Annotated in this window: 51 protein-coding genes and 1 pseudogene (1 of these 52 running past the window's edge); 22 read left to right on the top strand and 30 right to left on the bottom strand. The window is 57.1% G+C overall.

From position 1 onward, the window contains the following. A protein-coding gene (locus GM668_RS11560) for a S49 family peptidase (protein ID WP_170305605.1) crosses the window boundary here: on the top strand, positions 1-352 show its final stretch. It extends 647 nt beyond the left edge of the window; 352 of the gene's 999 nt are visible here — the last part of the coding sequence; the start codon falls outside the window, past its left edge; the stop codon is at positions 350-352. A gap of 56 nt (positions 353-408) precedes the next feature. Here GM668_RS11560 and GM668_RS11555 read toward each other — a convergent pair whose 3' ends face one another. Continuing rightward, entirely contained in the window at positions 409-1,506 is a 1,098-nt protein-coding gene (locus GM668_RS11555; RefSeq protein WP_155439116.1) for an endonuclease/exonuclease/phosphatase family protein, read from the bottom strand. A gap of 1,180 nt (positions 1,507-2,686) precedes the next feature. Between GM668_RS11555 and GM668_RS11550 the strand changes: the two genes are divergently transcribed. Continuing rightward, entirely contained in the window at positions 2,687-4,027 is a 1,341-nt protein-coding gene (locus GM668_RS11550; protein ID WP_155439115.1) for an L-histidine N(alpha)-methyltransferase, read from the top strand. A gap of 263 nt (positions 4,028-4,290) precedes the next feature. On the opposite strand, the pseudogene GM668_RS11545 reads toward GM668_RS11550, so the two are convergent. The 6 genes and pseudogenes from GM668_RS11545 to GM668_RS11520 all read right to left on the bottom strand — a co-directional run. Then, a pseudogene (locus tag GM668_RS11545) lies at positions 4,291-4,714 on the bottom strand (integrase core domain-containing protein); the annotation flags it as partial. Between the two features lie 266 nt (positions 4,715-4,980). Further along, positions 4,981-5,565: a TadE/TadG family type IV pilus assembly protein gene (locus GM668_RS11540; protein ID WP_155439114.1), complete on the bottom strand. Its 585-nt coding sequence runs from the start codon at positions 5,563-5,565 to the stop codon at positions 4,981-4,983. Between the two features lie 5 nt (positions 5,566-5,570). Beyond that, positions 5,571-6,026: a TadE/TadG family type IV pilus assembly protein gene (locus GM668_RS11535; RefSeq protein WP_155439113.1), complete on the bottom strand. Its 456-nt coding sequence runs from the start codon at positions 6,024-6,026 to the stop codon at positions 5,571-5,573. Continuing rightward, positions 6,023-7,561 (bottom strand): pilus assembly protein TadG-related protein, encoded by a 1,539-nt coding sequence (locus tag GM668_RS11530; protein ID WP_229499210.1) that lies wholly within the window; start codon positions 7,559-7,561, stop codon positions 6,023-6,025. The genes GM668_RS11535 and GM668_RS11530 overlap by 4 nt, the downstream gene beginning before the upstream one ends. A gap of 352 nt (positions 7,562-7,913) precedes the next feature. Next, positions 7,914-8,999 (bottom strand): PRTRC system protein D, encoded by a 1,086-nt coding sequence (locus GM668_RS11525; protein WP_155439112.1) that lies wholly within the window; start codon positions 8,997-8,999, stop codon positions 7,914-7,916. A gap of 328 nt (positions 9,000-9,327) precedes the next feature. Further along, positions 9,328-9,525, bottom strand: a complete 198-nt coding sequence (locus GM668_RS11520) for a hypothetical protein (RefSeq protein ID WP_155439111.1) — start codon at positions 9,523-9,525, stop codon at positions 9,328-9,330. Positions 9,526-10,252: 727 nt separating this feature from the next. Here GM668_RS11520 and GM668_RS11515 point away from each other — a divergent pair. The 5 genes from GM668_RS11515 to GM668_RS11495 all read left to right on the top strand — a co-directional run bounded on the left by GM668_RS11515 (position 10,253) and on the right by GM668_RS11495 (position 13,706). Beyond that, positions 10,253-11,290 carry an integrase domain-containing protein gene (locus GM668_RS11515; protein ID WP_170305604.1) on the top strand — a complete coding sequence of 346 codons (1,038 nt, stop codon included), beginning with the start codon at positions 10,253-10,255 and terminating at the stop codon, positions 11,288-11,290. Further along, complete coding sequence (locus tag GM668_RS11510) at positions 11,280-11,945, top strand: restriction endonuclease (protein WP_155439109.1); 666 nt, start codon at positions 11,280-11,282, stop codon at positions 11,943-11,945. Before GM668_RS11515 ends, GM668_RS11510 begins: the two co-directional genes overlap by 11 nt. Before the next feature lie 475 nt (positions 11,946-12,420). Continuing rightward, the gene (locus tag GM668_RS11505) at positions 12,421-12,795 is read left to right on the top strand and encodes a hypothetical protein (protein WP_155439108.1); all 375 of its coding nucleotides are present in this window, start codon (positions 12,421-12,423) and stop codon (positions 12,793-12,795) included. Between the two features lie 56 nt (positions 12,796-12,851). After that, the gene (locus GM668_RS11500; RefSeq protein ID WP_155439107.1) at positions 12,852-13,139 is read left to right on the top strand and encodes a hypothetical protein; all 288 of its coding nucleotides are present in this window, start codon (positions 12,852-12,854) and stop codon (positions 13,137-13,139) included. Positions 13,140-13,250: 111 nt separating this feature from the next. After that, a complete protein-coding gene (locus GM668_RS11495) occupies positions 13,251-13,706 on the top strand; it encodes a hypothetical protein (RefSeq protein WP_155439106.1) in 456 nt (151 codons plus the stop codon). Here the strand turns inward: GM668_RS11495 and GM668_RS11490 are convergent. Continuing rightward, positions 13,692-13,922 (bottom strand): hypothetical protein, encoded by a 231-nt coding sequence (locus GM668_RS11490; protein WP_155439105.1) that lies wholly within the window; start codon positions 13,920-13,922, stop codon positions 13,692-13,694. The genes GM668_RS11495 and GM668_RS11490 overlap by 15 nt on opposite strands. 174 nt (positions 13,923-14,096) lie before the next feature. Between GM668_RS11490 and GM668_RS11485 the strand changes: the two genes are divergently transcribed. The 5 genes from GM668_RS11485 (at position 14,097) to GM668_RS11470 (ending at position 16,829) form a co-directional block, all read left to right on the top strand. Beyond that, positions 14,097-14,372, top strand: coding sequence for a hypothetical protein (locus GM668_RS11485; RefSeq protein WP_155439104.1), 276 nt, complete (start codon positions 14,097-14,099; stop codon positions 14,370-14,372). A gap of 43 nt (positions 14,373-14,415) precedes the next feature. Next, complete coding sequence (locus GM668_RS11480) at positions 14,416-14,694, top strand: hypothetical protein (RefSeq protein ID WP_155439103.1); 279 nt, start codon at positions 14,416-14,418, stop codon at positions 14,692-14,694. A gap of 201 nt (positions 14,695-14,895) precedes the next feature. After that, positions 14,896-16,227: a PDDEXK nuclease domain-containing protein gene (locus GM668_RS11475; RefSeq protein ID WP_155439102.1), complete on the top strand. Its 1,332-nt coding sequence runs from the start codon at positions 14,896-14,898 to the stop codon at positions 16,225-16,227. A 131-nt stretch (positions 16,228-16,358) separates the two neighbouring features. Next, positions 16,359-16,493, top strand: a complete 135-nt coding sequence (locus GM668_RS31435; protein WP_260115504.1) for a hypothetical protein — start codon at positions 16,359-16,361, stop codon at positions 16,491-16,493. Between the two features lie 57 nt (positions 16,494-16,550). After that, positions 16,551-16,829, top strand: a complete 279-nt coding sequence (locus GM668_RS11470) for a hypothetical protein (protein WP_155439101.1) — start codon at positions 16,551-16,553, stop codon at positions 16,827-16,829. On the opposite strand, the gene GM668_RS11465 is transcribed toward GM668_RS11470, so the two are convergent. The 6 genes from GM668_RS11465 to GM668_RS11440 form a co-directional block, all read right to left on the bottom strand. Next, positions 16,826-17,608, bottom strand: coding sequence for a PRTRC system ThiF family protein (locus GM668_RS11465; RefSeq protein ID WP_155439100.1), 783 nt, complete (start codon positions 17,606-17,608; stop codon positions 16,826-16,828). The two genes, GM668_RS11470 and GM668_RS11465, sit on opposite strands and share 4 nt — an antisense overlap. Beyond that, positions 17,608-18,246, bottom strand: coding sequence for a PRTRC system protein A (locus GM668_RS11460; RefSeq protein WP_155439099.1), 639 nt, complete (start codon positions 18,244-18,246; stop codon positions 17,608-17,610). The genes GM668_RS11465 and GM668_RS11460 overlap by 1 nt, the downstream gene beginning before the upstream one ends. After that, positions 18,239-18,970 (bottom strand): PRTRC system protein B, encoded by a 732-nt coding sequence (locus GM668_RS11455; RefSeq protein WP_155439098.1) that lies wholly within the window; start codon positions 18,968-18,970, stop codon positions 18,239-18,241. The genes GM668_RS11460 and GM668_RS11455 overlap by 8 nt, the downstream gene beginning before the upstream one ends. Before the next feature lie 20 nt (positions 18,971-18,990). Then, positions 18,991-20,028: a PRTRC system protein F gene (locus tag GM668_RS11450; protein ID WP_260115505.1), complete on the bottom strand. Its 1,038-nt coding sequence runs from the start codon at positions 20,026-20,028 to the stop codon at positions 18,991-18,993. Positions 20,029-20,224: 196 nt separating this feature from the next. Continuing rightward, positions 20,225-20,440, bottom strand: a complete 216-nt coding sequence (locus tag GM668_RS11445; RefSeq protein ID WP_155439096.1) for a PRTRC system protein C — start codon at positions 20,438-20,440, stop codon at positions 20,225-20,227. Positions 20,441-20,451: 11 nt separating this feature from the next. Continuing rightward, entirely contained in the window at positions 20,452-20,913 is a 462-nt protein-coding gene (locus GM668_RS11440; protein ID WP_155439095.1) for a PRTRC system protein E, read from the bottom strand. A 219-nt stretch (positions 20,914-21,132) separates the two neighbouring features. Between GM668_RS11440 and GM668_RS11435 the strand changes: the two genes are divergently transcribed. Then, positions 21,133-22,446, top strand: coding sequence for a phospholipase D family protein (locus GM668_RS11435; protein WP_155439094.1), 1,314 nt, complete (start codon positions 21,133-21,135; stop codon positions 22,444-22,446). On the opposite strand, the gene GM668_RS11430 is transcribed toward GM668_RS11435, so the two are convergent. Further along, positions 22,443-22,790, bottom strand: a complete 348-nt coding sequence (locus tag GM668_RS11430; protein ID WP_155439093.1) for a hypothetical protein — start codon at positions 22,788-22,790, stop codon at positions 22,443-22,445. The genes GM668_RS11435 and GM668_RS11430 overlap by 4 nt on opposite strands. A 730-nt stretch (positions 22,791-23,520) precedes the next feature. Between GM668_RS11430 and GM668_RS11425 the strand changes: the two genes are divergently transcribed. Both GM668_RS11425 and GM668_RS11420 read left to right on the top strand, forming a co-directional pair. Further along, positions 23,521-24,912 carry a DUF6861 domain-containing protein gene (locus GM668_RS11425; protein WP_155439092.1) on the top strand — a complete coding sequence of 464 codons (1,392 nt, stop codon included), beginning with the start codon at positions 23,521-23,523 and terminating at the stop codon, positions 24,910-24,912. An 18-nt stretch (positions 24,913-24,930) separates the two neighbouring features. After that, positions 24,931-25,422, top strand: a complete 492-nt coding sequence (locus tag GM668_RS11420) for a hypothetical protein (RefSeq protein ID WP_155439091.1) — start codon at positions 24,931-24,933, stop codon at positions 25,420-25,422. Positions 25,423-25,458: 36 nt separating this feature from the next. Here the strand turns inward: GM668_RS11420 and GM668_RS11415 are convergent, their stop codons facing one another. The 10 genes from GM668_RS11415 to GM668_RS11370 all read right to left on the bottom strand — a co-directional run bounded on the left by GM668_RS11415 (position 25,459) and on the right by GM668_RS11370 (position 39,594). Then, positions 25,459-27,885: a DNA repair protein gene (locus tag GM668_RS11415; RefSeq protein ID WP_155439090.1), complete on the bottom strand. Its 2,427-nt coding sequence runs from the start codon at positions 27,883-27,885 to the stop codon at positions 25,459-25,461. A 12-nt stretch (positions 27,886-27,897) separates the two neighbouring features. After that, a complete protein-coding gene (locus GM668_RS11410; RefSeq protein ID WP_211923378.1) occupies positions 27,898-29,202 on the bottom strand; it encodes a metallophosphoesterase family protein in 1,305 nt (434 codons plus the stop codon). A gap of 10 nt (positions 29,203-29,212) precedes the next feature. Then, positions 29,213-30,547, bottom strand: a complete 1,335-nt coding sequence (locus GM668_RS11405) for a recombination directionality factor (RefSeq protein WP_155439089.1) — start codon at positions 30,545-30,547, stop codon at positions 29,213-29,215. Positions 30,548-30,720: 173 nt separating this feature from the next. Next, the gene (locus GM668_RS11400) at positions 30,721-31,044 is read right to left on the bottom strand and encodes a hypothetical protein (RefSeq protein WP_155439088.1); all 324 of its coding nucleotides are present in this window, start codon (positions 31,042-31,044) and stop codon (positions 30,721-30,723) included. Positions 31,045-31,111: 67 nt separating this feature from the next. Continuing rightward, positions 31,112-32,008: a site-specific integrase gene (locus GM668_RS11395; RefSeq protein WP_155439087.1), complete on the bottom strand. Its 897-nt coding sequence runs from the start codon at positions 32,006-32,008 to the stop codon at positions 31,112-31,114. Between the two features lie 608 nt (positions 32,009-32,616). Next, positions 32,617-33,564 (bottom strand): ankyrin repeat domain-containing protein, encoded by a 948-nt coding sequence (locus tag GM668_RS11390; protein WP_155439086.1) that lies wholly within the window; start codon positions 33,562-33,564, stop codon positions 32,617-32,619. A 157-nt stretch (positions 33,565-33,721) separates the two neighbouring features. Next, a complete protein-coding gene (locus GM668_RS11385) occupies positions 33,722-37,090 on the bottom strand; it encodes a protein NO VEIN domain-containing protein (protein WP_155439085.1) in 3,369 nt (1,122 codons plus the stop codon). Between the two features lie 651 nt (positions 37,091-37,741). Further along, positions 37,742-38,155, bottom strand: a complete 414-nt coding sequence (locus tag GM668_RS11380) for a ubiquitination-like system serine protease family protein (protein ID WP_155439084.1) — start codon at positions 38,153-38,155, stop codon at positions 37,742-37,744. Next, positions 38,145-39,344 (bottom strand): ThiF family adenylyltransferase, encoded by a 1,200-nt coding sequence (locus tag GM668_RS11375; protein WP_170305602.1) that lies wholly within the window; start codon positions 39,342-39,344, stop codon positions 38,145-38,147. Before GM668_RS11375 ends, GM668_RS11380 begins: the two co-directional genes overlap by 11 nt. Further along, the gene (locus tag GM668_RS11370) at positions 39,319-39,594 is read right to left on the bottom strand and encodes a multiubiquitin domain-containing protein (protein ID WP_170305601.1); all 276 of its coding nucleotides are present in this window, start codon (positions 39,592-39,594) and stop codon (positions 39,319-39,321) included. The genes GM668_RS11375 and GM668_RS11370 overlap by 26 nt, the downstream gene beginning before the upstream one ends. Before the next feature lie 155 nt (positions 39,595-39,749). Here GM668_RS11370 and GM668_RS11365 point away from each other — a divergent pair, with 155 nt between their 5' ends. The 4 genes from GM668_RS11365 to GM668_RS11350 are packed head-to-tail and all read left to right on the top strand — an operon-like array spanning position 39,750 to position 48,169. Further along, positions 39,750-40,637, top strand: a complete 888-nt coding sequence (locus GM668_RS11365; protein ID WP_155439081.1) for a WYL domain-containing protein — start codon at positions 39,750-39,752, stop codon at positions 40,635-40,637. 17 nt (positions 40,638-40,654) lie between these two features. Continuing rightward, positions 40,655-43,552 carry an ATP-dependent helicase gene (locus tag GM668_RS11360; protein ID WP_229499208.1) on the top strand — a complete coding sequence of 966 codons (2,898 nt, stop codon included), beginning with the start codon at positions 40,655-40,657 and terminating at the stop codon, positions 43,550-43,552. Further along, the gene (locus GM668_RS11355; RefSeq protein WP_155439079.1) at positions 43,549-45,495 is read left to right on the top strand and encodes a site-specific DNA-methyltransferase; all 1,947 of its coding nucleotides are present in this window, start codon (positions 43,549-43,551) and stop codon (positions 45,493-45,495) included. Before GM668_RS11360 ends, GM668_RS11355 begins: the two co-directional genes overlap by 4 nt. Continuing rightward, positions 45,485-48,169, top strand: coding sequence for a TnsA endonuclease N-terminal domain-containing protein (locus GM668_RS11350; RefSeq protein WP_155439078.1), 2,685 nt, complete (start codon positions 45,485-45,487; stop codon positions 48,167-48,169). The genes GM668_RS11355 and GM668_RS11350 overlap by 11 nt, the downstream gene beginning before the upstream one ends. Positions 48,170-48,236: 67 nt before the next feature. Here the strand turns inward: GM668_RS11350 and GM668_RS11345 are convergent, their stop codons facing one another. Next, the gene (locus tag GM668_RS11345) at positions 48,237-49,658 is read right to left on the bottom strand and encodes a tyrosine-type recombinase/integrase (RefSeq protein WP_155439077.1); all 1,422 of its coding nucleotides are present in this window, start codon (positions 49,656-49,658) and stop codon (positions 48,237-48,239) included. Between the two features lie 527 nt (positions 49,659-50,185). Here GM668_RS11345 and GM668_RS11340 point away from each other — a divergent pair. Next, on the top strand, positions 50,186-51,358 hold the full coding sequence (locus GM668_RS11340; protein WP_155439076.1) for a Fic family protein: 1,173 nt from the start codon (positions 50,186-50,188) through the stop codon (positions 51,356-51,358). Positions 51,359-51,487: 129 nt separating this feature from the next. Here the strand turns inward: GM668_RS11340 and GM668_RS11335 are convergent, their stop codons facing one another. Together GM668_RS11335 and GM668_RS11330 are read right to left on the bottom strand one after the other, a co-directional pair. Beyond that, positions 51,488-51,679, bottom strand: a complete 192-nt coding sequence (locus tag GM668_RS11335) for a helix-turn-helix transcriptional regulator (protein ID WP_229499236.1) — start codon at positions 51,677-51,679, stop codon at positions 51,488-51,490. Positions 51,680-52,179: 500 nt separating this feature from the next. Further along, positions 52,180-52,809, bottom strand: a complete 630-nt coding sequence (locus GM668_RS11330; protein WP_155439075.1) for a hypothetical protein — start codon at positions 52,807-52,809, stop codon at positions 52,180-52,182. Positions 52,810-54,065: 1,256 nt separating this feature from the next. Here GM668_RS11330 and GM668_RS11325 point away from each other — a divergent pair. Next, entirely contained in the window at positions 54,066-55,106 is a 1,041-nt protein-coding gene (locus tag GM668_RS11325) for an integrase domain-containing protein (protein WP_155439074.1), read from the top strand. Then, positions 55,096-55,779, top strand: a complete 684-nt coding sequence (locus GM668_RS11320; RefSeq protein WP_155439073.1) for a restriction endonuclease — start codon at positions 55,096-55,098, stop codon at positions 55,777-55,779. Before GM668_RS11325 ends, GM668_RS11320 begins: the two co-directional genes overlap by 11 nt. 62 nt (positions 55,780-55,841) lie before the next feature. Here GM668_RS11320 and GM668_RS11315 read toward each other — a convergent pair whose 3' ends face one another. Both GM668_RS11315 and GM668_RS11310 read right to left on the bottom strand, forming a co-directional pair. Further along, positions 55,842-56,072 carry a hypothetical protein gene (locus tag GM668_RS11315; protein WP_155439072.1) on the bottom strand — a complete coding sequence of 77 codons (231 nt, stop codon included), beginning with the start codon at positions 56,070-56,072 and terminating at the stop codon, positions 55,842-55,844. Between the two features lie 483 nt (positions 56,073-56,555). Beyond that, positions 56,556-57,548, bottom strand: a complete 993-nt coding sequence (locus tag GM668_RS11310; RefSeq protein WP_371868688.1) for an AAA family ATPase — start codon at positions 57,546-57,548, stop codon at positions 56,556-56,558. Between the last annotated feature and the right edge of the window lie 123 nt (positions 57,549-57,671).

Genomic DNA, 57,671 nt, shown 5'->3' with positions numbered 1-57,671 from the left:
GAATCCTTTCACGCCGTTTTCACAAGAGTCCGATGCCAAGGCGCAACAGCTTGTCAGCCATGTGGGGACAATGTTTGTCCAGGAGCTGGCTGGCCAGCGTGGGCGGCGCCTGAAGCGCGAGGTTGACTACGGAACGGGCGAGGTATGGAGCGGTGAAGAGGCGGTGGCCATTGGGCTGGTTGACGAGATTGGATCGCTGGAGACATTGGCACGTGATTTCGCATACTTAAAGCCCTACAGCTTTGGTCCGAATGAATCATCGGCCATGCGCTTCGCGTCGACGGTCGGCCAGTCGATGGCGAAAGCGTTGGTGAGCATTTCTGTAGTCAATTTCGGAAGCGGGTTGAGGTAAGTTTAAGAATGAGGACAGTTCCCCGTGGATCGGGGAACTGTTTTTTGAACACAGCATCACAGTAGGTCGAAATCAGCCCACACGCAGTGGTGGTCGGACGCCTCGGTTTTAGCGGTTACGCTATCAAACGGTTGCCATAGTTTTGGGTGGTAATTGCCGCGTCGCTCGATTCCAACCGCAGCCAGCGTGCCGTGTAGCGCTGGAGACATGATGATGTAGTCGATCTTGTTGCTAGCGGTGCCAGTGCCGTAGGTGCCTGGCCGGTCCGTGGGGTAGTCTGCATGGGTTTGAATGTCGGACCATCCTCCATCGAATAGCGGGGCGACAGCCGGGCTGTCAGGAGTGTCGTTGAGGTCACCCGCAATCAACACAAGCGGGCTAATCTGCTCTGCCGCCGTCCTCGCGATCTCAGCCGCGCGTTGTCCTTGCGCTAGCCTCCTCGCTTGTGCGCTGGCGTCGTCTCCTCCGCGTTTGGATTTGAAGTGATTGGGGCAGACCACGAGCTGTTGCTTTGAAGGGAGCAGCAAAACATACTCCGGACAATCTCGCGAGAAAACCCTTCGTCCCGCAACTTCGTCGTCGACATGGGAACGGATGCCAATGATAGGGTAGCGGCTGAGGATGCCGACGTCGATACCGCGTTCATCATTGCCGTCGATGACCATTACATGTGGAAAGCCTCGGCCGAAGGCGGCCTCAAGTACCTGCTCGTTAAAGCGCTGTAGCGTCGGCCTGTTCTCCACCTCCACGCATATCAGGACGTCGGGGTTGACAGCGTCGATTACGCGGCCGGTATTCATGACGGCCTCCCAGGAGACATCCTCCCTGCGTAGTTCGAACCATCCCGTCCAGTCACCGCGTCCGTTTGCTACGACGGAAACGGTGCCGTCGTTCGTCCTGCGGTAGAGCTGTTGTCGCACTTTGTTGAGCGTTACAAGCGCATTTGACGGTGGATTCAGCGCGGAGAAATGGTAGCGTCGGTCCAGTGCCAGCAGCACCTCTTTATCTGCGTCGTCGTAGATGGCTTTGGCGATGATCCCATTCGCAATGGCATGGTCGTCAACCGCCTGTTGCCCGTTCTGTGTGCCAGGCATCATGGCCGAGGGCCGGGTGAACAAGTTTTCCAGGTTATAGGACGCTATGCGAATGCTCATGTTGGGCCGCTCCCTGCAAATTTAGGTTTTGTTCCTGTAAAAATTGTTACGGGGCTGCAAACTATCGCTGATGAGACAGTCTAAGCGAAATGCCACTAAGATGTGTGACCAATTGTCGCTGCATTGACGATGCATGTTTTGACCGCGGTGGCCGTTCGAGGAGCGCGGCAGGGAAGTGAGCATAGCGTCGTAGAAGTGATTCTTTTAGGCGGGATCTCGGAAAGCGCGTGCGTTACATCTCGCTGCCTTTGGCATGAGGCGCCATCGCAGCCTGCCGTACGACATCGCTGTAGTGGAACCGGCGGCCAACGAACGCTGGTACCGTGTGATTCCGACCAAACTGATGTTTGGATGCTGCGGGCCTTTTCCCGCGTTGCGGGCTAACGCTGTTGATGGCCAGGGCGGCGTTGTAGCGCTTCCGGTTCCAGCTCATGCAGGCCACTCTGACGCACGACGGTGCACGTTTCATGTACGCAAGGCGATCGATGCCGCTGGTTCGCGCGAGGGACGGGGGAATTGCTATCGTTGCGGGCGATATTTCGATTGTGATGACTTATCTTGACACTGCCCGGCGATCAGGCCAGGCCGTGCCACGTAGCTGATGTTTTGGCCGATCCAGAGCCCGTCTAGCGTTTTCACAAATGTCGTCGGAGTTCAGATAACGAATAGCCGCCTCACGGCCAAACGCGCGGAGCAATTGCAAGGCATAGTTCACCAGGTGCGTGGTGTTGGCATTGATTCGCCTGCTGTTTTTCCCATTTGGTGTCATGATGGCCATGATCGCAAAGTCGGCGGTTACTGGGATTGGCTTGGCTCAAACCGGGTGATGATTCGATGAGATAGCGTTGCGCCGTTTCGACGAAATTACGGTAGGCTGCAACCAGAAATCACGAGACAAGCGGGGGCGTTTCAGAGTTGAAGATGGCTGAAGGATGCCCTGTAGGCGACCGGTTCCCAGTGCAGCTGCGTTGATTAGTCGTCGCGCAGTATATGTGGCATGGGCGCTACGGAATAGGGACACGGTACAGGTGGAAGGGGGCACTTTGCTCGCCATTGCGGCCTATCAATAATGTGGTGGCAGATCATTGGTGGTCTGTCACCGCACGCATTATAGGCTCCAAATTCCATTCCTATTCAATGAGTGCAGTAAACTAAGTAGGAAAATTTTCCAATGATATTCATGACTCCCGCAGACATCGCAAAAAAATTGAAAGAATGGATAACTCACTATTCGAGTTTGTCTATATTTCAGAAAATTGGTGTAATTATTGGCATGCTAATGTGCGCGATTCTTGTTGCCATCCCTTATGTGCCTGATCTATCCGCTCATTTTTTTCAGAAAGACAAGTTGGGATTTAGTGATTTCGGTATTTTAACATTGAGGTACTTTGCGATAGTCTTCTTGGTCTCAATGCTGCTATTGACGATAAAAGATAAAAAGTCAGAAGGGAGAGTTAATTCTTTAACGGAGGATGGTAATTCGCTTGTAGGAGAGGATGGTATACATGCCATTGCCTCGGAGCATTGTTTTTCAGTGTATTCCCCGAAGGGGTTTGCTGAACAATTGAGCAAGATTCCAACCAATCAGTGGGCCTCTCGCGCCTCCTATATCGGAATTGATGGAGGGAAATTGTGGCTGGAAATCAGCCGCAATCCGCATTACGCTACAGACCAAAGAGATTTAATGGATGCGGTGGAGAAAATGTTGAATGGCGATCTCGGAATTTCAAGAATTGTTTCGCTTGGTCCAGGTGACTCAAAGTCAGATTCAAGTATTATTAACTACCTCTATAGTATCTCAAAAAATAAAATAACATATATTCCGGTAGATATAAGTGAGTATATGGTTCTAAATTCGATAAGATGCATCTCCGAGATGCATGCGGCAGCAAATGTGCCTTTTGGTGTCTTGGGCGACTTTGAAAGCGATCTGCAATCAATAAGGGAGTTGCTTGGTGCCAATGAGCAGGAAGGAAAAACTTTATTTGTAATGCTAGGTAATACAATTTCAAACCTAGACAAAGGGCCGGAATCCTTTTATAAGCAAGTACACCTATTTATGCAGCCAGGTGACTATTTTTTGTTCGACATCTTGCTCGGAAATTACGACCAACGGCTAAATGGCTCGATTGATAAGCAATGTGATGCGAATTCGATATTTCCTTGTGATGATGTTTGGGATGTTTATAAGAAATTCATTGCTCAGGGCGCGCGAAGAATTAGTGGCGATCACTCTGTTTATAAAGACGTTCTTAACGAATTTTCTGATAATGTCGTGGTTACTCGAAGAAAATATGACTTTGATGACTCGGATGAGTTGTGTATGCAATACAAAAAGGATGGGGTGAGGAAAGTTCCGATATTTTATTGGAGAAAGTATGATAAAAATGGAGAAAAATTTGAGGCTAGGTTAAAGCAAAAGCTGAACCCCACCGGGAGAAATGGGGTGATAGCAACAGACTGTATCCCTGATCCTGTAGGCGGCCTCAAGTTGTTCTTATATAGGCGCCCCAATGTATAGAGATTTGTGAACGCATGCTCACTCTGCCCAAGTTTCGTGCGTGCTGCAGCTTCGTGGCCAGCTAAGTTGTTCACGAATGGTATAGCTACTGTTCAAACACTACGGCAGTTGCAGCCATAGGGGCTATTGACAGTACACTTCATTTCGACAGGATATCGGCTGGCATACTGCTAGGTCGCGCTGAATTTCTTGACCGTGCATTCAATCGATATATGAAGTATGAGCTGAAGCGCAATCGTAATCTTGCCCCGGCATTCCCGGACACAACCTATTGCTTGATTAGCCCCGATCTGAGCTCGGCGCATTAGTTCTTCCCGAAACATGCTTGTCGACTTGTAGCGCAAGGATGAATGCGGATGAATCTCGTTAAAGTGCTTAAACGCCGGACGCTGCAGGCATCTGCCGTAGCACGATCTCGGCGCTGCTGCGGTCCATGCGGCTGACGTAATCGCGTTTAAACGTGTTCACGAAGCTTTCGGCCATTCCGTTGGACTGCGGCCTACACACTGGCGTACGGATTGGCTTGATGCCCAGTTCTCGGACCAGGGCATGCGTATCGTTGGCGCGAAAAGCGCCGCCATTATCGCTCAGGAATTCCAGCTCGACTCCATCGTCGACTTTGACGTCACCAAAGCGCGCTTCAACGGCTTCAATCAACATATCGCGTACAGGCTCGCCGGGCAGGCCATGGCTCGGTTTGCTTGTTCTTAGTCATATGCACAGTCTTACTCCTAGTCGTAAAGATAGCGCATAGACTGTGCCTGGCGATTCAGGGGGCTATTTCAGTGTCCCTAATCAGTCTACACAACGCCGCCCAGTGAGCGCGCCACTGGTGACGATGATTTGGCCGTTGTCGGCGCCGACCTCGTTGTCGACGATAATAAGATATGCAGAACTGGAGAGGAAATTGCCGCAAAGTGCTACAGGTGGTTTTCGGCGCTGTGCGCGCGAGGTCATGGCGTGTCGCCGGCCACCAAGCCTAACCGTTCGGCAGGCACGATCGTCGTGGACCTGCTCAAGCCGAAAGAGAAGGTGACAATCGGGAAAAGCGGCTGGTATTGGACAGCGTCACAGGCGCTGGCATTGTTCGGATCGCAGATCCTGGATCGTACCAAGCGGATGCAGTTGTCGCCGTAGGCGCTTTGGATGCAGTTGACATTGTTACGCGCCGGACTTGCCGGAAGGCTGCCGGTGGGTATCGGCTCATCGCTCATCTGGCCACTGGTGTCGCGTGTGATCGACAGATAATCGATCCGCACGTGCGCGGCGGTAATGGGAACGCCCAGCGGCAATTGCCCGGAGATATCATCAAATACCGCCGCCCTGCGGATGGCTTCCATCGTTGCGGCGCTGCTGAAATCGGCAACCGCCGCGGCATTGGCGGCCCGGCGTGTCACCTCCTGCAAAATATTGATCATGTAGAGCATGCGCGCCAGCTCCATGACGCCAAATACAAACAGCAAAAATACAGGCAAAACCAGCGCCAACTCGACGACGGTAGCGCCGGCCTGCCGAAATTGAAGGCTATTCGCTCGCATCGCTGTTATTTCCCCAGGTAGCTAACGCTGGCTTCGCCGGTAATGACGATATCCATTAGTTCGGACGCTGGAAAGAAAATGTCCTGCACCGTCGCCTGGACGACTACCCTGACCGTCGTTGGCGTGGTCTGGCCATTGCAATGGATGCCGTTACACTGAACGTCGACAGAAATTGGAATTGTCCCTGGGTTGAGTTCATCCAGGTGTGCCCGTACGATATTTTCAGTCAGCTGCGTTGCGTATCCAACCTTGTTTGGATCTTTCATGGTGACGAGCGGCATCGATGCGAGAAAAGCGGTGCCATTTTGCGCCGCTTTTTGTATGGCGGCGTAGTGCCACATAATGCGACCGAAATATAATGGCGTGATGAGCAGCAGGACCAGTAGTGGCAGTACCAGTGCGAATTCAATGGCTGCGATGCCATGCTGGCGATGTCGATGAGGGCGTTGGCGCCGCTTCATTGGATCAGCTCCACCTGGCTGCCTAGCATTTGTTCCTCGGCTGCTCCTGCGAATTCGGCGTATAGACTGGTGGCGGTGGCCGGCACGGTCATAAAAAATTTCCCAATCCCGATTACGCTGGCGGCAACGGTCGTCCCGCCAGCGACCGGACAGGAGAGCAGGGGCACATTGAGTATCCGGCGGTTGGCGACGCCTGGCTGGTGCGGCACCGAAGGGGCAAGGAAATTAGTGCCGGCAGTCGCCTTGTACGGCGTGGACGTGCCGCCCGGATAGCTGGCATTGGCGCTGGGCAAGCCTGGTTTGTACAAGGTCGACCATGTCGACGTGGCAAAGGGCGTATAGCCGGTAGCCGGTTCGCTGGCGCCGGCGGTATAGGATGAGAACGGAACCGCCCGGGCATTGGCCCATAAAGGTCCGTAGATGGCCGCCGTATTGCCCGCCGGAGCTGGAAGCGGGTCGGCAATCGTCCAAAGTTTGCCTGCGCTGGAGGTCGATTGAGCGGATTGCCCACCGGGGGTGGCACTCATCCAGTTGATGCCGGTATAGACGTAGGATTTGATATTGCGGTCAGGTGGCGCGCCGTCGGGGGCGCACGTACTGCCGGTGTACTGATCAAAGCGGGAGTTGAGCTCATGGTACAGCGACGCCAGCGGAAATGGCCGGCTGACGGTAATAGTTCCGCCAGTGATACGTGGCATGGCGAGAACGCCTGCGCAGACGAACGGTGCCAGCATGGCAGGCGCTGTGTTGGCGGACGATCCCATTGTCCCAGGAATGGCAAACGGATCGATGGCAAAATTGTCGGGCGACGTTCCGGCAGGGTTCAATTGCATCAGGTCATAACTGACGCCGCGCCGGAACCCGAACTCGACCAGCTCCTGGTAGGCTGGCGGCCCTGGGTTAGCGCGGGAGGCGGCTGGCACCTGCGATTGCGCGCACAGTGCGATCGGCGTGATATTGATGGCCAGACGGCCCGCGATGGCGGTTGCCTGAACGCTGGCAGTGCTGTCGCCGCTGGAGGAGAATAACTGGCTGAGGACGCGCAATACACGGCCGTGCGCCGCGTCCAGTTCACCGGTGTCGACTTTGGCATAGATCAGACCATTGGGGGCGGATTGCGCCGCACCCGTTTCAAGCCATGTGCCATTGACGCTGGAGCTGAACTTCAGCGCACTGTCATTCCACGCGACAGTCTGATTATGATAGCTGTATTGCCAGCTCCCTGCGGTGCTGGCAGCCTTGGCGATGGCGTTGCCCACGCCCGATGCCGATCCGTTCAGTTCACGGGCGGCGGACAGTGCTACGGCATTCGCCATGCCTTGCAATTCGGTCTTGCGGTTCGTCAGTTGCGGCAGGTCCAACGCGAATGTGAAAATGCAAAGGATTATCAATAACAACAGAGCCAGCATGATGGCGATGGCGCCGTGTTGCCGCTGGCTGGACATCAGCCGGTCCTTACCCTGCCGCGGCCGCGTCTCAGTGGTCCTGCGGGACATGATATGGTTCAGGTCTGGCAGACGAAACTCGTTATGCATCCGCATCCCTCCAAGATTTCTACATGATGTCAGCTGGCAGATATGTGGCTCAGTGGCAATGTGATCTTAGCGAGACTAGTACCATGCGATTTGATGTGCGGCAAATGGCCATTATTTCTTTGCCGGCTAAATGGGCGGGCCGAAGAGTTCCATCGTCGCCGCGGCACACGTCGGATCGTAATCGCGCCTCTGCTGCCCCGGGGAAACAGTAGGTGTTGTTTCCGCGGGCGGCAATTGGGCTATCAGACCAGCATGGGCTAAAGTCTTCAATCTGCCTGCCCGTTTGCTCCCCTTGGTGAATTTGGCCAGTTCGTCATAAAGTGGAGGGTTATCGGCGCGGTCAAGTTCAAAGTTAATTCGCAAAGCCTTGGTCATCGCCGCCCCCATCATGCTGCGCCACATCGACTGCGCGGTTGATATCAGAGTTTCCAGTGCCGAGCATGGCGCGCGCCAGTTCCAGCCCCGCCTGCTGGAAGCCTTTTACGTTGGCAAAGATCGGGTCTTTGAGCTCGTGAATGACGTGATTGGGGAAAGCGGCCTTGAGCGCATGCCGGTAAAAGAAAGCTCCGCCGCCCACCAGGATGATGTTGCGGATGTCGCTGGCATCGCCGACATAGTGCAGCATCTCGGCAATCGCTTGTTCGGGAATCTTCCTGGCCAGCGGCAGATGGCGGGCCATGTCATATTCATGTTGGAAGACTACCGGCTTCCTTCCGGTTCGCAGTGCGACATCGACCGTGTCGTAGTCGCGGTAGTGTGAGCCGGTAGCGCGGCTGATGCCCTCGATGATGGTGTGCAGCACATCGTGCATGCCGCGAGGGACCGAATGACTGCGCTTGTCGATCTGCTGCATGCCCTGGGTCACTAGCCAGTCGAAAGTGCGCCGGCCAGGATCGACGATCAGGCTGCGCTCCTTGCGCAATTGGGCCACTTTGCTTTGCATGAGGCCATAATGCATCAGTGCTCCGGCTGGCTGCGCGATCGCCTTGGCGCGCAGAACTTTCACCCGGCGTCCCTTGCCCAGTTCATGCTCGCCGGCCAGGCGGCGCTCCAGCGCGTTCACCAGCGGCTTGATCTTGTAGGTGGCGACCGGCAAGCCGACCACCAGCAGATCGATCTGATCGAGTTGCATGTAGTGCAGGGCGCCCAGCAGTAGGGCTAGGTACTCCTGTGTCTCGCAGTAGCGGTCGTGCTGCAGCACGTTCGCGTTGAAAACATCGGCGGCAAGATGAACGTCAGGGCCGACCTCGTAGACCAGGCCACCGACCGGTATGCCGACAGTCTTGCGCCTGGCGCCCCAGGCTTCCGGTTCCAGCGCGGCTTCGGCTGGATGCGCTTGTGACGGAAACATCTCGCAGCGCAGTTCGCCGTTCCTGACCGCGGTGACGAATTTCGTGTTGCCGCGACCGACATCCACCGCCCGAACCACAGGTTCCATGACACGCCCCTTTTAGCCAAGATGGCGGAAGCGTAAAGGATGAACGCGACATCGACCACATGAAATCGGCGTGAATATGCCGCCCTTTTCGATCCAGCTACGACTGCGGTCCTGCCGTGGAACTGGCCTAGTAGTTCTGGACAAGGCATTGCACGGCCTTGGCGCCGTTGGCCGGCGTGCGGTCCGTGCCGGGCAGTTCCCCAGTTGCAGTGTGGGCGCCTGGATTGGACGGTTTTACTCCGATCAATGCGGGTTCGCTTCAAGATCTACAATCAGAGGCGCTTGCCTGTCGTGGCGCGTCATAGGGAAAACCAGCGGGACTTTTTGATTACAAAATCAATTGGCCCTCAATTACAAATTCTCGTTTTTCGCGCGCCTTGACAACGCCATTTTCGCTGCCTATTCTGCGATCACCGTCAGGACCCGCTTCCTTGAACATCGTGTTCAGAATGCGGCGCTGGCCAGCGTCATAGCCCGTTGCGGTCGTAACCCGTCTGCTGATTGTCGGCCATGCCGATTGCATCATTTGAGTCGTACTTCTTCGATTGCACCAGCGCCGCCTTCAACGAAGGCCGGGCATCTGGTGCCGCTTTTTCGATCTTTTCCTGAGACTGCGGGCGGCTTCGCCCTGGATGCGTGACATGGCGCTTGACGCCATCTGCGCGCAGTACGCCATCGCGGCGTGATGGATCGTGCCGGCACGTCCGGCGGCGTGGGCACGGCAAGACCGTTCCCGTGATGATTATTCCCCACTCAGCTCGTATGGCCACCGCGCAGGCGGTGCCGGGTTGTGATGGCGCCGCAGAAGCGCCGGTCAGCCTGGTACGTACGGCGACATGAAGCGGCCTGGTGGTAGGGCCGAGGATAACCGTGTGAGTTGGGGGCACGTTTCTGGCGGCTATTGCCGCCGCGTGATGCCCTTGCCGCGTTCAAGGCGCGGCACCGTCCATCCAGGAGGTGGGGCGCGGTGCTGGAGGAGAAATTCACTGCCCGTGTGCATACTCATTTTTACGACACCAGGCTTGACAGCGAACCCGTTATCCAGCGTGGCCCGGCTTCCGGAACCGGCCTCGTTCAAGTTCATCCCGGCACTTGCCCTGCGCGGCCGGCACGGCAGGATCGGTGGACAGGTCATGAGGGGCGCTTGCCAGGCGGTGGCGGCGCTGGGTACCCGCGCGTCGGGCGATAGGCGTATGCGAATGGCGTTGGCTGTCGCGCGCCTGCGCGCTGTTCAAGCAACACAGGAGGCACACATGGGCAATGAAGTGGATTGGAAGTCGCAACTGGCCGAGATCATTGGCCAGCACAATGAAATGCACGCGGTCCGCAACAAGGTTATTTCGCACCGCACGCGTGATGCGCGCAGCCAGGCGCTGTTTCGCATGTTCCGCCAGTTGCGCGACCTGGGCTACCACGTCGCCCCGCAAAACATCGGCGAGCGCCACGTGGCGGCACTGATGCAGTGCTGGACCGCTCAGCAGCTGCTGGGCGGGCAGGCGCGCGAAAAACCGTTCAGTGCGGCGTACATCCAGCAGCAACTGTCGATCCTGCGCGTGTTCGCCGGCTGGATCGGCAAGCCGGGTCTGGTGCAAGGGGCGGCGGCTTACGTCGACGATCCGGCGCTGGTGACAAGACTCTACGCCGCACAGCGCGATAACACCTGGGACGGGCACGGCATTACCGCCGAGGATCTGGTGCGGCGGGTAGAGGCGATGGACCGGCACGTGGGCCTGCAGTTGCGCCTGATGATGGCGTTTGGCATGCGCCGCAAGGAAGCGATCATGTTCCGCCCGCACGTGGCGCAAGTGCCGGCCTATGCGCTGCCCGATGGCCATCCCTCCGCCCGGCGTTTTGTGAGCTTCCTGCGCATCGTGCGCGGCACGAAAGGCGGACGCCTGCGTTACACGGCAGTGCGCAATGACGTGCAGCGCCAGACGCTGGATGATGCGCAGCAGTTGACCAAGGGGCATTTCGGCCATGTGGGGCGGCCGGGCTTGTCGCTCAGGCAGTCGCTCGACCTGTTTTCCAACGTGGTGCGCAACGCCGGGATCTCGCGCGCCGGGCTGGGCGTGACGGCGCATGGCCTGCGCCATGAATTTGCCACGGACCTGTATTTCGAGATCGCGCATGTGCGCGCGCCGGTGCGTGGCGGTGACCCGGAGGTCGATCCGGTGGTGCGGCTTGATGCGTACCGTCAGGTGGCTGAACAATTAGGTCATCACAGACCGACAATTAGTCGAGCCTATTTAGGTCAGGCTGGTAGGGCCACAGGGGGTAATTATGAAGCCTGAGCATATCGGTCGTGGCGCGGGGCAACGGTACGGCGGCAACGCGCCTTGTGCCGCCCGCCAGCAGCCGCCCGGCTGGGATGCCGCGTGGGCCGCGCGTTTTAGCCGCTGGGGCGGGGCGCTTTCCCGCTGGGCGATCCGTTCCTTCTCGCGCTGGCTGAACGCGGCCAGGCTGGCAAGCTTGCCGGGGCACCTGTGCAACGTGCAGCGTTCGCGGCGGGTGCTGCGCGCGGTGCGTGGCTTCCGGGAGCCCGACGCCGCCGGCCGCTGCCTGGCCTACCTGCGCGCCGTCGATCCCCTGGTGTTCGAGGAAGTAGTGATGTCGGCCCTGGAGGATGCTGGCCTGTTGGTGCTGCGTGGCAGGCGCTATAGCGGTGACGGTGGTGTGGACGGTATCGTTTGGCTGCCCGACCGCGGTTGGTATGCGGTGCAGTCCAAGCGCTACCGGCAGCACGTGTGCCTGGCGCATGTCTGTGCCTTTGGCGAGGTCATTGGTGCCGGCGGGTATGACGGTGGACTGTTCGTGCATACCGGGCGCAGCGGGGCCGCATTGTATCCGCAAATGGATGCCGCGCGAATTGCCTTGCTCAGCGGCGAGCGGCTATTGCGGCTGGTGCGGGAGCGCGTGCTTGAGTTCCGGCTGCATAGAGGAAGATAAGGCAGCATGGCGAAGCTGATCGGGGATCGCTATGTCGGTTTTTCGGTGAACAGCATGTGACGGCATCCTTGAAATTACGAGCGGCAGGTGCAATGATGAAGACGCTTATTGTGGGAATCGCTCCTACATTGCTCCAGGTGCGCTCCATCGCGGTGTGTTTCCTGGACCTTGGTTCACCCAAGGCGTTGCGGTCGTCACCCGTCTGCGTATTGCTGGCTTTCATGCCCGCGTTGTCCTTCGCCCCGCGCGTCGGACTGAGTAGTTCCAACAGGTTTGCGTGGCACTTGTGCTCCGCTCTCTGAAGCATTTTCATTTGCTTCTTCAGGTTGAGGCCCTGGTTCGCGAGAATCACGGGCCTTTTTTCTCTGCGCTTGTGCGCATGAACCCAGTCGCGCCGGCGTGGCGCGTGGCGGGACATGGTTCCCGCCAGGGAACCGTGCTCCCTTTTTTCATTGTTGACAGAAGGAGGTACATCATGTGTTCCAACCTGGACGATTTTGCCGACCCCTTGTTTTGGGAAGCGGATGAAGCGTTGCTCAAGGCCCGCTGGCCGAAGGGCATGATTCGTGGTTTGCGTAGCAGGGTATTACACACCGGCGCGCGGATGATGACGATGTTTGATGCAGGCAGGGCCGAGGTCTTGCGCTTTTGCGCTGGATGGGAAGCAATGCGGTTGGGTGAGCAGGATGCCCGCGATGCCATCTGCCGGCCACCGTTGATGTTTGCCGGTGCCGGTGATTTGCGCGCTTACTGGCAGCTTGGTTTTGATGGCGAAATCAAGTCGCTGGAATGGTTGGGTTGCCGGCAGTGGCACGACGGCAGCGGCAGGGCTTGTCCGGTCCATGGGTAATGACGTGGCGATGTATCTGTATCGCTGGTTTACTTTCCCAGGGAGGCAAGACGATCATGCGTGGATTGGATATCAGGGTGATGCTTGCGCAGGCAAAAATCACGGCGCTGTGTAACCCGGAAGAGGCGCAAGAGCTGTACTGTGACGTGTTGTACGAGGCCATGGCGCAAGGTGTGCGGGACGCGCGAGCAAACATCGACCAGGTGCCCTTGCTATTTAAGGGGGAAGAGTTGCTCGAATCGCGCTGGCATGACGGCTACATGACCGAGTTGCTGCGCCAGGACATGGATGATTGCCCGAGCTGTAATGATGGTACAGGCAATCCATGTCCGTTTCATGGGTGAGACGGAGCATCGGCGCGGTAATGGCCTATAAGGCAAGACGATGGTTTGAACTGGCGGGGCATCGCAGTCCCGCGAGGGCATGGTGCCTCGCATTTTTTTTGGGAGGGCATCATGGGCAAGGAACAGGAAGGTCGTGGCAATCGGCAGCAACGCCGCATGGGCCGCGAAGAGGAAATGGTGTGGTCGCAGTTCTACCGCACTGTCGGCGATCCCACGGTCGCCGCGGAACTGATTGCACACATGGACCAGGACGACGACGCCAGGCGTCAGCATTCCGGCCTGTACCTGCGCTGCCGGCAGTCGTTGCGGCGAGCGAAGGAGCGGCAGGCCAGAGCCCGAGCGGTCGGCAAGGCGCTGCGCTTCATGTTATTCGGGGTGCTCGGCTGGCCGTTCGCCGTGCTGGCGCGCTGCTGGCGCTTCACGGCCGAAGCCGGCCTCGCGTTTTTGGTGCGGCACGACGAACCGGCGACGGTTCAACTGCGCAAGATCGGAAAACGCCCGGCACAAAAGAGCAAGGCGGTGCAGGAGGAACCGAAGGCGCCGGCCACCGGGTCAGAGAGCCGCTAGGTGGTGGCCTTCCAGGCACCCGCGATACGCCTCGTCGATCAGACGATGCAGTTCGCGGGTATCCCTGGAGGTGCCCCAGTAGTGGCGCTTGCACTTGCGGATGTAGCGCTTCAAGTCGCCGATGGTCCTGATCTGGCCGGGAGTAATTCCGGTAATGAAGGCCAGGTTCTCGATCTCGTTCGGAGTCAGGCGGATATGGATTCCTAGTCGCAGCATGGGAATTCGCCGTGGCGTTGGGGTTGATGGGAATGCGGTGCATGCGCGCTTGCGCACTGGCGTTTCGCTGGTAAAACCATGTTAAGCATAGATCCCCGCGCATTCAACTGCTGTGCGTGCGGGATCACCGGTTTTGCCGCGAACCGAAAAAATCATGCGAGGAAGGAGGGCATCATGAAACGCATGGACTGGAATTCACCACAGGGGAACGTGGACGCGCGCTTTGACGCGTTGTGTGCGCCACTGCTGGTATGGCTGGAGGAGCTGAGGCCGGGCAGGCGGGTGCGTGCAAGGGACGGCACGCTGTTTATCCGCACGAACCGCACTTGCATCTGCTTTTGCAACCTCAGGAATGGTTCCCTGTGTTCGGCCAGGGATATCTGCCGCGAAAACGGCGGCGTGGCCCTGGAAGAATTGAAGGGCATGGAGGGCATTGAACATGAGGTGTGAGAGTAATCAGGTTGTTTGTCCAGTTCACCAGTTGTCGGCGGAGATGGAAGAAATCGATAACGTGGCTGGCCTGGGCGAGTGGATGGCGCTGCAGACGTGGCTCGCAAATTGGCGGCCGGAAGCCGATCCAACGCGTAGCGTGGAGGCGCTGAGCCTAGTGCTCCTTCGCGCAATGCGGGCGGGGTATGTTGCTTATCTTATCGGTGTCAAGGCAATGCCCGAGCTGTTTGCTCTGGACCAATCCTTGGCGCGGATGTGGCAGGAAGGCTACGCCAGTGCACGGACGGATGCCGGGTTTGGAGTTATCCATCCGGTGGCATGAAGTGAGGGAAGACCCGATCGCAGGTGAAAATGGCAGGGACGGCGCAGTTTGGCCGTCCCTTTGCATCCGCGCCTGCCGTTACGGCGTGTATGGCCACCACCAGGCGGCTGGTTGGCACGTTAAAATAGCGCTTTTGCAGCGTGATCTTGAATATGGGTTCCTGCTCGATGTGGTTTCAGTAGTGCTGGACTTGGGGGAGCAATGGTGAAGTCGGCAGGTGGGCGCGGTAAGCTGGGAGCCAGTGTCGTGCCCGAAGTTGATGCCGGGGCGTATCTGGCACTGGTCAGCGAGCTGAAGGCGAAAATCTCGCAGGCGCGGTTGCGTGCTGGCTTGGCGGTCAATCGTGAACTGGTTTTGCTATATTGGGACATCGGGCGGGAGATTTTGGCGCGCCAGCAGCACGAAGGCTGGGGAGCCAAAGTGATCGAACGCCTCGGCGCAGATCTTGGCCGGGCCTTCCCTGAAATGACAGGACTTTCTCCCCGTAATTTGAAGTACATGCGTGCGTTTGCTAGTGCATGGCCGGACCCGGCAATTGTGCAACAGCTTGTTGCACAATTGCCGTGGGGCCACAATATCCGCCTTGTCGAGGGCGTAAAGTCGGAGACCGAGCGGGTGTGGTATGCAAGGCAGTGCGTGGAGCATGGGTGGAGCAGAAACGTACTGGACCATCAGATTTCCAGCGACCTCTATTCCCGTCAAGGTGGCGCCATTACCAACTTCGCCCGTACGCTGCCCGCACCGCAGTCCGAATTGGCGCAACAGTTGCTGAAGGACCCTTACACGTTCGATTTTCTCTCGCTCGGGCCTGATTTGCTTGAGCGTGACCTGGAGCGGGGACTGATCGACCACCTGCGCGAGCTGATCCTGGAGCTAGGCAAAGGCTTTGCTTTCGTGGGAAGCCAATACCATCTTGAGGTGGGCGGGCAGGATTACTATCTGGATCTGCTGTTTTATCACCTGCGCCTGCGCTGCTTCGTGGTTATCGAACTTAAAATTGAGGACTTCAAGCCGGAATTCGCAGGCAAGATGAATTTTTACCTCTCTGCCGTGGATGCCCAATTGCGGCACCCGGATGACCAGCCGACCATTGGTATTATCCTTTGCAAGGGCCGCAACGAGGTCATCGTCGAGTATGCGTTGCGCGATTCCAGCAAGCCCATCGGTGTGGCGCAATACCGCATGTCCTCCGCGCTGCCGCCGCAGCTGCAGCAAGCATTGCCGACGATCGAGGATTTGTCGCGCGAGTTTCCGTTGATGGCAGTGATCAAAATGCGGATGGAAATCGAATCCGCACTGAGGCGACTTGCTGCGGCACGCGGCGCGGTGGAACTACCGGTGGGTGTGGCGAGTTTGTTGAAAACGTTGCAAAGCCTGGGCGTGATCATTCCGGGGACCGAACAATTCCTGGAGGCGCTGGCGACGATGAACCAGGCAGTGCATGGCATTGATCTTGATCCAAGCAAGGCGGCCGAGGCGACGGAAACCGGTGGCGCATTCCTCAAGGCCATTCATACTCTGATGACAAACTGACGCGGACGCGAAGTGGCACCGATCGCAGGTGTCTACTTGGCCGAACTAATGCTGGTCGGCGTAATTTGCCCGAATGGTGGTTTGTTATGGAAGAAGGTGGAGTGTCGACCAGCCCACGAAGCGGAGGAATTATGGGAAAGAAGCCATTAATTGTCATCGTCATCATCCTACTCGCCGCCGTGGTCGGCTTTTTGGCCGCTGACCGGCAGGATAAAATGAACGCCCGGGACCGCGACAAGGCGTTCGATGCGCGGTTTGCAAAATAAACCAAGGAAAGACGCAACACGCCGTTCGCAGGCGGCCGGTGGCGGTAAAGGAATGCAATGATAGATAGCGAAGACCCATCATCAATTGTCGAGGTCGACTTTGAGAGGGACATATTGCCCCATCTGGAAGCCATGGACCCTGATGCAAGGCTGGCTTGTGAAAAGCTGATCATCTGGCTGAGCGAACGCCCAAAGGACGCCGAGCCGTTGAGCCAGCAGCAAATGGATGAAATGGTCGAAGAGATCAGGCTTGAAAATATTCGCCGCCGGCTAGGTGGCAAGGTAGGATGCATCCTTCCCTTTAAGAAGCCGACGTCAGCTACAGGAGCCTCTTAACGCGTCCGGTCGAGCTTGTTGATTGCCATTGGCACGGTTTTTTTCTCGGCCAGATTGCAGACAATGCCGTTCCCTGCCAGCCCTCCGTTGGAGAAAAGCTCATAGAGCACTTGTGCCGCAAAACGGACCACGACGTCGTTGATAAACAAGCCTTGCGACGCCAGTGACATGCGCACCGAGCATGAAGGAGTGTCGTCTTCCGGTCCACCTTGCTCCAACAGTTCCGGATAGCGCTCGGTGACGCAGCGCAGCCGCTGCGGCGCATCGAGCGGCAGCCGCGTGCTCGGCGGCTGGCCCAGCACCACCTGCCCATCGTGCTGGCGGTTGCCCAGATCCAGCCAGTATGCGTAGCGGGCACCGGAAAACAGGTATTCGTGCGTCCTGCGCCGCGCGGCTCGGGTATCGACGCAACTGATCAGAATATCCGCTTCCCGCTGCCGGAACTGGCGTTCGCCCCGCCAAGCCTGTTCGATGGGGTGGATGCTGGCGTCCCAGTCCAGTCCGTAGAAGTGGTTCAGGCGCGAAATCGTCACCACCGCCTTGTGGGTGCCAATGTCGCTACGGCTATAAAGTTGGCGCCCAACGTTGGCCTCGCTCACCGTATCCGGATCAAAAGCATGCACGTACAGGCCCGCTGGGTGGCCGAGTGCGCGCATGGCAATGTCTAGCCGCGCAAGGCAACCCGCCATCTGCGCGCCATTGCCGCCGACACCCGCCAGATGGATGGTCACACGGCGCGTGAGCAGTTCGCTGTCGATCCTGTGGGGCAGGGTGTCCATTATTCGCTTCCCTCCATGCGTGCAAGCCCGATGAAGTCGTCCCACCGCTCGCACAAGTCGATAAACAGGCCATTGATGGCCAACCGGAACCGGGCTTCAGGATGGTGGCTGCGCACCCGCCCGAAGACGCCACACAGCTTGATGGCCCGGTCATCTAAGTCGTCCTGCGCCGAAAAGAACGCCCTGCCATCGCCGTGCGAATGCAGATCGACCACGACCTGCTCGGATGCGGCCAGCAGGGGCGGACGGTAGATCACGTGCAACCCATCGGCCTCAATGGTCTCGCAGGGGGCCATGCGCAGTGCGCCGGTGTTGGCGCAATGGATGATAGCTGCCGCCGTCTCGGTTGGACTGGCTTGCCGGGCCATCTGAACGAACTGGCGCAGTAGCCCCGCCGGAATGACGCCAAACGATAGCGCCAGTTGCGGTGCAAGAGATCCATACGGTAGCGGCAGCGTGGCGTCGATGTGGCCGCATTGCGCTACGCATTCCAGCCATGGCAGGCGCGCCTGCACGAACAGGCCGTTGGCGGCCACGACAAGTCGCATGCCGGTCGCCATCGGCGGCAACTCGCCATGGCGCGGCATGGCGACGACGGGGCAGGCGGCCAGCAGCGCGGCGTCACGCGGGTCAAGCATCGCCGCCTCCAATTTTCTCGATGGCGTCGGCCAGCGTTACGCCGGTGGGCAGAAGCGAGCGCCCCGGGAAGCGCGCGGGCGGTGCGTCCAGCATGGATTGCCAGAATGCGTAAGCCCCGCCGGGATGGCGTACCGTCTTGGCGCCGTTCGGGTGCGAGAAGAACGAGCAGAAGAAGGCATCGACCCATGCATCGATCCGGCTGCTGGCCTCGCCGCTGGGGAGAACCGCGCTGCCTTGGCAGATCGCACCGGTATCGCTGACGTTGAAGTAGGGGGCTCGGTAGAGCCCGGTGTCGCGCGTCGGTCGCTTCGTTCCTTTCACCGCCCACACGTGCCAGCCTTTGGGGCCGACCGCGAAGACCAGCGCAGGGTGCGGCACGACTTCGCCACGCTCGCCGAACTCCGTGCATTTGAACGCGATGTGCCGTGTCGTGGCGGGTTGCCACCACACCAGCAGGTTCGGGCCGCTGTAGAGTGTCCTGCCATCAAGGAACGACGCGCCGACGCCGCTCTGGTGGTTCAGGTCGCGCGCCAGCCGGTGCGCCGCGCGGGGTGTCATCGGTTTTCCCGCGAGAATAACGGGACGGCCATCGGCCACTTCGACCGCATGGATGCTGGCATAGGCGTGTGGCTGGCTGGCCCCGTGTTCCCGGTAGATCAGGACGGCCTCGGCCAGCAGGTAGCTGGCGGCGCGCGGGGCGTGGACTTGGAATGTCGCATGCATGGTATGTTCCTCCTGTGGAATCAGTATCCCTCGGCCAGATGCAGCAGCAACTGGTCGATCAGGCCGATGGCGCGCAGGTTGGGCTCCATCGCGCGCATCCATTGGCGAAAGGCGCGCGGGTCCGCTGTCGGGAGAATGACCTCGCCAATTTCCTCGAATGAATCGCCCTGCCATGCATAGTGTGCGTAGTCGTCCGATACGCGCACCGCGATGTCCTCGTCGCGCCAGCACAGCACCGCGCAAAAGCCGGTGAACAAGCCTTCCCGGCGCGAGGCAAAGGTGTTGTCTGTCGGCGTTTCCGCCAATGCCAGCGCCAGCGTTGTGGCGCGCCGCACGTACCCATCGACGTGTTCGATGGCAATGTCGCGCAGGACTGGCAGTGGCATGCGTTCCGGCCTGCGCCGCAACGCCCACGCCGGGAACGCTTGCTCGATGTCGGCGCGCGTTACCATGTCGGCGCGCATCGCCTCCCATGCCTCCTTGTCATCGCCGCACTCGCTGTCCAGCATTTCCGTCTCGTCCTCTTCGCCCAGCCAGTATTGGTTCGATGCCTCGTCCAGCACATTCGATGGCGTAAACAGCGGATAGGCTTGCCAGCTTTTTTCCTCCAGTATGTCCAGCACGGTCGCGCCAAGGCCGGGAACTGCCGCTTCCAGCCGCTCGAATCCCGGACCCACGGTCCAGTGGCAGATGTTGCGCTCCGACCAGCGGATATGGACGCCGCGCACCGCCTGTGCCTCGGCGGCATCCAGAGCGCAGGCGGCTTCGTCGAAGTCGTCGATATGATCGATGGCCACCGGTTCGATCTGGAACAACGGTTCCAGGCAGGCCGTGTCACCGATGTGCCGGTGCAGCCACTTGGACAGGACCGCAGCGCAAGCGGCCAATGGATCGCTCGCCGCCAGCGGAAAGTCACGCCGTGTGATCACTTTGGCGCACGCAAGGTAGCCAGCCAGCGTTCCCGCCACGCGCTGGCCGGCCGCTGGCAGGATCGTCGCCGGAATGTCTGCGGCCAGCACGGGCTGCGCCAGAGCGGCTAGGGTAGGGGCGGCAGCCATGGCGAGGGCGGTACGGGACGCAGTGCCGCTGGGCCGACGCCGGTCGCGGTGTTGGCGCAGGCGTGCGCAAAGCGCTGCCAGCAATGCGCGGCATGAATAAGGTGCCGCTTGTTCAGCGCGCGGTTCGTCTTGGCGGCGCAGGGTTCGGCGCGTCCGTCCGCCATGGCGGTGGTCAAGGCGGTAAATTCGCTCCAGTTCATCGTGCACCTTTCGTGCCGACCGCGCGGCGGAAAGTGATTTCTTGTACCCCGCCAACCAGTTCATCGGCCACGACGATTTCGGCGCTGATCAGTTCCGGGTAGATGGCGCTGTGCAGGTCGCGCACTTCCCGGTGCGTCAGGCCCGGTGGCGCGGGCAGGGTAATGCCGTTGTAGAGATAGCGGCGTTGTGTTGCTTCGACGGCGATGGCCATGATGCCTCCTGTCAGAATAGTTGCGGCTGGCGGTTCTTCTGCCAACTGCAGTCCGGGTCATTGTTGGGATTGTCGGGGGCGGCTGCTTCACCGACTTCGTCGCCGCCGTCCAAGTCGGCGCAGCGCGGGGCGGGCTTGGTGTGTGGCTTGGCTGCGGCCGCAGGCTTGGATGCGGGCTTACTTTGTTTTTGCAGATTGGTTTTCTCGGTCTGGATCGCCCGGCTTGCGGCGGCCGCCTGCTCCAGCAGCGGCGCAAGTTCGGCGCGGTAGCCGGTCAATGCGGTGACGAATCCGGCATCGAACTCCTCCGGCGTGGCGGTCAGCGTCAGGTCGGCAGCCAACTTGATGGCTGCGGCGACATTTGGACGAGGCATGACCGATATGGTCATCAGGCCGCGTTCGGCGTCGGCGGTGACTAACATCGCCAGCCGGGTGCTGGTGGCCAGAGGGTATAACTCGGTGAACATTCCCATGGCGGTTCTCCTTTGGTGGGCATGGAACCATGGTATGGCTTCGGCATACTGGGTCTAGAGGCGATACGCATGAAGCGACAACGCGGCATTCCTTTCCATATCTCTCTGACTTGTGCAGAGCGCGTGTGTGGCCTGCAAGGGCGAAATCGACCATTCATTTGCTTCCCGACCCCAATACTTGCTACGATGACACATCGATAACTGCTCTTGGGAATCGTCATGCAACTCGTTCACGGATCGGACATTCAACGCGCGCTGCGAGACATATTGCCAATTCGAATTGCAGTAGCCTATGTCGGGATCGACTGGGCAACTTATATTGAGGCAAAACTTCTCAAGGAAATCGTACTGTCCCCGACCTTGGGTACCAATCCCTCGGCGATTATGGAAATCGCAGACCTGCTCGGTTGGGAGAATGTGCATTTTCTCGACAACCTGCATGCCAAGATTTACCTTGGCGCGACGAAGGCCGCAGTGGGCAGCTTCAATTTGACCGCCAACGGGCTTAGCGCAGAAGGCTTGGAAGAGGCAGGATTCGTAGTTCAGGAATCGCGAGCACTTGCCGGGTTAGACGCGCTACTTGAATCCTATAAATCCCAGGCTGTGGCAACGTATCCCACAACTAAGGAAAAACTTGAGCGCGTGGCCGCACTACGCGCCCAATGGGATCGCGCAGTCAAGACGGGTGCGATTAGGAACGACGCGAAGCCTAAGGAATTGCCAGAGTATCAGTCAGTCGCGCCAGATGAATTCTATGTCTGTTGGGTTGCGGGCGAGGTGCAATATAACGAAGATGTCGTGCCCATGGGGATGGTCAAAGACGCGGTCTCCTTTTTGGAGAACGACAAAGTTCAGCCGGACCGCTGGATACTCTGCTGGTGTGCCCGTAACGATGGCTTACCCGACGAGCGCCGTAAGCCTTACTGGTTGCATGTTGACGAAGTGCTGTCTAATGGCGCGCTTGACGAGCAGTACACAAAACTCGCAATCGAACGAAACGACCGTTGCCCGTTGCCTCCACCGTTCGAATTGACGGATGCCGCTGTCAGTGCACTGCGTGCAATATTGAATTCCGGTCGGTTCCCGGCTTTCCAAGGGAACGTTAATCCGTGGTCAATCAATCCGACTTTACCCCAATTGCCAGCATTTCTGGAGGCGCTACGTGAAGAGTTGGGCATGGTGCCGATTGCAGCAAGTTCGAACGCCGATCAAATCGACTCATTGAAGAAGATCTTTGCGGAGCGTATCCGCACGGCCATGGATATCTCGTTGGAAAAAAAATATGTCACACACGCGATCGACGGATTGCTGCAAGCGCGCCATGCTGTCGATGTGGCAAAACGACTAGTCAGGCCAGGCGCGGATATCAAGAGCGGACTAAAGAAGCTTGCGCGGGCGAAAGCTCTGCATCTCTCATTCGAGAGCATTATGCTCGAGAAACAATTCCAGCCGCTATTCTCACATCAGGATCTGGAGTGCGCCCGCTTTAATCTGATGGAAGCCGATCCGTTATATCAAGTTAAATGTAGTTAGGTAAACCGGTCCTTTTCTTGATCTGGACCGCTGCAGATGTGGCCGAACTGGGTAACCGATCCGGAGGCCGCTAGCTTGTCGATCTCGGCGCGCATTGCAGCGATCCAGGACTGGATTTCGGCGTTCGCCGCCTGCGCCGCGCGCGTGTCCGCGTTATCGCTGGTGAGCTTGGGCAGGTCGAGTAGGCGCTGGGCCAATTTTTCGTAGTTGGACATACTGCCATCGCATTGGCGTCCAGCGAACACGTAAAAATGATACATGTCGATGTCGGTTCCCCTGGCATGGCTGGCGTTCCCAAGATCCTTGCCGTGCTCGTCCGACACGTCGTTGACGGGCTCAAGCATTGCAGCGTTCTCTTGCATCCATTCGTACGTGCGGAACGGCCACATCCTGGCGCGTACAAATGTCGCCCGGGTCATGCGCGAACTGGAGGGGCTTCGTCTCATCGTCTTATGTGGAACAAGAGCGCATTTGCTGGGGCCTGCCGTTGCTGGCCTCCCCCTGGTGTTAGCTGCGCACATTGGCCTGACAGGCCTGCATGCGCACTGGCGAACAAGTCGCTTGGCGATGAATGGCTGTCCCACTCGGAAGCGGAGCGCACTGCTGAGCGCCTGAGGCGCTGGTCGGAAGTAGTAGTGAGGCAGATCCGCATGATTGAAAAGGAAGGGCGGCTGCACCCGCTTTGAACGATGAACCCATCGTCGCACAGCGGCTTGGTCGGCACTGGTAATAGTTTTGTGTGAGGTTTCAAGGTGCGAAACCGGCGTCTGGCGTCGCATAAGATTGCCCCGAAGCGGGCACGGTGTACTGGCGGGCGTTCGTTCCGGCTGGCGGTCACGCGCGCGCCGCACCCCGCCGCTTCTTGTTTGTTGATGACCTGCACAATGCTCAGCGGCTCAAAGCAAGCGCTAGCGCTGCCGCATACCTGTTCATGCAACGTACTGTGCGGTTTCGTATATTGTAAATATGATATTGTTTTCGTTTTAAAAATCCAGTGGTTCAGCAGTGAAGGAGAGCACACGCCGTCCTTTTCATTGCTGGAGCGGCGCGGCGACCTAATCGGGAGTTTGATTTTTGTTAAACGGAAAAGATCATGTACACATCTGGCGGGAGTTGGAGCGGGTTGAACAACGGCTGAGCACCGGCGCAGGCGTCGCTGTCGGCCGCTTGTACGATTCCGTGGGACGGCCTGCTGCGCAAGCGTTCACCAATTTTGGTAATCAATTCACTGCCGGGATCGGCCGGGTCGAACGTGTGCGGCAAGCGCTCGATCAGTCTGGCCCGATGGCTCGGCGGATGGTGGAGCAACAGTTGTCCGGTATTGGCATTGCCGCTGTCTGGGACATACTTGTCGCCGCTTGCAAGGAAATTGCCCTGTATTACGGCGGTGCTGTGGTCGCGGGCGCTGCCTTGGGCGGGGCTATCGGCTCCGTCGCATTGGGCGTTGGTGCCATCCCGGGGGCGGCGATTGGCACCGCGGCTGGTGCCCAGGTAGCGACCTGGATCATGGCGCTGATGGGGCTGAAGCAATTGGCCGAAGGTCTCGCCAGTATGCTGCCTGCTGCGCTGGATCAGTATGAACGTGGCTTCCGCGAAGCATGGGGAGCGGCACCGGACGACCTCCGCGATACATGGAAAAGTATCTCTCCTGCTTCCGGTAATACCCATACGGCCGCATGGCATTTGTCGCAGGGACATGTAATCATGATGACCGCGATCCTTGCGGCCTTGGTGACATACCTCACGCGAGGTCGAGGAAATAAAGCTTCGCTTTTGCAAGAGATCCGGCAGAGCCCCAGGTTGGGGCCCAGGTTTGCGGAATGGCTAATCGGGAATGAGCGGAAACTGCTGGGGCATCCGCAGTTGCAAGTGCGGCCAGGTATTGCGGCCGCAATGAAGTTGACCGAGTCCGCGACGACAAGCATGCGGAGGGCCTCATCACCAAAGACCGGTATCAACCACGCGCCGAACAATACCGGTCGCACAGGCTTTACCGGGGCAGGTGAAACTGTCATCAATGACCCGGCTGAAATGGCCTATTCGTCCATTAGGTCGAAATACATGGGCGATATCGCGGCGGTCTCGGCAAATACGGGGTTGTCGATTCAAGAAGCCACCACATTGAAGAAGCACCTATTTTTTGGAAAGCATGCTATTCCTGAAGGCGGTACCGGTAAATTTAATTTGATGCGCTTTTCTGCCGATGATGAAATCGCGTTCGCATGGATGCAGGCCCAAAAAGGACCTTTATCCCTCGACGGCCAGGCATGGTTTCAACAACTGGCAGCGCACGAGTTAGGCGAGCGCAGTTTGATGGCCAAGGGAATCCCATACCGAAACCCAGCGGCATGGGATCCCCAAGCACTGGGCGGCGCAGGTCGATTTAATTCAACGCCGCCCGGTGCGCATGACTTGGCCCCGCCTCAGCCGGGCTATGGTACATTCCCCGGTTTTGGTGGATGGTAACTAGTTAGAGTTGATGACATGATGGAATCCAGAGTAGAACATGGGCTAGTCCGGCTATCGAAAATAAACTTCGATATGGCGGGATGCTCCCCCGAGTTGGTGGAAAACTTGGCCGGCGAATATATCAGACGTGTGGCTATTATGTCGGGAGAGCAAGGAATTAGTATGCCTTCGCCATTTTTTAATCCGTTGTCGATGCTTTCTATTGATGGCCACGTCGCGAAAAAAGCGATGGAACGGTTCCAGTCGGCAGTGGGGGACAAGGTACGAAACGCGTACTTGCGTAGAGCGTGCGAATGTTACTTGCAGTGGTGCGAAGGCATTGACGAAGGTGACCCTATCGCCGGGAGATATCCCGATTTATTCGAGCCGCTGGTCAAACTCCTGGAAGTGGGCGGCGAGTTTGGATTACATCATGGCGAATTAATGGTGGGAAATGGTGCCGTGCCGCTTCGAGACTGGATGCGCTTTGCCAAGGCAGTGCCGTTCTCCATGCCTTCGACGGTGTGACATCGATGCCGATTTGCGGATCGAATTTGCGCGCGCTCAGGCTGCATAGTTTTCCAGGTTGATGATGGCGTCCGCCATCTCTGTTAACTCGGGCGTATGCGAAATGAAGTACTCCTGCGCATATCCGCCAATGCGCAACACTTCCCGTTTCATGGCCATGAAACGCCGCTTGTTCTGTGCGTCGAATGCGCCATCGGCCTCGTCGGAGAATAGTGTGGCGCAGCGCGGGTCGTCGGTCTGCGCCAGGTATAGCGCCATGGCGCGCGTCAGGCACTCGTTGGTCCAGATGCGCTCGCCACCGCTCATCTTCGCCACGCTCTTGAACGTATTGCTGTGCGCGTCGTGCACCGTAATATCAAAGCCTTCGCGCAGTTCGCCCTTGGCGGTGGCCAGTTGCGTTTTGATCGAGACGGAAAAGCGCGGGCCGTAGCAGGCGAGCAGCAACTGGTTGGCCAGGCTCGAGAGCTCCGGCCCGGCGTCGTCGATGGCGAGCGCAATGATGCCGTCGTTGCCCAGCGCCTTAGCCAGCAGCGACCAGTCTTCCATCCTCCGTTCCAGCTGCTGCAAGCGTAGCTCGTGCGCCTGGCAGGCTAGCGCCAGTGCATCGTATTGGCGGGCCAGTTCGTTTGCTCGGTCCATTTCCCGCATCGCCGCCATGTGCGCCTGCTCCGCCGCCTGCAAGCGTGCCGCCGCTTCCTCGCATTCCTGGTTGGCAAGTCCAACCCGGCCGTGGTCGAACGCGGGGGGCAGCGCTGCAAGCAGCGTGTCGAGGCGCGCCACCGTTTCAGTGGGGCTTGCCGCCTGCTTGCGCCGGCTATTGGTTTGCTCCAGGCGGCTGCGTTGCAAGTCGTATTCCCTGCTTTCTTCGGCCCGCTCGATGCCGCAGTGCTCGGTGTGCGAGGCGATCCGGTCCTCAAGCTCCGCCAGCATGGCGGAGGATCGCAGCAGGGCGTCCAGCCGCGCCGCCATGTGCTCGTGGCGCGCGAGCCGCTGGCGGCTGCGTGTCAACTTCAATGCGGCGTGCCGTTCCGCCTGGCGCAGCTGCTCAATGCCGGTGGATTGGTGCTGCAGTGCCGTAATCTCGGTAGCAAGCCGGGCATGCTGTTCGTTGAGCCGCGCCACCACAGCGCCTGCATCCGGCAGCAACGCCTGTGCGGTATGGGCATCGGCCAACAGCTTGCAGCCGGTTTGCAACGCCATGCCGGCGCACGGCACTTCCGCGGTCAAGGTGAAGCGTTGCCGCAGTTCCTGTGCACGCAGTGCCGCCTGGCCGGCCTCGCGCTCGATACCGGCTTGCCGGGATTGCGCCAGCGCCAATGCGGATTCGGCGCGTTCACGCTCCGCCAGCGCGTCCTGCAGGCCCGCCAGGTCCGCTTCGCGCCGCGCCGTAATGAGCTGTAATAGCGGCAGCCGGATCGCGGCGCGCTGCGCATGGCGCGCCTGTTCACGCGCATCCAGCAACGTGGTGCGCTGGGCGAGGAGCGAAACATGATGGGTTTCACGGCGTGCCGCGCGTTGGGCGTGCCGCTCGGCCATCTCGTCGAATGCCGCCTGTTCGCGCCGCAGTTCCGCTTCCAGCGCATCAAGTGCCTGCCGGTGTTCGATTTGCGCCGCCTCGCGTTCCGCCAGGAGTTGGGCGCGGCGAGCCTCGGTGGCGGCCACCATGGTTTCCTCGGCGCGCAGGGCGGCCAGTGCGTTACGCTTGGCGTCAAGCCTGGCAGCGGCGACATTGCGGTTTTGCCGCGCCAGGTCTGCCTTGGCGCTGGTGTTGCCCAGAGCATCGCGCTCCTGCGCCAACGTTGCCAGCGCCAAGCGCTGGGCTTGCAGTTGCTGGCGCTGGGCCATCAGACCCGCGCGCAGCAGTTTGAGCACTTCGGCGGCGCGTTCGCCACGCTCGCGCACGGCGTCCTGGCGCAGCAGGTCGGCCAGCAGGCTCTTGATCTCGCCATTGCGGTAGCTGGACAATTGGCGACGTTGCTGGGCGGAGAACGCCGTACTGAAAAACGTCGCAGCCGATCCTGCAATGCCTTCCACGCAGCGGCTATAGGTCTCCATTTTGCCGTCCGACACGGTGCCATTGTGCAGCCGTACCGGCGACCAGCCTTGTCCATCCCGCCGGTGCAGGTAGGCTTCGATGCGGCGCTTGCCGTTCAGGCGTATCACCAGGTGGCTGCGGTAGCGCACGCCGTCCATCGCCCATTCGAACTCTTTGTGGTTTTCCGGCAGGTATACCTCGTCGTAATAGGAAAACGCGCCCAGTCCATCGGCGCCGGCGCGCGATGGCATGGTGGGGTAGGGCGTCATGTTGTCGAGGATGGTGCTCTTGCCGCGACCGTTGCGACCGGTTAGCGCCACCAGCGCGGCGCCCCCGGTCTCGCGTTCGAAGTCGACGGTGATGCTGTCGCGGCCCAGTCCATCGCGGATGCCGCAAAAGCCGGTGAGTGTCAGGGACAGGGGAGTCATGGCACGGTCCTTTCAGATGGTGACAACGGCAGGGGCTGGCGCCTCCGCACGGTCATGCCATGATCCACCCTGGTTCCCGATCTTCAACCCGGCGTCTTCCCTCGATTCCGATGTCAGCAACCGCTCCGCAATGGCCTCCGGGCTGTGTCGTTCCAGGACGTCCAGGCAGGCCGCCAGCGGCGTGGCGTCCGTCGAGGTGGCCGCCGCCCATGCCCGCAGTTGCGCGTGCAGGTCGGCCGCGCGCGCAATTCCCGCCGACCGGGCGCGCGATACGGGCAGCACGCGCCCTTCCAGCTTGATCCCGGCCGCCCCAGTCAGCGTGGCGGCGATGGCGTCGCGATCGACCTGATGCGCGGCTTCCTCGGGGACGCACCAGCGCACCCGTATCCATGTCCCCGCCAGGTCATGCTGCCGGGCGAAGTCGGACAAGGCCGCGATATCGGGCGGACCCTCAAACGTCAATTCATGCGTGCGGCGCGCTGGCGTCGGGATGAACACGTAATCGGCGCCATCCGCTTCGACATGCCATACCAGGAAGCCTTTTTCACCCTGCTCGCCGTAATGTAGCCGCCCGATCGATCCCGGGTAGGCGATCATTTGGCCCTCGATGCGCCAGCATTGGTGCATATGGATATGGCCCAACAGGAAGGCGCTGGCGTGCGCGGAAAACAGCGCTCCCTTGGTGAATTCATGGTCCAGGCCCGCCATCGGCACGCCGTGTTCGGTGGTGCAGCTATGCACCGTGCCATGTGACAGCCCGGCCGTCGGGATGCCGCGTGCGCGTGCCGCGTCATGCATGGGCGCCAGCCCCTCCAGCAGCATGGCCAGGTGTTCGCCCATGGCGCAGGCGGCGTTGCCCGCGCCGACGGTGGCGGCCAGCGCCGCCTTGTTCAAGGTGGGAATGCAACTGCACAGCAGCCGCGCACCGCTTGGCACGGTGTCGAAGCGCCAGTTGGCCGAAGCCAGCCAGCTGCCATCACCCAGCAGCGTCACCTGTTCGATCCGGTCGGCCACATGTACCGGATAGCGGCCGCCCAGCAGGGAGAACAGGCGCAGCATGCCTGGCGGCTCATGGCTGTAGGTGCCCTGCAGCATCAGCACGGGACAATGGTCGGCCAGGCGGCGGATTTGCCGGGCCAGCGCGGCGAAGGCGGGGGAGTGCGCCGGCAGTGCGTGGTCGGTGCTATCGCCGGTGATGATGGCCACTTCCGCGCCGTGGCGGATGGCCTCGTCCACGGCATGGGCGAAGCAGCGGTCCACTTCGGCCAGCGTGTCGTCGGCATAGTGCAGGTCGGAGAAGTGCGCGATGGTGATCATGGCGAACTCCTTATTCCTGTGGGCCGATTTCGGCGTCGATGTGTTGGCGCAATCCCTCGGCATTGCCTTGGTAGCGCGCCAGTTCGGCCTGCACACGCTTGATGCCCTGCGCGTTGCGCCGCCAGCCAGCACCCCATGCCCAATCCAGGTAGGCATCCAGCCGGGCGCGCTCCACGCCAAGTTCGGCGCCCAGTGCGTAGACCGCATCCGCGCCTTCCGCGTTGGCTGGCGGTGCCGCCGCCGTGCTCCGCGAGGGCGTTTGCCGGGCTTGCGTGGCAGCCGGGGTATTGCCCGCTGCATCAGCCGGCATGTCCACTACCTGGATGGAATCGCTCGCGTCATTGGGCATTGGCGCGACGTCGCCTTGCAGCGCGCGTGCAGCGTCGTCCGCGATGCGCAGCGTGGACTCCACATCCTGTTGGGCGAGCAGCGCGGCCACGTCGACCGGTGCTTCCAGTTCGATGATCCAGTGCGCGCTGCGCACCGGTTGTCCGGTCTTGGCGTCCAGGTGCGATACCTCGCGCAGCTTCTTGGTAAAATAAAACGGCGTGCGGTTGCGGTCGAGGAAGCCGGCGATCCGGCCGCCGCGCATGAAAGCGATGGCCTCGAAGCGCTCGATGGCGCGCGACAGCGCATAGAAACTGTTGGTGTGCAGTTCGAACGCGTCGAGCGAGCGGATGCCGGGAATATAGAAGATGAAGCGGCCCGACAGGTTGCACTGGCGGTTCTGGAATTCCGGGCAGCGCTCAGGATCGCACAACCCGTCGTTCTCGGGCCGTGGTTGCGTGCCGCGCCCGCCAAAGGTGCGCACGGCGCGCTGCTTGTGCTGGTCCACCTTGGCGGGCGAAAACATCATGCAGCGCCGTGTCTGGCCATCAAGCGAGTATTCGCTCCAGTAGCGCTTTTCGCTCCGCGCCCAGCAGGCCAGTTCGTGGGGCATCACGCTTTGCCAGGCGTCGGCCGGGAAGATGACGGGGAAGCGGTACAGGCGCACTTCGCCATCGCCGCGGTCTTCGCCATATGCTGCCAGGATCTGGCCAGCCAGCGCTGGATTGGGGAAATCGTTGGGGCGGACCGTGAACCATGCGACATTTTTTGGGGCCAGCGGCGTCTTCACGTCGGGGAAGCGCTCGGCGATTTTTTGCTCGATCTGTTCAAACGTGGCGTTGTGCGCCAGGCCGTCGTCGTAGAGCGCCTTGATGGCCGGATTGGCGGCGGCCGCCTTGGTGAGCACTTTGATGCCGGCGCGGATCTTGCCTGCGGTGGGAATCCGCATTTGCTGCCGGCCGAGGATGGTGGCGGGCACCAGCGGGGCAACCGGTGTCGTGACTGCGTTCTTGTCCATACCTGTCTCCAAAAATAAGATGGGGGAACAGGTCTATGGTCTCGCCCGATACGGCGCATGCAAGTGGTCGAGGGTGCCTGTAGCCAATCCTGCGGTCGCATGCAATGGGTGTTGCCTTTTCCGCCGGTGGAGCGATGCCGACAAGCGAAAACAGCTTGTGGGCACCGACCGATTCACACCAGCGCTGGAAACGCAGTGGCGTCCATCCATGCGCAGGCCGTTGTCTCCGCCTCGGCGTAAGCCACATCCAGCAGATGGCGCTGATAGGCTTCAGTCGCGCTGATGGAGTATGTCGCACAGTCTGTTCGCTCGTCATTGGTCAGACCGTCCCACCAAGCCATGCTCTCGGCGCGATTGGCCGTACGCGCCAGGAACACGCGGTATCCGACTTCGTCACCGTCCACAAAGGTGCGCAGCCACCAGCCGTTGCCTGATGCCGTGGAGACGGGGGTGATGGTGTAACTTCGACCGTCAAGTTGTTCAGGATCGGATTTCATGGCATAGCTCGTGCGGCTCGGTATTTTGTTAATCGAAGTGCAAGATGAAAAACGGGGGGCGCCTGAGTTATAAGGCATGTTGCGCTCCTGCTGCTTTCAGCAGTTGATGTACTGCGGCGCATTTGACGCCCAGGGCATGGCCAATGTCCTGATGTGAAGCGCCTTCCTCCCACATGCGCGAGGCCGCCATCCGTCTCGCGCACGCGGTATTGAGTCCGGCGAGTCCAGCGTGATTAAACATGCGCCGGAATATCTCATGCATTTCCTTGCAGACCAAGTAACGGCTGCGGGTGTTGGAGCGGCTAATCCGCATGGGCCGTCCGTCGCGTGACAGGAACAGCCTGCTGGCGGGATCGAGTCCGCGAAAGCCGTGTTTTGCCGAGGCTCCCAACTGTTTGACCAACCGCTCTGCGAGATAAGCGTCGATGGCGGCAACGGTGTCGGGGCAGTTGAATTGCAGAGGGCGGTCGGCGTGGTTCGTGGCAATCTCGGCCCGCAATATCGAGTGATTTCGCACATGACCAGTCGCGTCCATATAATCCTGAACGGTAAGCTGGGCGATTTCCAGTGGCTTGGCGCCGGTGGAAAGGAGGACCAGCAACAGTGCCTTGTCGCGGAGCGGCGCATGGCTGTGCTGGTGTATTTTTCCCAGCAACAGTTCGACCTGCGCGGATGTCAACGTTTGGGGAGGCTCAAAGTGGGCCGGCACGGCGCCGGGCCGGAAATGCTCAAGTGCTTCCAGGTAGGCGTCCTGATGGTTGCGCAACAGGCTGGCGCTGGGGGACGTGTCTTCATCGACTTCGAGGACACCAACGACTTGCTGCAACGCCAGTGCTAGACGGCGGACCCTGTTGGAGACGGTGCTTTTCGTTACGCCGTGCGCGGCGGCGATGTGGTCGTATCTAATGCCGGCTGCGGCGGCGCGCAGCATGGCGGTCGCGTTGGTGAAGAATTCTGCGTCCATGGTTTATCTCCGAAACGTGGCGATGCCATAGGATCATCCTGATTCGTTTTGTGTCTAGCCAGTTGAAAACCGGCCGGAATTTATCGCTTTTCCGCTGTACGGGGCTGAGCCAGTGCAATTAGGCGAAGCATCATGGACGAGGCTCCATACGGATGGCATCAATTGTCGAGACGCTGCTGGCGCTACCTGCCCTTTGATGATCAGCAAGGCCTTGTAGGGGCATATGGCCGTTGGCAGTGGGCTAAGAGCTCATGCGGCATCTGAGGAAGTGGCAGGTAGACCTAATACATTTGCTGGGGCTTAAAAATACCCGGCCATAGTCTTATAAAGTGCCGCTGTCCTGTGCCGACAACCTGCTAAAATCACCGTGTGCTCCCCATCACGAGCTAGTCCATAGTTGTACAAGAAGCTGGCCCCCTTCACTTTTCCGGTGCATTTGCACCTGTGGGTTGTCGGCGGTCGGCAATTTTACCTTGAGGATCTAGACGTTAGTATGGCGGTGGCAATTCACATACTCGTCGCTTGAGACTGGTGGGTGATTTAATTTTTTGATGTATGTCCGGCGAATTTAATGCGGGACTTGATCCGCATGCTCCTCCACTTGCCGCTTAAATATCGGTCAGCTCATCCGACGACCAAACGTCGTTCAGCCATTGCGCGCGCTGTCGCAACTTCGGTATCAAACTCATCGTCCAACTCTCGCCGCTAATCATGCCGCTGCTCATGCCGCCGCGAGCAAAGCGAGGGATAGTAAGGTCTTGGTCGCGCCTGAGCTCTGCGCCGGTCAAAGATGTAAAACAAGCCCGGAGGATAAGTTCGACCACGCTATCATCTTTCGGTATCGGCACGTGGCACAGGGCGTGCGCCATTTCCATCCACAAGAATGGATCTCCCCGGAATCCCCACTGTGACGGAATTGGATCAAACAAGTCCGCCATGACGGCATAAGATGGGGCCAGGGGAATGGTGTACGCCTTGGATGACATCTCGATCACAGTTGGGACGATAGTTTCAAGCCACAATCGAGTAGAAGCCATCATATTTATCGGCGGAGAACCGACGTCAATGCTTCCCAATTGAAAAAAATCCGAGCCAGCAGCTGCACGTATCGAGGTCAGAAGCGTCTCCTCAATATCGGTTCCCGCCCGTTGCCTATCGCCGCTGTAAAGGGTTTCAATTACCCGGTCGCACAACAGACGATTGCCATCATACGCGTCGAAGAGAGCAGGCTTTTCAGCGATGAGTTTGCGAAGTAGCTGAGTTGGAGTGCGGCTGTTGTCCTGCAGCAGAAAATGCAGGTCTTCCCTTTCGGGGTGCTTTTCTACTGCGATCTCGGCGGCCGACTGATTGCCATTAAGCGTGCGTAAAGAGGTGTCCGCTCCTAAATTGAGTAGCGACCAGACGACGTGACGGTTCGCGCCATGCCATGCTGCCTGATGCAACGGCGTATAGCCTTTTGAACTCCGTGCGTTGATCAGTTCAGGCTGGCGGTCCAAATACGGCAGTAGCTCGTGCCACTTCCCTTGATAAGCTAATTTGACTATCTCTGACATCATCCCTTGTCCCCAATCCACTGCTATTTATGCTCTCAGAATATCGCTCGCTATCATATTCAGCAGCAGGCACCGGCGCGATCAGAGTCGCGCTGTCCCCGTTATTGTGCTCTTGAATCCTCGGCTTGCTGGCGTGGGCGAACCAATGCTAAACGTAGTATTACTTGACGGCATCCCTTAAAGGGAGCCTCTCCTTAATGGCGACATGGCTCCACCCGTGGTCGAAGGTAAATGTTCGCGCGATGCCAGCTGGATTTTGAATTTTAAGCACTCGCGATTCCGCTGGAGTAGTCGCATGCTCGACGACATATAGCCAATATGCATCACCTTTTTCACGGGCGTAGTCGAACTGTGTATGTGACAGGCCCACAGGTCGATCTTGCAGGTTGCCGGTCATCGACTTTACTTCGACCCACCGAATTTGCCTACCGCTAGCATCGGTCTCGTACAGATCAAAACCGGGGTTGCCGTCCGGCGTACGGCGCAATGCAGGTTCAAGGTTAATGACCAAGTCAATGGCTCGTCCTTCAATCTTCATTCGCGTCGCTTGGTCAAGACCGTCGGGGTCAGTTCCATCATCGTTCGGATGGGTAGCAACGTAGGAGATGAAAGGGCGCCCTCCGGCATGGCCAGGTGGCCTTTTGCCATGGGAGCCACCAGTTCCAGTGCCTGTTCCACCCGATGCACCGTGGCTGCCGGCTTCGCCGTGCGGCCTCCCGTTAGCGTGACCGCCGTTGTATGCTGTGCTCGCACCCGCACCCGCACCCGCACCCGCACCCGCACCCGCACCCGCACCCGCACCCGCACCCGCACCCGCATTGCGGGCTTGGCCGCCAAATCTCGTGCCAATCCCCACGCCGTCACCTCCTTCAGGATCTGGTGTGCCGCCCTGTATGTCTGGCATATCATCCCCGTACAAATCTTGCGCATTGTCGTAAACGTCATTGTTGGAATGCGCGTGGCCCTCTGGCTCTGCGTCTATTGGAGACTCAGGTTGAGGCGGTGAATCAGTTATACCTAGTCGGGTCGTAAGATCAGCCACATTCGTAATGCCGAGCTTGCGCAGTAAATCAAGAGCTGCAGGATCGATACCGACCTCTTTTGCCAACTGGTCGATGAGTGGTGGCTTGAAGGAGATCTTGGTAAGCAGGAAGGGGTTAGGTTTCCAACCTAATGTATCGAATACAACGAGGTCTGGTCGCAAGAGTTCGCCGCTTGAATCGGGAACCCAAGCTGCCTTATTCAGATGGCGAAGGAAAGCCGCAGGGAAGGGCGGCGTTTTGCGCTCTCCGTAGTGTGACCAAGTGTAGGAGCCTTCAAAGATGCTGCGTCCGCGACGTTCTTCGAGGTCACCGAGGCTTTCCCAGAGCAGGCGGGCTCGTTCGGCACGTTGTTCTGCCGTCAGCTTGGGCAGCAGAGCGATGAGATCGTCGACCCCTTCAAGCAACCAGTCGGTGATCCGGTCATTGCTCCCTGACGTGGTCTCGTAACCTGTTTGTCGGCGCAACTCCAACTTCTCCTCACGTGACAGTTCGTTCGGTGCTTCGAGCGGGCGTGGATAGCGTAATGCGCCACATGATTCCAGCACCTCACGCATATTCTCCCCACGCAGACAGTCGTAAGTGTCGTCAACTATGTTTACGCCCTTCACTCCCGCAAAGAGTTGTTTCAAGCGTTCAGTTGCTATGTAGACTTCGTGTGGCTTGGCGACATATCCTTCGCCGTCGCCAGCATCGATCACCATCACGAAAGTTGTGTCTCGTAATGCTGTTCGAAGTTTGTCCTTCTGGCTTGCTGAATCTGTACTGAACGCGGCGCGGATGCGTTCAATGTCGGCTGTATAGTCTTCTTCGCTTACTTCCACCTCTTCCTTCCGATACTTTGGCAAGACGTTTCGAATGACGTCGTCCACCGGGTCAGGTTCTGTAATTTTCAGCGAACTCAGGAACGCGCGTGCCTCCGGCGTTGCGCACACCGCTCTGCGTACAGTCGGAAATCCGGTTGCGATGGTACTCGGCAGGAATGCCTTTGCTTCGCCGTTTTCGTGCGCGACAATGTGCATGCCGTCATCTAACCGAACTAGCGGGATCGTGTCGAGCCTACGACGTAAGGCAGCCTCTTGACCACTCAGAAATTCATACAGGCGTAACATCCACTCGTCGGATTGCGCTTCAAGAAATGATTTGGTTAGACTCGGCACCAACTTTGCCGGCGTGATTTCGTCGATATCGAGTTCACGCATCAGGTAGTGGCGGATTTCAGGTGCCTTATCCTGGGTGATGTCGCTAGAGAGCCAAGCTGCGCCTGCCAAACTGAAGAGTGTTGCGATCTGTTCCGGACTAAACAATTCTCTGATGTCTTGTGTTCGTGCCAGCTTTGCCTGGCGGGCAGTGACATAGTTGCCGTCGAAAGTCGGCAGCAGTGGCTCACCCAGTAATGTCTGCCGTACAGCTTCGAACATCGGGCCGAACCGCGAACCTTGAGCGAATTTTTCGCGGTCAAGAGGCAAGCAGCGTAGTGCCGCGACATCTAGCATGGCGTTATCACGCATCCAGCACATTGCATCCAACAGCAGGTCAGTCGTTTCTTTGACCAGATACTGGTTCCATGGGTCGGCCGGCAGTATGTTGTCGCGGCTAGGCGTCGTTCGATATGGCCCCTGAATTAGAAAGCCCAAATGACTCTCGACCACGGTCGGGAAAAATACCACAAGGGGGGACTTGGCAAGTGGATGCACGAGCCAACGACTCGGGGAGTCCTTTATAGCGACCAACGCAAAGGCAATTTCTACACGCCCCTTCTTCAACTGGTCAGTTGCCATTACATCGCGATGGAACACCAGCCAGTTTTGATCAACTTCTGCCTGGCCACTTTCCTGGCCGATCACGCTGACGCGTTGGACATTCGGGCCAAGTGCTTCCGGGCAGTTGCGCAAATAGAATCCGGATGCCCCGCCATCAACGTTCCAGTTTATTTCGTCAATGTTTCGAAGGAACAGGAGCGCACTGGCGCCAATATGACGGAATCCCGCTGTAATGTCCTGCAGCGCTGCAGTGTCGTCAGACCTCAGGGGGAGAATGATTTGCGTTTCGTCCGCTTTACGTGCTGTGCGCTCAGCTTGTTTAGGGAAGACGTATCCTTCAATCGCAAAGTCTTCATCACCTGAGTGAATCTCAGGCAAATCGGTGACGGTGTAGACAGATTTGAAACCGAGGCCAAATCGACCAATCGAGGCTTCGTCCTTGGTGCTCTCAGCGATGTCACACACGCTGCGGACGTCGGCTTCGTTGAACGGCTTGCCGTAGTGAGTCAGCGTCAGCCGATCTGAAGATAACTTGAACTCCACCTTGCGTGGACCGCCTTGGTCGACTCGCCGACTAAGGGCATCCTCCGCATTTTGCAGAAGCTCAAAAATGAAGTGCGTGCGGTCGTCGTATAAGTCCGCCGCCAGCCTCCCGGACTTTTGCGCGCCTTCTGTGCCATAGCGTTGACGATTTTCTTCACAAATCTGAAAGTAGTTTGACGCCATATTCACTCCATTGATCAGGCATCTTTTTGATGCGGATTTGGCAAGCCACGTTGCGGACACAATATTATGCTAATGTGTTGCTGTATGGCAAAGCAAATCCAGCAAAGCCTGAAACAATAGGGCCCTAGGAAAGCCTGATTTGCAAGCCGATGCTAGGGGCCATTTACGCTTAAATGTTCTTTGCGGCTTTGCATCAACGCGCGGAGGCGTTTAAGAGTCCTCAGCTTCGCTTGACGGTACAAACGCATTTGAAGCCACTTGGGATACCAGCGATGGCCTATACGACCGATATATTCCTCTAGTGCCCAGTCTGCAATCCGGAAGCCGATGATCCTCGGACGATAGACGTCTGAGTTAACTGGGATGAAGCAGCGCCAAGGCATAGAGTCGTACAACACATTAGGGGCTAGCGGGAAACGAGGGCTCATCCCGACATGGCGAATCGGTCCATGCCACATGAGCTTCAGCACCGCGCCGCATCCTTTAAATCGCTGGTTAAGGTTACTTGGCTGACCAACGGTGAAACAGTTTATTCCAGAGTCGCCGTTTAACGGATGTCCGCTCACGGCATGAAACACGCCTGATTCCAGTATGGATTCAAGTGCCCACGGACTAGTAACATGGATTAGCTTAATTCCGTGCATTTCAATATCAGTCTCCGAAAAGTCGAGAGATAATACGTCCGAAGAAACTATTTGCGCGATTGCAGGCAAGCTGTTCATTGGGGGCAAAGTATTCCTCTTTCGCGATCTGATCCAGGCGCCGACCGCGCTGAATCTGCGCCTCCGTCATGTCGCCTGCCCAAATCACCTGGTTGTTTCTGATGTAATAGTGAGACCGGCAAGCGAAACCCCAATTACCGACCGACGGATGAAGTGTGACACCAGAGGTGGTTTTCGATAGTGTCCATTCGGTGGCACGTAAAGGCGTTACCACCTTCTGGCCGCAGCCGCAACAGCACTTATGCGCTGCGGTCATATATTTTTCGGAAATATAGAGGACGCCGTCTTCGAGTACTTTTGGCATGAATTCAACGTACTCGGGGTGCAATTTATTAACCTTCAACTCGTTCGTCCTTTGTCAGCATATGAGCGTTGATGGCATACACGGATTCATGCTCCCCAATTTGATCATCGTAGATTCCGTAGTACTTTTTCCAGCGAATCACGGCGTGGACCGCGTTCAGCGCGTTTAGTTCATTGACCTGAATATTTAAGCCATAGTCGTTTCGCATGTTTCCGGAGTCGACCGGAACCCTACGATCAAAGTGGTCGTTTTTCTTCGGAGAGAAAAACGTTGTGCGAACCTGGCCTACCAGCTTTTGGGCATCCTTCGTCATCTGGACGTGCATGCCGACGTCGATGAATGGTATGCCTGCCTGCAGCAAGTATTTTGCTATCAATTCCCGCGCTGCGCCTTTGTCTATACAAATGAAAACGAAGTCGAAATGCTGCAGCAGGCCGACATTCTGGTCGGTAACATATTCCGGATGGGCTTCGACACCGCGCCGCATTACGCTGTAAATGCGGGCGTAGCGTTTCGCCTTGAGTTCCGGAGTTTGAAGGTCGCTGATAGCGGTAGCACTCGGCGCTCGAAAAGCGTTATGCGAATAGAAGGCATCGCCGTCGAACAAATGAATCTCATTTACATGCGTTTTGGCGACCAGGTCGAGGATGTGCGAACCGGTGCCCCCTAAGCCGACAATCGCAATTCGAAGTGCGGCCACTTTCCCAGCAATGGAGCCAATGCCAGAGCGCGTGGACGCCGTATCAGCGTAGTAGAAGACCGAGTTGTCCGTCGTTTGTGCGGGCTTATACAGCCGGGCGGTCAGGGTCGGGTCCAAATGTTGGGCCGGAGCTGAGATGACGTTAATGTAGTGAGTCATCTTGTCGTAGTAGTCGTTGTAGAAGCCAGTCCGCGGCTTAGTGGAAAACCCGTGGTCTACAACGATGCCATCGCCGAAATCACTCCGACCGCTGGAGTGGACGATTCCTGCGATGGGGGTGCCCTCTATTGAGCACGGATGTTCACCGATGAACCAAGCCTGGTGATTTGCCGCGGCGTTCGTCAGGTTGTCCTCGCGCAAGTGAATCGGGCAGACGAGTGTCCCGCGTTTCAAATCCCCTGGTGCGTTCCGGTACGGGACGTCGTGCACCAAAAGGTGCAAGCCGGTCTGCCGCCGAATTTCGACGCTGTAGCCGTCGTCCATCAGGCGCTGGAGATCCGGATTACGACTTATCAGATCGGCCAACATTGAACACCATACCTTTCTTGATTTTGATGGAAGGGGCATTGTCTACGAGAGAGCCTTCGGGGCCGTGCGGATCGGAATACGTCACCGTCCAGGCCCAGTTATCGCCGAAATTTGCGTCGGGAAATGCAAGGACGCACAGCTCGCGGAAGGTGAGTTCTTTCTTGAGCACTTCGAACTTCTCGGCATTGATGATGATTTCAAACGGCTGCCCGTGCTCGCTGCTATTGCTTTGGCTTTGCTGGTTACTCATGGTCATTTTCCATCGACAAGGTTGAGGCGTGAGTCGCCCATGAGCTGCATTATGAGTGAATTATAAATACGTGGCAATAAAAATTATCACGTAATAATTTCTTTGCTGTGTGGTTTGGCAAGCCTTATAATCGCGCGTACAGCAGAGGAGACTACATGGACACACAGCGGGATATACAGCGCGAGCGCCTTTTTTATATTGACTTTTTGGCATTTTTCTGTGGCCAAGTTGCACGTAAGGATCTTGTCGCTCGTTTTGGTATCAGCGAACCTGCTGCGACGAAGGATCTTTCCCTTTATGCGGAAACTGCGCCGACCATGTTGGAATACGATTTGCGCCAACGCTGCTACCGCTACGCTGGCGGTACCCCGCATTTCGAGCATGATGTGGGGCAGGCCCTGTTTTCGCTGTCAGGGGAGCGTGCGATTGCGCTGGACTTTGAGCATGCCAAGCGCTTACCCAGCTCGGTGCAGCTATCGATCAAACGCCAAACGCCGGCGGGGCTTGTCGCGACGCTGACTCGGGCGATTTATCAACAGCGCGAAGTATCTGCCAAATACTTTTCTCTCAAACGTGGCGCGGGCGAACGCAGACTTTCTCCAACTGCGGTGGTCCATGATGGACTGCGATGGCATGTGCGCTGCTTTGACCACAACGAAGAGCGTTTCAAGGACTACAACCTAGCCCGCTTCCAGGAAGTGGTTGAGGGAGAACGATCCTCGGTTAGCGCTGCGCAGGATCCTGAATGGAATGCTGAGGTCGACGTTCGCTTGATCGCCCATCCGCGATCAACCCATCCGGAGACAATTCAGTGGGATTACGACATGGGAGCGGAGGGCATGGTTGCGCGCCTGCGTGTTTGCCTGGTCTCTTATTTCCTTCGGCACTGGCATATCGACACAACGCCGAATGCGACGAAGGACCCGAAAGAGTTTCAGCTATTTTTGAAGAATCGTGAGGAATTGTTAAACAGTGGCGTGTCATCGTGGGTATTTGACGATGACAGCGAATCTAAGAACAAAGTCGACAACACCGCGATATGACATCAGAAACGAATAAATTGAGCAGCAAAGCGAACGCGCAGCAGCGGGAAGCCATTCATGCAATCGATGGTCCGGTGCTTATTATCGCAGGACCTGGTTCAGGTAAGACCTTCACGCTTGTGGAGCGAATCGTGTACCTGATCACCGAGAAAGGTGTTGCGCCGGAGTCTCTCTTTGTTGTTACGTTCACGGACAAGGCTGCGCGCGAGCTGACCACTCGCATCTCAAATCGGCTGACCGAGGTCGGTATCAGGTTCAATTTGAACGAAATGTACCTTGGCACCTTCCATTCGATTTGCCTGCGGCTGCTGGAGGACTTTCGCGAGTTCACCAGGCTCAAGCGCAGCTTCACGCTGTTCGACCAGTTCGATCAGCAATATTTCCTGTACCAGCGTATTAAGGACTTCCGCGACTTACCTGATGCGCAGCTCGTGATGGGCGACGACCAGGCCGGCCGATGGAAGCAGTCGGAGAACTTGCTCAAGTGGCTCAACAAGGTCAGCGAAGAAGCCCTCGATGTCGATACATTGGCGGCAGCGCCTGAATTGGAAATCCGGGCATTGGCTGCGTGCTTCGCCAAGTATCAAGAACTGATGCTCGAGAATAATGCTCTCGATTTTTCGGGCATTCAATACGAAGCGTTGCGGTTGCTGGAACAGCACCCTGCAGTGCTGGCACAGCTTCAACAAAAGCTGACGTACCTGATGGTGGACGAGTACCAGGACACCAACACCATCCAGGAACGCATTCTTTTGCTGTTGGCAGGTGAGCGGCGCAATCTCTGTGTCGTAGGAGATGACGACCAAGGCTTGTACCGCTTCCGTGGGGCGACCATCCGTAACATTTTGGAGTTTCCAGCTCTATTTCCGGAGGGGCAATGCAAACGCGTGACGCTTTCGGTCAACTATCGTTCACACCCAGACATCATCCGCTTCTACAACGAATGGATGCGTGAGCAGAGGTGGGATGATGGAACACGTGTCTTCCGCTTCGCTAAAGAAATCGTACCGCGCGAGGATGATTTTCCAGCAGCGCCGACCGCTGTGCGGCTTGCAGCCAGCGACGATGAGGATGAAAGCACTAACTGGCACGCGGAAGTTCTGGCCTTCCTTAATGGCCTGAAGGCCTCGGGCCGCTTGTCCGACTGGAATCAGGTTGCCTTCCTGTTCCGCTCCGTCAAGAACGACAAGGTGGTCGCGCTGGCGCGTTTCCTCGAAACGGAGGGGGTGCCGGTATTCTCGCCGCGCTCGAACATGTTTTTTGAGCGCCAGGAAATCCGTTTGATGATTGGCGCGCTGATCTTCCTGTTCCCGCAATTTCCCAAAGTGAGGGCATGGGCCGAAGGCGTTACGCTACCCATCTGGGATTACTACGACCATCAGTGTTTCGCAGCCTTCGTCGCTGAGCTGCGTAAGCCAGAAAACAAACCATTGCTGGAGTGGGCGCGTCCAATGGCCAAACGCCATGCAGTGCTTACACAAAACACCGACTACGCATTCTCCAGCCTATTCTACCAACTGCTGCAGTTCCCGCTGTTTTCGCGTTTCCTCACCGATGAAGCGGTCCTGGGCGTGGACAAGGGCCGCGCGGCACGCAATCTCGGTAAGTTCTCGAAATTACTTACCAAGTTCGAGTATCTGCACTATGTCAGTGTCTTGAATCCTGAGTGGCTGGAGAAAAACATCCGTGACTTTTTCAATCAGTTCTTGCGCTTTCTCGTCGATGGTGGCATCGGGGAATATGAGGACGATGCGGAATATGCGCCTAAGGGGTGCATCTCGTTTCTAACCATCCACCAGTCAAAGGGCCTGGAGTTTCCAGTGGTCGTTTGCGGTTCGCTGGAGGCAGTGCCCCGCAAACAGTACAGCGCACTTGACGTGCTTCTGGAGGATGGCGGTTACCTTTCGAAGGAACGTTTCGAACCACTTGATCATATTAAAAATTTCGACTTCTGGCGCCTGTTTTACACAGCGTTCTCTCGTGCTCAAAACCTGCTAGTGCTGGCGGCGCAGGAAAAGCATGGACGTGGCCGCTCACCTTCAAAGTACTTCGATCGTCTTTTTTATGAGCTGCCGAGTTGGCGTGATATTGACCCATCGGCGCTGAGTTTTGAGGCCGTCAAGCAAATTAACCTGAAGCGCGAATACTCCTTCACGTCGCACATCACGGTGTTCGAGAACTGTGCCGAGCAGTACCGCTTTTTCAAGGAACTGGAGTTTGCACCGATTCGTGAAAGCCCAATGCTGTTCGGTACATTAGTACACCAAACCATCGAGGACATTCACAAGACGGTGTTGCGCGGTGATGAAGGCATCCTGAACCGGGAAGTCATTGAAACTTGGTTTTCGACCAACTACACCATGCTATCCAAGAAGGAACGTGTATACCTGGCACCTGGTTCGCAGCAAGCGGCGTTGTTGCATGTGCTGCGTTACTACGAGCGGGAGACTGGTAACTGGGACCGTATCAAGGAGGCCGAGGTTGAAATTTCGCTAGTCAAGGATCAATACATCCTTAAAGGCAGTGTCGACCTTATTCGCGGTGAGCACGATACGGTGGAAATCGTCGACTTTAAATCTGAAAAGAAGCCCGACATGGAGAAGGAGCGGGACCGCCTCCGGCAATACCAACACCAGTTGGAGGTGTACGCCCATCTGGTAGAGGAGCGAACGGGCCATAAGGTTAGCCGGATGCATCTTTACTACACAGGGGAAGATGAGGGGAATCCCTACGTTTCATTTGGGAAGGATGATCGCTCAATCGGCAAGACAATAGCCCGCTTTGACGAAATTGTGACCCGTATTGAGCAGCAGGATTACGCGCTGGTGGCACGTCCAACCAAAGTTTGCCAAAACTGCGACATGCGCTCGTACTGCGACAACAAGGACTGGAAATTTAGGAAAAACAACAAATGACGAAAAACTTCGCTACACAAGAAGGTCTGCAACTCGCTTCTGCTGACGTCGGCGCTATTAATGTCGAGAAATATGAGTTTGAACCGATCAAAGGCTATCCGATGCTCAATTGGCGCGGAAAACGACCATTTACTTCAACGCAGTACTACCCCGCTCAATTGAAGGAGGTTCACGGCGAAGAAGTAGAAGGTTGGCGCAACAAGATTTTCTGGGGTGATAACCTTCAGGTGATGAGTCATTTAATCAAAGAGTATCGTGGGAAAGTCGATCTCGTATACATCGATCCGCCTTTTGACTCAAATGCTCAATACAAGAAGGAAATCAAGATTGGGAAAGGGAGTATATATAACGACACTGGAGTTTTTGAGGAAAAGCAATATTCCGATATTTGGAATAATGATGAATACATGCAATTTATGTATGAGCGCCTTGTAATGCTTCGTGAGTTGTTATCTCCTACTGGAGTTATTTTTCTTCATTGCGACTGGCATGCTAATAGCCATTTGCGCTTGATGTTGGAAGAAATTATGGGGAAGGGTAACTTCCTCAATGAAATAGTTTGGAAGCGGCGCGGAGGGACTACTTCTCCAGATGCTCGGGTATTGCCGAGAATTACTGATACTATTCTCGTTTTTGGGAAGAGTAATGATTTTGAATTCAATCCAATTTATATCCGGGATGAGGATGATCCATATATTGAGCGTTTTAGTCGTGATGATGGCGATGGCCGGAAATATAACTTGATTCCGTTAAATGCCTCTCAGCCTCGTCCCAATTTAATGTATGAGTATAACGGTTACAAAGCTCCTAGGTTTGGCTGGAGTGTTTCACTCGAACGTATGAAAGAACTTGATCAGAAGGGGTTACTTTACTTTCCTTCAGATAAGAATCAACGCATTTATAAAAAATCTTTTCTTGATGAGTGGCCGGGGCAACCTCTCACTTCTTTATGGACAGATATAAAGCTAGTTAATCCAATGGCTGAGGAACGTACCAATTATCCTACTCAAAAACCGGAAGCCTTGCTTGAACGAATTGTGTCATTAGCCTCGAAACCTGGTGGGCTAGTTTTTGATTGTTTTATGGGCTCAGGGACGACTCAAGCCGCCGCCCTTAAACTTGGACGGCGCTTTATTGGTGCTGATATTAATCTTGGTGCAATCCAGACAACTACCAAACGCCTAATAGGTTTGGCTGATGAATTGCGCCAAAAAAGCTTGGTGAGTGAGTTTACTCATTATATTGGGTTTGAAGTGTTAAATGTTAATCACTATGACGTTTTTCGGAATCCTGTCCAGGCGAAAGAATTGCTGATCGAAGCGTTAGAAGTGCAGAAGCTAGAGTTCACCACTATTTTCGATGGCGAGAAAGATGGTCGAATGATTAAGATAATGCCTATCAATCGCATTGCGACACGCGCTGACTTAAACGAATTAATTGCTGGATTTGACTATAAAGCATGGCAACAAAGGCAAAATGAAAATCCCAATCGTGTGGTTGAAAAAATAACTCTTGTCTGTATGGGGCACGAACCGAACTTGGCAGCCGAACTCGAATTCGCTTCCAAGCCATTTAAGATCGATGTGGAAGTCGTAGATATCCTGCGCGACAAGGCTGACTTAGAGTTTAAACGGGATTCGCACGCTAAGCTTGCTATCGAAGAGGGTACATTAGTTGTAAAGCAGTTCTATCCTATGAACCTGTTGCAAAAACTGTCTCTCCAAAAAGAATCGATTGAAAATTGGAAGGAGCTGGTTGAGTCCGTGTTGATTGATTGGAATTATGATGGTGCGGTATTGCAGCCGACAGTAGTAGATATTCCAGGTAGGGACGATTTGGTCAAGGGAACGTACAAAATTCCTGGCGATGCAGGAACTATCCGCGTGAAGATCACTGATTTGCTGTCAGAGTCGTGGGAAGGGAGTGTAAGCAATGGCGACTAAGCGCGTAGCAAAGGCAGTGAATGCGTCCCTCGACTTCGCCTTTTTCCAGTTTCTTTGGCAGTTTTACCAGACCAACAGAGGTACTATACGCACGCATTATAAGGAATTGACGCGTAAGTTCCTTGACTTTAATAATCCAGAGAAGAATCCTAAAGCTTTCCTGCGGCAGCCACAGTTCGAAGCGCTTGAAACCTATGTCTTTCTCAAAGAATTCTTGGGAAATGCCAAGGTTGAGGCCATTTTCCAAAATTGGTTTGAGAAGCAAGGTCGCTTCGCCGATCGTGCTGAGGGCGGCGTAGTGTCTGGCAATACAGGACAGGTGGGTCTTTTTGATAAAATTACTCAGGAGCAATACCGAGCTGTGTTCGCGGTAATGCAAAAAAATTCGCGCACTTACCCGAACTATATTTTCGCTCTGACGATGGGCACAGGTAAAACCATCCTTATGGCGACATGTATTTTTTATGAATTCTTGCTAGGCAATAAGTTCGAGAAGGATGCCCGCTATTGCCACAACGCGTTGGTCTTTGCACCCGACAAAACGGTACTACAGTCCTTGAAGGAAATCGAGGCGTTTGACCTTACCCGCGTTGTGCCGCCGGAATATGTTAATTTTTTAACTACGCATCTACGTTTTCACTATCTTGAAGAGGCAGGTACTTCCCTTGATACGTTAGACCGATCGCGCTTCAATATCATCGTTTCTAACACACAAAAGATTATCCTCAAGCGTCAGCATAAGGACAGATCCTGCGTCGATAAATTGTTTGGCGCCGCTGTTGATACTATTGGCGCTACCGGTGTCTACGCTGAGGCCGCAGACCTCTACGACTTCGATCAACCGGAAGATGATGGTGAACTCACCACCAACCAACGGTTTGAGAAATTGCGTCGCTTGGAGCAGTTGGGTATCTACGTGGATGAGGCCCATCACGCATTTGGTAAAGCGCTGGCAAAGGACATGGGGGTCGGGGCGAAAGAATCCGATACAAGCTTGCGTACGACTATCGACATTTTGGCTGCTAGCTTGAGTAAGGCGGGCACTCGAGTTGTCGCTTGCTATAACTATACAGGTACCCCCTATGTGGGGCGCGCGGTGTTACCGGAGGTGGTCTACGCTTATGGACTTAAGGAGGCTATCGACAAGGGGTTCCTTAAGAAGGTGACGTTGCATGGATATGCAAACACCCGCACCGACGAATTTGTTGATATTGCTATAGAGAATTTTTTAAATGAGACAGGTAAGCTACGACCGGAAGGTCTGCTGCCGAAGTTGGCCTTCTTTGCCTCTACTATTGATGAATTAACCGGCGAATTACGGCCAGCCGTGGAGCGCGCGCTGACTAGACACGGCATTCCGACCTCGAGGATACTAGTCAATGTGGGCGATGACAAACTCACTACTAACGACGATATCCGTGAGTTCAATCGTCTTGATACCGAAGGCTCTGAAAAGCAGTTCATCTTGCTCGTCAATAAAGGCCGCGAAGGCTGGAACTGTCGCTCGCTTTTCGGTGTAGGCCTGTTCCGTGAGCCCAAGTCTAAAGTTTTCGTTCTGCAAGCCACAATGCGCTGTCTGCGTGCTATTGGTGGAGCGCAGCATACTGGCCACGTCTTCCTATCTGATGACAACCTCAATACTCTGAACGACGAGCTGCAACAAAACTTCCACATCAGTGCCGAAGAGCTTCAAAAGGTCGCAAAGGATAAGGAGCGAGTTGAAGTCCGCGTCGTTGAGCCCTCTGTCAAGATCAAGCTAGTGCGCGTTCGCAAGCTATACCTTATGCGCGAAAAGATGCTTGTACCTGGCCAAGCATTGGGCCTTGACCGCACTAACAAGGAAAGTTGGAACTCGCTAATCGAGCGCTATCGGCTAATCGAAACGCAGCAAGACGGGCTGACTGCTGCTGACGCAGCTCGCGCATCCGTAAGTCGAACTTTTGACCTGACTTCGCGGAGGAAGAAGCGTACCTTTTCCCGATTATCGCTTGTGGCTGAGGTGTCTCGATATTTGAACCGAAACCCCCTGGAGATTGAGAGACTGCTTGACGAAACAAAGGAAGGCACTGACGAACTGGTTGCCATTACCAATGACTTCAACGAGTTGCTCTACGACGAGATTATCCCGCGCCTGTTCCATCAACTCTACAACCTCGATGAATATCAGCACAATGAGGAGCATGAAGTCGATTTGATCAAGGTTCCGCCGAATGGATACTATGAGGTGTCTGCAGCGAAGGATAAAATTGTTCGGATGAGCAGCGAGTTGATCAAAGACGAGGAGCGCACGAAAAGCTTTCACCTTGATACATACTGCTTCGATTCTGGCTCGGAAAATTGGCTTTTCTGGGATCTGCTGCGCGAGAATCGTGTGAAAAAAATCTATTTCACCGGGATGCTGACCCATGGCCAGTCCGATTTTTTCATACAGTACATTGATCCTGATTCTCGGGCTGTGCGCAGTTATTACCCGGACTTTATCTTCCAGCGTGAAGAGCCTGATGGTAGCTTGAAGTACGTCATTGTTGAGGTGAAGGCCGATAACCAGATCGAGGATGCAGTGGTGCAAGCCAAAAAGGACTTCGCCCAACAAATTGCGGTTGCCAGTGGAATGGAATACCGCATCCTTAAGTCGTCAGATGCCGATAAACGGCACTATAGACTTCTGCTATAAGGTAATAGAGGAATAAGCGCTTGGCTAAGTTAGGATTTAAGTGAGATTTGCAAATCGCATTACAAATTTATAATGTTTTTTCTTTTGTAAGTTGCGATAAGTGTCTTCCTAGCAGGCGCCAAGCCTCCCGTTTCTCTTCTGCGTAGTCATGGTGCAGGTAGTGTCGTCGCACCTTACTGCCACCCAGCACGTGATTCTGGCAGCGATCAATGACTTCGATGCTGACGCCCAAGCGCTGCATCATGGTGGCGCCGGTGCGCCGCAGATCGTGCGATGTCCATGGCCCATTCTTCCCGCCGGCCAGCACCAAGGTGCTGTCCTGGACGCGGTTTTTCATCGGCGCGCGTGGTGAGCCGTCTTTGTTTCGCCTGAACATGCCCTGTCGGTCCCCGATCTGTTTCGTGAAGGACTTCACGTCGAGGTGCGTCTCCACGTTCCGGGAAGGGAAGCACCAGGCTGTGTGCCCGGTCAGTGCGTGCAACCGCTTGAACTGCTCCAGGGTGAACGCGGACATATAAACGGTTAGATCGCTGATGTTGCCCTTCACGTTGGCCTTTGGGATGAACCATTCGCCGGCCTTTAGGTCGACGTGCTCCCATTTGGCCATCGATGTTTCCCCCACGCGGGTCAATGTCGAGAGCATGATCCAGATCGCGCACTGCGTCATCGGCTCCAGCGGCTGTGGCACCACGCGCTTGTTCGGTGCCGCGTCGTATTCAAGCTGACGCCGAACCAGGATGCCGCGCAGTTCGGTGACCTCGGCGTCGGACAGTACGCGATCGCGGAAGCCATCCATGTCGAAGTCCGGCGCCACGATCTTTTCGATCTCGATCAACTCCATCGGGTCGCCTTCCACCAGCAACTTGCGCCAAGGCTGGCGCTTGCGTGCCCACGCAAACATCTGCGTCAGATCGTTGCGCAAGATCACCGCCGCCCGGTTGACGTCGCGCTCGACCAGTTTGCGCAGCACGCCGCGGATCTGGTGTTCGTTGATGTCGCGCACCTTGATCGATCCGATGTGCGGCAGCACACCGGTGGTAAAGCTGCGTTTCAGTTCAGCGTTCCCATCCTTGCGGCGCACGCCATCGGAAATCCAGGCATCGAACATATCCTGGACCGTTTTGCCTTCCATTGCGGCTTTGGCGAGCTGCTCAGCCTGGATGGCCGCCTCCGCTGACTTTGCCATTTCCGCCGCCGCCCATGCCTCCTCATGCTGCACCTGGATGTCGATGCCTTCGCGTGCAAGGGCGCGCACCCGCGCCGCCTCGCTGCGCGCATCGGCCAACGACAAATGCCCGTCATCGGTGGCCGGGCCATAGGAGCGGGACAGCCTGAGTTCGCGCTGCCGGCCGCCGACGACGTACTGGATGATCCAGGTCTTGACCCCGTTGGCGGCAATGCGCAGCTGCAGCCCGGTGTCGACATTCTGCTTGTAGGGTTTGTCGCGGGGTTTCAGTGCCGCGACCTGCAGGGCCGTCATTTTCGCCATGATCCGTGCCTTAACCGTGCCTTAAATATTTTCTGATGCCAGTGTATATCGTCGGCCGTCACTGGACGATGAAATTTCGTATCTATATGATTTTAAACAGTTTGTGTGTTGCTGGTGGATCGCGCCGGACGTCTGCGGATGTGTGATTTATCTCATGGGGTGCAAGGGGTCGGAAGTTCGAATCTTCTCGCCCCGACCAATAGATTCAACGAGTTAGGCCAACCTTCGGGTTGGCCTTTTTCGTATGTGGCGCAGTTGGTAAGAAATTTGGTAAGAAAAAATCCTGGCAGCGCTTCTGCTGCTACTTGCGGCCACTTCCGCTTCCCACTTCCGCATTCCAATTCACATCATTGCCGGCCACGCCGGATGCCTTCGATCCCAGATATCGTGGCGGAGTTCCAGTTGTCGGTAAAACGATCGGCAAATCGATCGGCAAAAAAATTATACATGCGTCAGGAGTTTTCTCGATTACTCCATTAGAATCATAGGCTTGTAAGTAATAGGGATCGGCAAGGAGATCGGCAAAAATGTTCAATGAAATCCACCAGTTCGAACCGACATGGCCAAGTGACCGGCTGTGGCGGGATTTGCATCCCGTTGCTGAAGATATTGTCGTGGCATCCGTGAAATTGACGGAAAAAGCTCATGCCACGACGCGATCCGCCATCCGAGCGCTGGTGCGGCAGATGAATTCCTACTACAGCAATCGGATCGAAGGGCAAAGCACGCATCCCCTGAACATCGCCAGGGCGCTTGGCAACGATTTTTCCCAGCGGCCTGATGAGGCGCGCTTGCAACGCATCGCGCTGGCTCATATCGCGGCCGAGGAAACGTTGGAGGGGGAACTGAACGCACAACTACCACTGACGTCGGCTTTCTTGATCATGGCGCACCGTGAAATGTACCAACGCCTGGCGGTAGAGGATCGATTGTCCGACGACGGGATGGAAATCGTTCCAGGCCAGTTGCGCGTGCAGGACGTCGAGGTCGGGCGGCATGTTGCTCCCACCGCGCAGTCCGTGCCGAAGTTCCTGCACCGGATGGACCAGCAGTATGGCGTGGCACGCGGCTGGGAAAGCACCTTGATCGCAGCCGCCTGTGCCCATCAACGGGGCGCATGGGTACACCCGTTTGCTGATGGAAACGGCCGGGCGACGCGCTTGCAGACCCATTGCGCTTTATGGAAGCTGTCGGAAGGCTTGTGGTCCCCAAGCCGTGGCTTCGCTCGCGACACGGCCAGGTACTACGCTGCGTTGCAGGCGGCGGACATGATGCGCCAGGGTGATCTCGATGGAAGGGGCAATCTCAGCGAGAAGGGCTTCTCGACCTGGCTGCATTACTTCCTGGATGTTTGCCACGACCAGGTCAGCTACATGTCGAAGCTACTGGATCTCGATGGTGTGCGCCAGCGCATCGAAGCGTTGGTGATACAGCGCAGCGTTGCGGACAAGGGCTACCGCCGCGAAGCGGTCTTGCCGCTGTTCCATGTGTTTGCCTTGGGACCTGTCACCCGTGGGGAGTTTGCCCAGATGACCGGGTTGGGGGAGCGTACGGCACGTTCGCTGATGGCCAAGTTGCTCGACGATGGCTTGCTGGTCAGTGATCACCGGATTGGCCCCGTTCGTATGGGGTTGCCGTTGAATGCACTTAATACCCTTTTTCCTGCCCTTTATCCCGAAGTAAACCAGCCGCTGATCTGAGTGACATCCCCCGGGGCTGCGGCATTCGTATCTCAACATGGCGGCTATGTAAAATGGCCCCAAGCCCGCCAGCAGGCTTGGGGCCATCGATGGCGATCTGCTTTTTTGAGCGCACATCGCCATTAGCCATCAGCGATTGTCAGTCGCGTAAAGGGCTACTCTGGACATGCATGCCTGCTGCCACTTTGCGATCGATTCCGCATCCCAGGCGACCGCCCGGGCCCCAATGGGAATCGGGGGCGGAAAAGTTCCGGCCTTGACGGCATCGTAGATCGACGTCCGTGAACATCCCGTGGCTGCGATCACTTGCGGCAGGCGCATGAATTTTCGAGGTTCGTGCATTGCATTCTCCTTGATGATGAGTGTTGGGCTGGTAATGACGGGTTGCATGCGCTCGACTGCGTACCACGCGCGTTGCCTTGACGCGCACGAGCGGTGCGGCGGTATATGTGCCGACTGTAGATCCAGTCCTTGGCAACTCAAGTGACAGACTACGATCGTGTGGCAGGCGGGCATCTCCTGCTGGACAAGACCAGGGTGAACAAAGAGAGAACAATGCGGAAGCAATGATTCGGCCGCAGCTTGCTCGTTACCGCAAACAATGCGCCCCGGGGTTGTGCAGGATTCCACGTTCGTGCGCATTGTCAATCAAGATGCTTGCCTACTTCTGCAGGACCAGCTACTGCAATTCAAAATGTAGGCCGTGTGGCGGAGCATGTCAAACGTCGTGCACCGCATTTCCATGCATGTGACGGTACCTATCTGGATTCCGTTTCATGTCCAGGTGATGCCGCCGATGGCGCCGGCGCAGTCGCCATCGGTCAGGCTGGACTTGCCGCAGGCGCGAGGGACGAGTTCGCCCTTCGGTGCAGCGTGCGCTTGGCAACCCGGACTGCATTGGTGGCGTCATGTACCGCCTTTCTCAGTTGGGACTTCTGCATGGCCAATTCCGCCACGGTGATCGCTTCATTGATGCGTAGCGTTTCCAGCATGAGAACAAGTAGATCCACTTTCTCGATGAGCCCCACCATTCGGAGGTCATGCGCCGAGAAGATCCTCGTCGCGAACGACAATGGCTCGACATCGTACTCCGCCAAACTGGTGATACGACAAGCTTGGCAATGTGCCTCCGTGCTTGCCAGTAGCTGGTTGAAATGGGCGAGCCGGGCATCCAGCATGGTGAGGAGTTCCTGCCCAATGCGCTCCACGTCATATATGGGTACTCGCCTGCAGGCTTGCGCTGTAACGTAATGAAGATGTCGCTGCGAGATCGTAAAGCAGCGCAGGTAGAGGCGTTTGGCTTCAGGACTATGGAGACAGACCATTACCTCGCGTCCCGATGAGTCGATATAGCGCCGCTTTATCCCATCGGCTATGCGCTGCAGCAGCTTTCGATTTATGGCGTCGTGATTCGCAACGATGATAGTCCGGACTTCAGTTTGGGATTTCATGGCGCACCTCGGGTAACTGGGATGTCGTTCGAGCGTACCCAAGTCCCGCGCCGCGCTCCAGCCGAAAGCCCCGCAATTTGAGGGGGCTTTTCGATCTTGGCCAAATTACTTGAATAGCTGGGGCTATTCAGAACGTTTCGGCAACTGACAGGGAAGTCATGCAGGCGTTGTGCCGTTGGGCATCGGTGTGTGCGGTACATCTAGCCACGTATCGGCCAGTTCCCAAGTTGTTGCCGGAGACGCTGATGTTGCCACGACGAAGGCTGTTGCGGGGCGCGCGGATCGAAGGCCTACAATCAGAGGTAATCGAATAAGTGGACGCGTCAAAGGGGCGAATGACCGCTTTCGGGCTGCTACGAAATCTTTGAGGGTTAAATTCACAAATCCTCAAGGAGCAAGGTCCTATTGCATGGCTTGACAACCCACCTTTCGGCTCCTATTCTGGCTGCACTGTCTGGACCCGCTTCCATGAACATCGCGTTCTCAATGCGGCGCAGGCCTGCGACAAAGCCCGTTGCGGTCGTCACCCGCCACCCGACAGTATTCTTGCGCTTCGACGCACCGATTGCACTGGACGCCCCGTCCTTGATGGCGGCGTTACTCGTGCCTTTTAATTCCGATCTGTTTTCAGAGTATGGGCAGTCATGCCCAGATTTCGTGGTATGGCTTCCTTGTATGCCATGCACGGCACGCCCTGGTTGGCGTGATGAGTTGCACCGGCAAGTCCGGTTGCCTGGGGACGGCAATGCCGTACTCCTTTGTTCTTGATACACACCTCAGACTGTACGGTCACCGCGCAAGCGGTGCCTCGCTGTGACGTCGCCATAGAAGCGGCGGACGGCCCGGTACGTACGGTGGCACGAAGCGGCCTGGTGGTAGGGCCGAGGATAACCGTGCGAGGTCGTGCAACGTGTTTTTGCGGCGAGTCGCCGCCACGTGATGTCTTTGCTGTGCGCAGCGCGGCACTGCCCGTCCAGGAGGCGGGGCTTGTGACAGAAGGCGAAATTCGCTGTCCAAGCACATAGGCATTTTTACGGCACCTTGATTATCCAATCCTGCGCCCAGGAAGCCGGTCCGGGCGCGCTGGCATCTTCCGGCACTTGCAGCGCCCGGCCCGCGCTGCAAGGTGTGATTGGGCCGAAGGCGGCGGCGACCTGGCAGTGGCGGCGTCTAGGCAGTGAATCCGATTGGCTCCATTTAGCCGGCCTGGCCGGATATGGGGCAGCGCGAGCATTCGCGCAATCAAGGAGGTTTATATGGGCAGGAATCAAGACTGGCGCCGCCAACTGGCTGCGATCATTGACCGGCATAACGAGATGCATGCATTTCGCCACAAGCCGATCTCGCACAGCACGCGAGCGGCGCGCCGCCAGGCGCTATTCCGGATGTTCGAGTTGTTGCGCTCCTTGGGGTACAAGGCGGCGCCGGATCACTTGGGTGATCGCCACGTGAAGGCGCTAGTGCGTTATTGGTGTGCGGAACCTGTGGAAGGCTGCGTGCCGGCACGCCACCAGCCGTGCAGTGCGGCCTATATCCAGCAGCAATTGTCCATCCTGCGGGTCTACGCCGGGTGGATCGGCAAGGCGGGCATGGTGCGCGAAGCGGAGGTGTATGCGGACAATCCTTTCATGGTGACCAGGCAATACGCTGCGCAGCATGATCATAGCTGGGCTGCCAAGGGCATCGATCCGGCGGAGTTGATCAAGCAGGTCGTCCGGATCGACCCTTACGTGGGCATGCAGTTGCGCCTGATGCTTGCCTTTGGCATGCGGCGCAAGGAAGCGGTGATGTTTGCGCCACAGGTTGCCGAAGTGCCGGCATTTGCGCTGCCAGTGGATCATCCGTCGGCGCTGTGCTTTCTGAGCTTCTTGAGCATCAAGCGTGGCACCAAGGGTGGGCGTCTTCGCTATACCGCCGTGCGCAGCGATGAACAGCGGCAGGTACTCGACGAGGTCCGGGAACTTGCGCGCACGCGGCACGGTCACATTGGCAACCCGGAGCTGTCGCTCAAGCAGGCACTGGATCGCTTCTCGAATGTGGTGAGAAGCACGGGGATGACGCGCAAGGAATTGGGCGTGACGGCCCATGGCTTGCGACACCAGTTCGCCAATGACTTGTACTTCGACCTGGCGCATGTGCTTTCCCCGGTGCGCGGCGGCGACCCGGCGTTTGATCCTGAAGTACGGCGCGATGCTTACCGGCAGGTGGCTGAACAACTTGGGCACCATAGGCCTGCCGTTAGTGGCGCCTACCTAGGTTCGGTTCGCGGGAAAGGAGGGGCAGGCCATGAAACGTGAGCAGGCATCGCATGCGCCAGGACAAGGGCGCAATGATCGTCCATCCGCTAACCGCCATGCGCCGCACCTCGTGGGATGGGATGCTGCGTGGGCTGCACGTTTTCGGCGCTGGAGCAGGGCGCTCGGCCGGTTGGCAATCCGATGGTGTTCGCTCTGGGTGAACCTGACCTGGTTGTCGTATTTTCCTGGGCATCAGCATAATGTCCGCCGGTCGCGCCGAGTGCTGCGCAAGGTACGTGGCTTCAAGGAGCCTGGTGCCGGCGCGCGCTGCTTGGCATACTTGCGCCGCATCGATCCGCTGCTGTTCGAGGAAGTGATCATGTCGGCGCTGGAGGATGCTGGCTTGTTCGTGCTGCGTAGCCAGCATTATGGTGGCGATGGCGGTGGGGATGGTGTTGTCTGGATTCCGGGCCGAGGCTGGTGCTCGGTGCTGTGCAATCGCTTCCGTGGCCAGGTGCACGCGGCTGACGTACGGGCGATAGCTTGGGCTCTTGCCAAGAGCGGTTACGACGGTGGGCTGCTTGTGCATTCGTGCCTTTGCGTGACGGCGTTGCATGCGCAGTTGGATACAGCGCGTATTGCCTTGCTGGGCGGCGATCGGCTGCTTCGGCTGATACGTGAGCGCGTATTGGAATGCCGATGGCCTAAGGCGAAGGCCCGGGCTGCGCCGTGAATGCTGTTGGCACTGTTCGAGTGTAATAGGTGTTTCGTTTGTCGTCTGATGCAACCGCCGGTTCATGAGCCTGTCAGGTCATGGCACTTCAGGCACCTGTGATATGCCTCGTCGATCAGGCGATGCAGTTCACGGGTGTCCCTGGATGTGCCCCAGTAGTGGCGCTTGCACTTGCTGATATAGCGTTCCAGGTCGTCCATGGTCCTGATCTCGCCGGGTTCGATATCGGTGATAAAGATCAGGTGCTCAATCTCGCGCACTGTCAGGCGGATATGGGTTCCTAGTCGCAGCATGGGAGTTCGCCGTGGCGTTGAGGGTGATGAACGTGCGACGCAGGCATGCTTGCGCCCTCGCGGTTCATTGGGAATACATGTTAGGCCTGGGTGTTCGCGTGTTCAACTACCGTGCTGACGGAATCTATGGTCGTGCAGAGTGCTTGAAATTGCGGGGAGACGCGGGTGTTATCTAGCGCATGAATTGACATTCGCCATAGGGTGCTCGGGAGGCGCGATTTGAAGCTTTGTAGTGCCGCTGCAGGTATGTGGATGGGGGCATGGGGTTTGTGCAACAGACTGTTGCACAAATACTTGGAGCCCGCCTTGCGAGTGCCGTGAGGCTGTCGCCAGTTCTCCAGCCTTAGTAAACGGCCCCGCGCCATTGTCAGCGGTCTTGCGCTGCGCGAGAATCCGGGCCCTTTCCATTGCATCGCCAAGCGCCGGGCAGGTTCGTTTCAAAGTTCTACGCGCTGGCGATCTTTGGGTGAGTTGTCGCTGCCATCAGTGCGTCAGTTCGGTAGAATGCTCAAGGAACGGCACGCCGCCATAGCGGCCCTGCAGGTAGCCGCGTTCCAGGGCCTCGTTCTTGCGCGGGCTGAAGTCAGACAACGGTACCAAGGACGACGCCTGCTCCATGTTCTTTTCCACAAACCAGATCTGGTCGCGTCGGAACAGGTCCGGGGCGTCTAGCAGCGAAGTGTCGTGGGTCGTGAACAGCAGTTGCGCACCGTTGGTGTTGGCATGCGGCTGGTGGAACAGGCGCACGATCTGGCGTAACAGCAGCGTGTGCAGGCTGGTATCGAGATCGTCCACCACCAAGGTTATTCCCTTTTTCAATATGTCAAGGATCGGGCCGGCCAGGAACATCAGGTTGCGCGTGCCGTTGGATTCGTCCATCAGGTCAAATACCGCATCGCCACCCTCGGTGCGATGGGAAAAGCGGAATTGATGCTCCTCGACTTCTTCGTTGCGTAGTTTCGTCTTCCCCGTCGCCATGTCTAAGTGGACAGTCTGGCCTTGTACCTGGCGCGTCACCACCTCGATATCCGCAATGCGGATGTCCGCTGCCATCAGGAAGTCGCACATGCGCTGCTTGCCGCCGGGCTGCTTGAGCATCTGGATGGAGGCATGCGGGTTGAGTTGGCTTTGTTCATTGAAGATGACCAGGCTAAGCGCAAACCAGTCAAATATGGGGCGCAACGCTTCGCTGTTGAGCTGGACCGCCATGGACAGGAAGAGGGCATTAGGACGGGGCGCACCCTCCCATAGATGCTTGGCTCCTTTTAAGCCTGTGCCAAATTCGTAGAGGTCTTCGCCATGCTCCGCGTCGAAGTGGCGCTCGAACCACCGCTGCGGCTTAAACGCTTTATACACGAGCAGGTGCTCGCTGATGATGCGTTGCTGGGTCATGGAGAAACCGTACTGGTAGCACACATCGCCGATCGTGAAGGTCACTTCGAATGCTGTTGGTTCCGTAGCCGATTCCTTGTTGATCTGCTCTGGAAAAATTAGACGCTTTTGAGCGCGAGTTTTTTGGTCAATAATCCCTTAGCGGATGGAGGATGACCATGAAGCGAAAACATTTTCCTGCAGAACAGATTGTTGCCGTTCTGAAGC

Origin of the sequence: Pseudoduganella ginsengisoli, assembly GCF_009720865.1 — a bacterium.
GTDB classification, from domain to species: domain Bacteria; phylum Pseudomonadota; class Gammaproteobacteria; order Burkholderiales; family Burkholderiaceae_D; genus Rugamonas; species Rugamonas ginsengisoli.
The sequence above is the reverse complement of the archived record's forward strand: the minus strand, read 5'-3'. Positions and strand labels throughout refer to the sequence as shown.

Coding starts and splice junctions, on each gene's coding strand:
- GM668_RS11555 (WP_155439116.1), bottom strand. CDS start 1,506: ATGAGCATTCGCATAGCGTCCTATAACCTGGAAAACTTGTTCACCCGG.
- GM668_RS11550 (WP_155439115.1), top strand. CDS start 2,687: ATGACTCCCGCAGACATCGCAAAAAAATTGAAAGAATGGATAACTCAC.
- GM668_RS11540 (WP_155439114.1), bottom strand. CDS start 5,565: ATGCGAGCGAATAGCCTTCAATTTCGGCAGGCCGGCGCTACCGTCGTC.
- GM668_RS11535 (WP_155439113.1), bottom strand. CDS start 6,026: ATGAAGCGGCGCCAACGCCCTCATCGACATCGCCAGCATGGCATCGCA.
- GM668_RS11530 (WP_229499210.1), bottom strand. CDS start 7,561: ATGCATAACGAGTTTCGTCTGCCAGACCTGAACCATATCATGTCCCGC.
- GM668_RS11525 (WP_155439112.1), bottom strand. CDS start 8,999: ATGGAACCTGTGGTTCGGGCGGTGGATGTCGGTCGCGGCAACACGAAA.
- GM668_RS11520 (WP_155439111.1), bottom strand. CDS start 9,525: ATGATGCAATCGGCATGGCCGACAATCAGCAGACGGGTTACGACCGCA.
- GM668_RS11515 (WP_170305604.1), top strand. CDS start 10,253: ATGGGCAATGAAGTGGATTGGAAGTCGCAACTGGCCGAGATCATTGGC.
- GM668_RS11510 (WP_155439109.1), top strand. CDS start 11,280: ATGAAGCCTGAGCATATCGGTCGTGGCGCGGGGCAACGGTACGGCGGC.
- GM668_RS11505 (WP_155439108.1), top strand. CDS start 12,421: ATGTGTTCCAACCTGGACGATTTTGCCGACCCCTTGTTTTGGGAAGCG.
- GM668_RS11500 (WP_155439107.1), top strand. CDS start 12,852: ATGCGTGGATTGGATATCAGGGTGATGCTTGCGCAGGCAAAAATCACG.
- GM668_RS11495 (WP_155439106.1), top strand. CDS start 13,251: ATGGGCAAGGAACAGGAAGGTCGTGGCAATCGGCAGCAACGCCGCATG.
- GM668_RS11490 (WP_155439105.1), bottom strand. CDS start 13,922: ATGCTGCGACTAGGAATCCATATCCGCCTGACTCCGAACGAGATCGAG.
- GM668_RS11485 (WP_155439104.1), top strand. CDS start 14,097: ATGAAACGCATGGACTGGAATTCACCACAGGGGAACGTGGACGCGCGC.
- GM668_RS11480 (WP_155439103.1), top strand. CDS start 14,416: ATGGAAGAAATCGATAACGTGGCTGGCCTGGGCGAGTGGATGGCGCTG.
- GM668_RS11475 (WP_155439102.1), top strand. CDS start 14,896: ATGGTGAAGTCGGCAGGTGGGCGCGGTAAGCTGGGAGCCAGTGTCGTG.
- GM668_RS31435 (WP_260115504.1), top strand. CDS start 16,359: ATGGGAAAGAAGCCATTAATTGTCATCGTCATCATCCTACTCGCCGCC.
- GM668_RS11470 (WP_155439101.1), top strand. CDS start 16,551: ATGATAGATAGCGAAGACCCATCATCAATTGTCGAGGTCGACTTTGAG.
- GM668_RS11465 (WP_155439100.1), bottom strand. CDS start 17,608: ATGGACACCCTGCCCCACAGGATCGACAGCGAACTGCTCACGCGCCGT.
- GM668_RS11460 (WP_155439099.1), bottom strand. CDS start 18,246: ATGCTTGACCCGCGTGACGCCGCGCTGCTGGCCGCCTGCCCCGTCGTC.
- GM668_RS11455 (WP_155439098.1), bottom strand. CDS start 18,970: ATGCATGCGACATTCCAAGTCCACGCCCCGCGCGCCGCCAGCTACCTG.
- GM668_RS11450 (WP_260115505.1), bottom strand. CDS start 20,028: ATGGCTGCCGCCCCTACCCTAGCCGCTCTGGCGCAGCCCGTGCTGGCC.
- GM668_RS11445 (WP_155439096.1), bottom strand. CDS start 20,440: ATGGCCATCGCCGTCGAAGCAACACAACGCCGCTATCTCTACAACGGC.
- GM668_RS11440 (WP_155439095.1), bottom strand. CDS start 20,913: ATGGGAATGTTCACCGAGTTATACCCTCTGGCCACCAGCACCCGGCTG.
- GM668_RS11435 (WP_155439094.1), top strand. CDS start 21,133: ATGCAACTCGTTCACGGATCGGACATTCAACGCGCGCTGCGAGACATA.
- GM668_RS11430 (WP_155439093.1), bottom strand. CDS start 22,790: ATGCTTGAGCCCGTCAACGACGTGTCGGACGAGCACGGCAAGGATCTT.
- GM668_RS11420 (WP_155439091.1), top strand. CDS start 24,931: ATGATGGAATCCAGAGTAGAACATGGGCTAGTCCGGCTATCGAAAATA.
- GM668_RS11415 (WP_155439090.1), bottom strand. CDS start 27,885: ATGACTCCCCTGTCCCTGACACTCACCGGCTTTTGCGGCATCCGCGAT.
- GM668_RS11410 (WP_211923378.1), bottom strand. CDS start 29,202: ATGATCACCATCGCGCACTTCTCCGACCTGCACTATGCCGACGACACG.
- GM668_RS11405 (WP_155439089.1), bottom strand. CDS start 30,547: ATGGACAAGAACGCAGTCACGACACCGGTTGCCCCGCTGGTGCCCGCC.
- GM668_RS11400 (WP_155439088.1), bottom strand. CDS start 31,044: ATGAAATCCGATCCTGAACAACTTGACGGTCGAAGTTACACCATCACC.
- GM668_RS11395 (WP_155439087.1), bottom strand. CDS start 32,008: ATGGACGCAGAATTCTTCACCAACGCGACCGCCATGCTGCGCGCCGCC.
- GM668_RS11390 (WP_155439086.1), bottom strand. CDS start 33,564: ATGATGTCAGAGATAGTCAAATTAGCTTATCAAGGGAAGTGGCACGAG.
- GM668_RS11385 (WP_155439085.1), bottom strand. CDS start 37,090: ATGGCGTCAAACTACTTTCAGATTTGTGAAGAAAATCGTCAACGCTAT.
- GM668_RS11375 (WP_170305602.1), bottom strand. CDS start 39,344: ATGTTGGCCGATCTGATAAGTCGTAATCCGGATCTCCAGCGCCTGATG.
- GM668_RS11370 (WP_170305601.1), bottom strand. CDS start 39,594: ATGAGTAACCAGCAAAGCCAAAGCAATAGCAGCGAGCACGGGCAGCCG.
- GM668_RS11365 (WP_155439081.1), top strand. CDS start 39,750: ATGGACACACAGCGGGATATACAGCGCGAGCGCCTTTTTTATATTGAC.
- GM668_RS11355 (WP_155439079.1), top strand. CDS start 43,549: ATGACGAAAAACTTCGCTACACAAGAAGGTCTGCAACTCGCTTCTGCT.
- GM668_RS11350 (WP_155439078.1), top strand. CDS start 45,485: ATGGCGACTAAGCGCGTAGCAAAGGCAGTGAATGCGTCCCTCGACTTC.
- GM668_RS11345 (WP_155439077.1), bottom strand. CDS start 49,658: ATGGCGAAAATGACGGCCCTGCAGGTCGCGGCACTGAAACCCCGCGAC.
- GM668_RS11340 (WP_155439076.1), top strand. CDS start 50,186: ATGTTCAATGAAATCCACCAGTTCGAACCGACATGGCCAAGTGACCGG.
- GM668_RS11335 (WP_229499236.1), bottom strand. CDS start 51,679: ATGCGCCTGCCGCAAGTGATCGCAGCCACGGGATGTTCACGGACGTCG.
- GM668_RS11330 (WP_155439075.1), bottom strand. CDS start 52,809: ATGAAATCCCAAACTGAAGTCCGGACTATCATCGTTGCGAATCACGAC.
- GM668_RS11325 (WP_155439074.1), top strand. CDS start 54,066: ATGGGCAGGAATCAAGACTGGCGCCGCCAACTGGCTGCGATCATTGAC.
- GM668_RS11320 (WP_155439073.1), top strand. CDS start 55,096: ATGAAACGTGAGCAGGCATCGCATGCGCCAGGACAAGGGCGCAATGAT.
- GM668_RS11315 (WP_155439072.1), bottom strand. CDS start 56,072: ATGCTGCGACTAGGAACCCATATCCGCCTGACAGTGCGCGAGATTGAG.